Origin of the sequence: Azospirillum sp. TSH20, from assembly GCF_003115935.1 — a bacterium.
Classification (GTDB): domain Bacteria; phylum Pseudomonadota; class Alphaproteobacteria; order Azospirillales; family Azospirillaceae; genus Azospirillum.
Genome location: NZ_LGQU01000049.1, coordinates 1 through 56468 on the forward strand (window position 1 = coordinate 1; position 56468 = coordinate 56468).

Annotated in this window: 55 protein-coding genes and 2 pseudogenes (1 of these 57 running past the window's edge); 31 read left to right on the top strand and 26 right to left on the bottom strand. The window is 65.9% G+C overall.

The genetic code is table 11. The features are described 5' to 3' along the window. The 7 genes from TSH20_RS14135 to TSH20_RS14165 all read right to left on the bottom strand — a co-directional run. The coding region (locus TSH20_RS14135) for an ATP-binding cassette domain-containing protein (RefSeq protein ID WP_146207480.1) at positions 1-181 on the bottom strand (181 nt) is incomplete at its 3' end. Continuing rightward, a complete protein-coding gene (locus tag TSH20_RS14140; protein ID WP_199232084.1) occupies positions 178-1266 on the bottom strand; it encodes a citrate synthase in 1089 nt (362 codons plus the stop codon). The genes TSH20_RS14135 and TSH20_RS14140, both read right to left, overlap by 4 nt. A 164-nt stretch (positions 1267-1430) precedes the next feature. Further along, on the bottom strand, positions 1431-2660 hold the full coding sequence (locus TSH20_RS14145) for an ABC transporter substrate-binding protein (RefSeq protein ID WP_109075339.1): 1230 nt from the start codon (positions 2658-2660) through the stop codon (positions 1431-1433). A gap of 47 nt (positions 2661-2707) precedes the next feature. Next, a complete protein-coding gene (locus TSH20_RS14150) occupies positions 2708-4174 on the bottom strand; it encodes an FAD-dependent oxidoreductase (protein ID WP_109075340.1) in 1467 nt (488 codons plus the stop codon). Between the two features lie 45 nt (positions 4175-4219). Beyond that, positions 4220-5458 carry a CoA transferase gene (locus tag TSH20_RS14155; protein ID WP_109075341.1) on the bottom strand — a complete coding sequence of 413 codons (1239 nt, stop codon included), beginning with the start codon at positions 5456-5458 and terminating at the stop codon, positions 4220-4222. Beyond that, positions 5455-6282 carry a citryl-CoA lyase gene (locus TSH20_RS14160; protein WP_109075342.1) on the bottom strand — a complete coding sequence of 276 codons (828 nt, stop codon included), beginning with the start codon at positions 6280-6282 and terminating at the stop codon, positions 5455-5457. Before TSH20_RS14160 ends, TSH20_RS14155 begins: the two co-directional genes overlap by 4 nt. Positions 6283-6320: 38 nt before the next feature. Next, positions 6321-7799: an aldehyde dehydrogenase gene (locus TSH20_RS14165; protein ID WP_109075343.1), complete on the bottom strand. Its 1479-nt coding sequence runs from the start codon at positions 7797-7799 to the stop codon at positions 6321-6323. 207 nt (positions 7800-8006) lie between these two features. On the opposite strand from TSH20_RS14165, the gene TSH20_RS14170 reads away from it, so the two are divergent. Further along, the gene (locus TSH20_RS14170) at positions 8007-8720 is read left to right on the top strand and encodes an IclR family transcriptional regulator (protein WP_158281996.1); all 714 of its coding nucleotides are present in this window, start codon (positions 8007-8009) and stop codon (positions 8718-8720) included. Positions 8721-8760: 40 nt separating this feature from the next. Beyond that, positions 8761-9483 (top strand): 2OG-Fe dioxygenase family protein, encoded by a 723-nt coding sequence (locus tag TSH20_RS14175; protein ID WP_109075345.1) that lies wholly within the window; start codon positions 8761-8763, stop codon positions 9481-9483. 21 nt (positions 9484-9504) lie between these two features. Here TSH20_RS14175 and TSH20_RS14180 read toward each other — a convergent pair whose 3' ends face one another. Next, positions 9505-10836 (bottom strand): MFS transporter, encoded by a 1332-nt coding sequence (locus TSH20_RS14180; protein WP_109075346.1) that lies wholly within the window; start codon positions 10834-10836, stop codon positions 9505-9507. 113 nt (positions 10837-10949) lie between these two features. Between TSH20_RS14180 and TSH20_RS14185 the strand changes: the two genes are divergently transcribed. From TSH20_RS14185 to uxuA, 4 genes are all read left to right on the top strand, one after another. Then, the gene (locus TSH20_RS14185) at positions 10950-11828 is read left to right on the top strand and encodes a LysR substrate-binding domain-containing protein (protein ID WP_109075386.1); all 879 of its coding nucleotides are present in this window, start codon (positions 10950-10952) and stop codon (positions 11826-11828) included. 318 nt (positions 11829-12146) lie between these two features. Next, a complete protein-coding gene (locus TSH20_RS14190; protein ID WP_109075347.1) occupies positions 12147-13520 on the top strand; it encodes an MFS transporter in 1374 nt (457 codons plus the stop codon). Between the two features lie 158 nt (positions 13521-13678). Further along, entirely contained in the window at positions 13679-15202 is a 1524-nt protein-coding gene (locus TSH20_RS14195) for a mannitol dehydrogenase family protein (protein ID WP_109075348.1), read from the top strand. A gap of 53 nt (positions 15203-15255) precedes the next feature. Next, positions 15256-16446, top strand: a complete 1191-nt coding sequence (gene uxuA, locus TSH20_RS14200; RefSeq protein ID WP_109075349.1) for a mannonate dehydratase — start codon at positions 15256-15258, stop codon at positions 16444-16446. A gap of 71 nt (positions 16447-16517) precedes the next feature. Here the strand turns inward: uxuA and TSH20_RS14205 are convergent, their stop codons facing one another. Beyond that, complete coding sequence (locus TSH20_RS14205) at positions 16518-17462, bottom strand: 3-hydroxyacyl-CoA dehydrogenase NAD-binding domain-containing protein (protein ID WP_109075350.1); 945 nt, start codon at positions 17460-17462, stop codon at positions 16518-16520. 538 nt (positions 17463-18000) lie between these two features. Here TSH20_RS14205 and TSH20_RS14210 point away from each other — a divergent pair. Continuing rightward, a complete protein-coding gene (locus tag TSH20_RS14210; protein ID WP_109075351.1) occupies positions 18001-18465 on the top strand; it encodes a nuclear transport factor 2 family protein in 465 nt (154 codons plus the stop codon). Here the strand turns inward: TSH20_RS14210 and TSH20_RS14215 are convergent. After that, the gene (locus TSH20_RS14215) at positions 18446-19882 is read right to left on the bottom strand and encodes an MFS transporter (protein WP_109075352.1); all 1437 of its coding nucleotides are present in this window, start codon (positions 19880-19882) and stop codon (positions 18446-18448) included. The genes TSH20_RS14210 and TSH20_RS14215 overlap by 20 nt on opposite strands. Positions 19883-19995: 113 nt before the next feature. Between TSH20_RS14215 and TSH20_RS14220 the strand changes: the two genes are divergently transcribed. Further along, the gene (locus TSH20_RS14220; RefSeq protein WP_109075353.1) at positions 19996-20919 is read left to right on the top strand and encodes a LysR family transcriptional regulator; all 924 of its coding nucleotides are present in this window, start codon (positions 19996-19998) and stop codon (positions 20917-20919) included. A 20-nt stretch (positions 20920-20939) separates the two neighbouring features. On the opposite strand, the gene TSH20_RS14225 is transcribed toward TSH20_RS14220, so the two are convergent. Together TSH20_RS14225 and TSH20_RS14230 are read right to left on the bottom strand one after the other, a co-directional pair. Beyond that, positions 20940-21665: an SDR family oxidoreductase gene (locus TSH20_RS14225; RefSeq protein ID WP_109075354.1), complete on the bottom strand. Its 726-nt coding sequence runs from the start codon at positions 21663-21665 to the stop codon at positions 20940-20942. 32 nt (positions 21666-21697) lie between these two features. Further along, positions 21698-22450, bottom strand: coding sequence for an SDR family oxidoreductase (locus tag TSH20_RS14230; protein ID WP_109075355.1), 753 nt, complete (start codon positions 22448-22450; stop codon positions 21698-21700). A 123-nt stretch (positions 22451-22573) separates the two neighbouring features. On the opposite strand from TSH20_RS14230, the gene TSH20_RS14235 reads away from it, so the two are divergent. Continuing rightward, positions 22574-23506 (top strand): LysR family transcriptional regulator, encoded by a 933-nt coding sequence (locus TSH20_RS14235; protein ID WP_109075356.1) that lies wholly within the window; start codon positions 22574-22576, stop codon positions 23504-23506. Here TSH20_RS14235 and TSH20_RS14240 read toward each other — a convergent pair. Then, positions 23491-24384 carry a LysR family transcriptional regulator gene (locus TSH20_RS14240; protein ID WP_109075357.1) on the bottom strand — a complete coding sequence of 298 codons (894 nt, stop codon included), beginning with the start codon at positions 24382-24384 and terminating at the stop codon, positions 23491-23493. The genes TSH20_RS14235 and TSH20_RS14240 overlap by 16 nt on opposite strands. A gap of 105 nt (positions 24385-24489) precedes the next feature. Between TSH20_RS14240 and TSH20_RS14245 the strand changes: the two genes are divergently transcribed. Further along, positions 24490-25356, top strand: a complete 867-nt coding sequence (locus TSH20_RS14245) for an NmrA family NAD(P)-binding protein (RefSeq protein WP_109075358.1) — start codon at positions 24490-24492, stop codon at positions 25354-25356. 171 nt (positions 25357-25527) lie between these two features. Here the strand turns inward: TSH20_RS14245 and TSH20_RS14250 are convergent, their stop codons facing one another. From TSH20_RS14250 to TSH20_RS35690, 3 genes are read right to left on the bottom strand one after another with little or no spacing between them, the layout of a single operon-like run. Then, the gene (locus TSH20_RS14250; RefSeq protein ID WP_247871566.1) at positions 25528-26229 is read right to left on the bottom strand and encodes an ATP-binding cassette domain-containing protein; all 702 of its coding nucleotides are present in this window, start codon (positions 26227-26229) and stop codon (positions 25528-25530) included. A 10-nt stretch (positions 26230-26239) separates the two neighbouring features. After that, a complete protein-coding gene (locus tag TSH20_RS14255; RefSeq protein ID WP_348770430.1) occupies positions 26240-27319 on the bottom strand; it encodes an ABC transporter ATP-binding protein in 1080 nt (359 codons plus the stop codon). Next, the gene (locus tag TSH20_RS35690; RefSeq protein ID WP_247874474.1) at positions 27279-27977 is read right to left on the bottom strand and encodes an RNA-guided endonuclease TnpB family protein; all 699 of its coding nucleotides are present in this window, start codon (positions 27975-27977) and stop codon (positions 27279-27281) included. The genes TSH20_RS14255 and TSH20_RS35690 overlap by 41 nt, the downstream gene beginning before the upstream one ends. Between TSH20_RS35690 and istA the strand changes: the two are divergent. From istA to TSH20_RS14280, 4 genes and pseudogenes are all read left to right on the top strand, one after another. After that, positions 27879-28737: pseudogene (gene istA / locus TSH20_RS14265) on the top strand (IS21 family transposase); the annotation flags it as partial. The gene TSH20_RS35690 and the pseudogene istA sit on opposite strands and share 99 nt — an antisense overlap. Next, positions 28720-29067, top strand: a complete 348-nt coding sequence (locus tag TSH20_RS14270) for a DUF6481 family protein (RefSeq protein WP_199232088.1) — start codon at positions 28720-28722, stop codon at positions 29065-29067. The pseudogene istA and the gene TSH20_RS14270, both read left to right, overlap by 18 nt. Positions 29068-29519: 452 nt before the next feature. Next, positions 29520-30794: a DEAD/DEAH box helicase gene (locus TSH20_RS14275; RefSeq protein ID WP_247871565.1), complete on the top strand. Its 1275-nt coding sequence runs from the start codon at positions 29520-29522 to the stop codon at positions 30792-30794. 516 nt (positions 30795-31310) lie between these two features. Then, positions 31311-32129, top strand: a complete 819-nt coding sequence (locus TSH20_RS14280; protein WP_109075360.1) for an IS6 family transposase — start codon at positions 31311-31313, stop codon at positions 32127-32129. A gap of 29 nt (positions 32130-32158) precedes the next feature. Here TSH20_RS14280 and TSH20_RS14285 read toward each other — a convergent pair whose 3' ends face one another. The 6 genes from TSH20_RS14285 to TSH20_RS14310 all read right to left on the bottom strand — a co-directional run bounded on the left by TSH20_RS14285 (position 32159) and on the right by TSH20_RS14310 (position 37682). Next, on the bottom strand, positions 32159-32395 hold the full coding sequence (locus TSH20_RS14285; RefSeq protein ID WP_247871564.1) for a hypothetical protein: 237 nt from the start codon (positions 32393-32395) through the stop codon (positions 32159-32161). Beyond that, entirely contained in the window at positions 32392-33561 is a 1170-nt protein-coding gene (locus tag TSH20_RS14290; protein ID WP_109075361.1) for a dihydrodipicolinate synthase family protein, read from the bottom strand. The genes TSH20_RS14285 and TSH20_RS14290 overlap by 4 nt, the downstream gene beginning before the upstream one ends. Before the next feature lie 134 nt (positions 33562-33695). Continuing rightward, entirely contained in the window at positions 33696-34505 is an 810-nt protein-coding gene (locus tag TSH20_RS14295; protein ID WP_109075362.1) for a shikimate dehydrogenase, read from the bottom strand. A gap of 33 nt (positions 34506-34538) precedes the next feature. After that, entirely contained in the window at positions 34539-36125 is a 1587-nt protein-coding gene (locus tag TSH20_RS14300) for a CoA-transferase (RefSeq protein ID WP_109075363.1), read from the bottom strand. Positions 36126-36314: 189 nt separating this feature from the next. Beyond that, positions 36315-37067 (bottom strand): TetR/AcrR family transcriptional regulator, encoded by a 753-nt coding sequence (locus tag TSH20_RS14305; RefSeq protein ID WP_109075364.1) that lies wholly within the window; start codon positions 37065-37067, stop codon positions 36315-36317. A gap of 126 nt (positions 37068-37193) precedes the next feature. Further along, complete coding sequence (locus tag TSH20_RS14310) at positions 37194-37682, bottom strand: MaoC/PaaZ C-terminal domain-containing protein (RefSeq protein WP_109075365.1); 489 nt, start codon at positions 37680-37682, stop codon at positions 37194-37196. A 214-nt stretch (positions 37683-37896) separates the two neighbouring features. Here TSH20_RS14310 and ugpC point away from each other — a divergent pair, with 214 nt between their 5' ends. The 12 genes and pseudogenes from ugpC (at position 37897) to TSH20_RS14370 (ending at position 48882) form a co-directional block, all read left to right on the top strand. After that, positions 37897-38949 (top strand): sn-glycerol-3-phosphate ABC transporter ATP-binding protein UgpC, encoded by a 1053-nt coding sequence (gene ugpC, locus TSH20_RS14315; protein ID WP_109075366.1) that lies wholly within the window; start codon positions 37897-37899, stop codon positions 38947-38949. Positions 38950-39010: 61 nt separating this feature from the next. Beyond that, positions 39011-40303, top strand: coding sequence for an extracellular solute-binding protein (locus TSH20_RS14320; protein ID WP_158281997.1), 1293 nt, complete (start codon positions 39011-39013; stop codon positions 40301-40303). Then, entirely contained in the window at positions 40300-41256 is a 957-nt protein-coding gene (locus TSH20_RS14325; RefSeq protein ID WP_109075368.1) for a sugar ABC transporter permease, read from the top strand. Before TSH20_RS14320 ends, TSH20_RS14325 begins: the two co-directional genes overlap by 4 nt. Position 41257: 1 nt before the next feature. Next, on the top strand, positions 41258-42109 hold the full coding sequence (locus TSH20_RS14330; protein ID WP_109075369.1) for a carbohydrate ABC transporter permease: 852 nt from the start codon (positions 41258-41260) through the stop codon (positions 42107-42109). Between the two features lie 206 nt (positions 42110-42315). Continuing rightward, a pseudogene (locus TSH20_RS14335) lies at positions 42316-43007 on the top strand (IS5 family transposase). Positions 43008-43062: 55 nt separating this feature from the next. After that, positions 43063-44406, top strand: coding sequence for an MFS transporter (locus tag TSH20_RS14340; RefSeq protein WP_109075370.1), 1344 nt, complete (start codon positions 43063-43065; stop codon positions 44404-44406). A gap of 17 nt (positions 44407-44423) precedes the next feature. After that, the gene (locus tag TSH20_RS14345; protein ID WP_109075371.1) at positions 44424-45398 is read left to right on the top strand and encodes a GTP-binding protein; all 975 of its coding nucleotides are present in this window, start codon (positions 44424-44426) and stop codon (positions 45396-45398) included. A gap of 37 nt (positions 45399-45435) precedes the next feature. Further along, the gene (gene nthB, locus TSH20_RS14350; RefSeq protein ID WP_109075372.1) at positions 45436-46158 is read left to right on the top strand and encodes a nitrile hydratase subunit beta; all 723 of its coding nucleotides are present in this window, start codon (positions 45436-45438) and stop codon (positions 46156-46158) included. A gap of 15 nt (positions 46159-46173) precedes the next feature. Further along, on the top strand, positions 46174-46794 hold the full coding sequence (gene nthA / locus TSH20_RS14355) for a nitrile hydratase subunit alpha (protein WP_109075373.1): 621 nt from the start codon (positions 46174-46176) through the stop codon (positions 46792-46794). A gap of 19 nt (positions 46795-46813) precedes the next feature. Further along, complete coding sequence (locus TSH20_RS14360) at positions 46814-47170, top strand: nitrile hydratase accessory protein (protein WP_109075374.1); 357 nt, start codon at positions 46814-46816, stop codon at positions 47168-47170. Positions 47171-47197: 27 nt separating this feature from the next. Beyond that, entirely contained in the window at positions 47198-47854 is a 657-nt protein-coding gene (locus tag TSH20_RS14365; protein ID WP_109075375.1) for an energy-coupling factor ABC transporter permease, read from the top strand. Positions 47855-47859: 5 nt separating this feature from the next. Next, positions 47860-48882, top strand: a complete 1023-nt coding sequence (locus TSH20_RS14370) for a GlxA family transcriptional regulator (protein WP_247871563.1) — start codon at positions 47860-47862, stop codon at positions 48880-48882. Positions 48883-48943: 61 nt separating this feature from the next. On the opposite strand, the gene TSH20_RS14375 is transcribed toward TSH20_RS14370, so the two are convergent. Further along, entirely contained in the window at positions 48944-49912 is a 969-nt protein-coding gene (locus TSH20_RS14375) for a GlxA family transcriptional regulator (RefSeq protein ID WP_109075377.1), read from the bottom strand. A gap of 223 nt (positions 49913-50135) precedes the next feature. Between TSH20_RS14375 and TSH20_RS14380 the strand changes: the two genes are divergently transcribed. Continuing rightward, positions 50136-50777, top strand: coding sequence for an HD domain-containing protein (locus TSH20_RS14380; RefSeq protein WP_109075378.1), 642 nt, complete (start codon positions 50136-50138; stop codon positions 50775-50777). 57 nt (positions 50778-50834) lie between these two features. On the opposite strand, the gene TSH20_RS14385 is transcribed toward TSH20_RS14380, so the two are convergent. After that, positions 50835-52310: a PLP-dependent aminotransferase family protein gene (locus TSH20_RS14385; RefSeq protein WP_247871562.1), complete on the bottom strand. Its 1476-nt coding sequence runs from the start codon at positions 52308-52310 to the stop codon at positions 50835-50837. A 26-nt stretch (positions 52311-52336) separates the two neighbouring features. Between TSH20_RS14385 and TSH20_RS14390 the strand changes: the two genes are divergently transcribed. The 4 genes from TSH20_RS14390 to TSH20_RS14405 all read left to right on the top strand — a co-directional run bounded on the left by TSH20_RS14390 (position 52337) and on the right by TSH20_RS14405 (position 54866). Then, on the top strand, positions 52337-52756 hold the full coding sequence (locus TSH20_RS14390; protein ID WP_109075379.1) for a cupin domain-containing protein: 420 nt from the start codon (positions 52337-52339) through the stop codon (positions 52754-52756). Positions 52757-52773: 17 nt separating this feature from the next. Beyond that, entirely contained in the window at positions 52774-53229 is a 456-nt protein-coding gene (locus TSH20_RS14395; RefSeq protein WP_109075380.1) for a carboxymuconolactone decarboxylase family protein, read from the top strand. A gap of 49 nt (positions 53230-53278) precedes the next feature. Further along, positions 53279-53923 carry an HD domain-containing protein gene (locus tag TSH20_RS14400; protein WP_109075381.1) on the top strand — a complete coding sequence of 215 codons (645 nt, stop codon included), beginning with the start codon at positions 53279-53281 and terminating at the stop codon, positions 53921-53923. A gap of 223 nt (positions 53924-54146) precedes the next feature. Next, a complete protein-coding gene (locus tag TSH20_RS14405; RefSeq protein ID WP_109075382.1) occupies positions 54147-54866 on the top strand; it encodes an SDR family oxidoreductase in 720 nt (239 codons plus the stop codon). 282 nt (positions 54867-55148) lie between these two features. Here TSH20_RS14405 and TSH20_RS34635 read toward each other — a convergent pair whose 3' ends face one another. Both TSH20_RS34635 and TSH20_RS14420 read right to left on the bottom strand, forming a co-directional pair. After that, on the bottom strand, positions 55149-56267 hold the full coding sequence (locus tag TSH20_RS34635) for a hypothetical protein (protein ID WP_146205427.1): 1119 nt from the start codon (positions 56265-56267) through the stop codon (positions 55149-55151). Positions 56268-56368: 101 nt separating this feature from the next. Next, positions 56369-56468, bottom strand: partial view of a recombinase family protein gene (locus TSH20_RS14420; protein ID WP_109075384.1) — the end only. Its footprint extends 467 nt past the window's final position; the window shows 100 of its 567 coding nt (coding positions 468-567); its start codon lies beyond the right edge, outside the window — the gene reads right to left on this strand; the stop codon is at positions 56369-56371.

Consider the following 56468-nt stretch of genomic DNA (forward strand, 5'->3'; position numbering starts at 1 on the left):
TGAGGAACTTGGTCAGCAGGTTGAACACCGTGCTCTTGCCGGCGCCGTTCGGGCCGATCAGCGCGTGGATGGTGCCGCGGCGAACCTGGAGGTTCACCTCCTTCACCGCCACGAACCCCTTAAACTCCTTCGTCAGGTTGCGCGCTTCCAGGATGATGTCGTCGTTCGGTGCGGCGTTCATTCCTGTCCTTTCCCGGTCTTGGGTCGGTCGGCCGGCGGCGGGCCGACATAGCGTGATGTCGGCCGCAGCATGCGTCCGGTCCGTTCCTGTTCGCGCACATGCGCCGCCCATCCGGCCGCGCGGCTGGCCGCGAAGAGTGGTGTGAAGCCGGCACGCGGCACACCGAGCGCTTCCAGCAGCAGGGCGGCGAAGAATTCCACATTGGTGTGAAGGGGCCGGTCGGGACGACGCAACGCCATCACCGCCAGAACCGTCCGCTCGACCGCTTCGGCAAAGGCGAGCCGACCCTCGGGTGCCCGGCTCGCGCCGGACCGCTGCAGAGCCAGCAGGCTGCCCTTCATGACATCGGCGCGTGGATCGCGGATATGATAGGCTCGTGACCCGAAGCCCATCAGGCGCTCGCCCCGGTCGAGCGCAGCCGCCACCCAGACGTCCGCATGCTCCGCCTCGCCGATGGCGTCCAGCATGTCAAGGACCAGCCCCGGCGCGCCGCCATGCAGCGGCCCTTCCAGCGCGCCCAATGCCGCCACGGCGGCGGCCAATAAGCCGCCCCTGGTCGAGGCGACCACGCGGGCGGTGAAGGTCGAGGCGTTCACGCCATGATCGACCATCGCGACCAGATAGCGGTTCAGTGCCCGTATTTCCGCCTCGCCGGCAGCGGCGTCATGGATCATGCGCAACAGATCGGCGGCATGCGGCAAGGAGCGGTCCGGCGCCACCGGGGTTTGTCCGTGAACCAGTCGAACGGCCGATGCGGCGGCGACGGCCGCTCCCGCCACCAGCAGCAGCGGCGTCATCGCGCCTCCCGGCAGCGAGGCCAGCAGACAGCGCTGTAGCTCGATCACCGTGAGATCGGACGGCATGGCCGCAAATCGGGGAGACAGCCGCGCGAAAGCGTCGCACCGCGCCTCCCCAAGCGCATCCAGGCTCATCTGCGCCGGGATCTCCGCGTCCCACAGGATCGCCACGACGTCTTCATAGGACCGGTCGATCAGGTCGGGCAGTCGATACCCGCGCATCACCATCTCACCCGTCGCGGGGTCGCCCCCGCTCAGGCTGGTTTCGGCGGCCGAAATCCGCTCCATCGTCATGCTGTCCAGTAAGGGGGAAAGGGCGCCACCGCCGGGAGGGCTGCGGCGGATTCGGTGGAAATCCTATGCAATTTGCCCTCCGGCTCAACTTCGTTTATGTAAGCAGCGCATTACCATCGGTTATGCTTCACCAGCCTCCGAGCCTTGCAGAGCACCGGCTACATCTTTTTGACCAGGGGGCACTCGCTGTCAGACAGCGGCCGGAAGGCGCGGTCGGCGGGAACGCTGCGGACCATCTTGTAATAGTCCCAGGGCGCCTTGGATTCGGCCGGGGTCTTGACCTGGAACAGGTACATGTCGCGCAGTACCCGGCCGTCCTCGCGCACGGTGCCATTCTTCGTCATAAAGTCGTTCACCGGCGTTTCCTTCATCGTCTTCATGACGGTGGGGGCGGCGTCGGTCCCGGCGGCCTTGATCGCCTTCAGATAATGGCTGACCGCGCCGTAGACGCCGGCCTGGTAGAAGGTCGGCATCGCCTTGCGCTTCTCGAAGAAGCGTTTGGAGAAGGCGCGAGTCTCGTCGTCCATGTCCCAGTAGAAGGGCGTCGTCAGCATGATGCCTTGGGTCGCCGGCAGGCCTAGCGCGTGGACCTCGCTGATGGCGAGCAGCAGCGCCACGATGTTCTTGCCAGATTGGCCGAGCCCGAATTCCGCCGCCTGCTTGATGGCATTCTGGGTGTCGGCCCCAGCGGTGGCGAGCGCCACGACCTTGGCCGGCGACGCCTGGGCCTGGAGCAGGAAGGAGGAGAAGTCGGCATTGTTGGCCGGCATCCTGACGCTTCCCACCACCTTGCCCTTCTGGCTTTCGACGACGGCGCCGGTGTCACGCTCCAGCGCGTGGCCGAAGGCATAGTCGGAGGTCAGGAAGTACCAGCTGTCGAAACCCGAGGCCACCACCGCCTCGCCGGTCACATGGGCCAGCGCATAGGTGTCGTAGGTCCAGTGAATGCCGTTCGGCGTGCAGGCCTTGCCGGTCAGGTCAGAGCTGGCCGGCGAGGAGAAGATGGCGACGCGGTTCTTCTCCTTGGTGATCTGCTGCACCGCCAGCGCCACGGCGGAGTTCGGCACGTCCATGATGGCGTCGACCTGATCGACGTCGTACCAGCGCCGTGCCGTCGAGGCACCGACGTCGGCCTTGTTCTGGTGGTCGGCGAAGATCAGTTCAACGGGCGTGCCGTTGACGGAGCCGCCGAAATCCTCCACCGCCATCTGCGCCGCGGTAATCGAGCCTTGCCCGGTGCTGTCGGACAGCTGGCCCGACAGATCGGTCAGGATGCCGATCTTGATCTTGCCGTCGCTGTAGGCGGCACTTTGCGCGAGCGCCGGCTGGGACAAGGTGTGGGCAAACAGGCAGGCGGCAACGGCCGCCGTTACGGCGTAACGGTTCATCAGTTCCTCCCTAGGGTATTTTTATGGATGGCCAGCTTTCCGGACGGTCAGGCGGCGTCCCTGGAGGCCGCCGCATGCTGGGCGGCCAGCCGGCCGAACACTGCGCCGCGCAGGACCGAGGTCGAGCCGGTATAGACTTGGTGATAGAGGCCGACCGTCTCGCCCGCCGCATAGAGTCCCGGCATCGGCCTGCCATTGCCGTCCAGCACGCGGGCATCGACGTCCACCTTCAATCCGCCGAAGGTGAAGCAATTGGCCGAGACGATGGGGAAGGCGCGGAACGGACCCTTGGTCAGCGGGCGCGCCCAGTTGGTCTTGGCCGGGCTCAGCCCGGTGGTCGCCAGACCGTCCACCCGCGTCGGGTCGAAGCGGGTCGCGTCGGCCGGACAGGCGGCGTTGTAGGCGGCGACCGTCTCCAGCGTGGCGTCCAGCGGCAGCTCCAGCTTGCCGATCAGCGCTTCGAGCGTCGGCGCCTCGATGGCCGGCACGTCGCTGCGGATGCTGGCGCGCCAGCGTGGAATGTCCTCCACTTGGTCGTCGAACAGGACATAGGCGATCCCGTCGGGCTGATCGGCGACGATGCGGGTAATGTGGTCGTAGGTGGCGTCGGCGGTGCCCGGCGCCTCGTCGAGGAAGCGCTCGCCGCGCTTGTTGACCAGCACGCCATAGGGCCAGATGAAGATCACCGCTTCCGGCTGGCGCGACCGCGGATCGACCGGTTCGGCATGGTAGGAGCCGAAATCGCCGGCCGCCGCCGCCCCGGCGTCGAGCGCCATGCGGATGCCTTCGCCCCGATTGTAGTAGCCGCCGCGTGCCACCGGCCGCACATGCTTGGCGCGCTGGCCCATGTAGCGGGTCATCATCTCCGGATTGCCCTGATAGCCGCCCGACGCCAGGATGGTCGCCCGGCCGCGGATGGCGACGCGCAGCCCGTCCGTCCCGGTGGCATAGACGCCGCCGATGCGGCCCTCGTCGTCGCGCAGCAGGTCGAGCGCCGTGGTGCGGTAGAGCACGCGGGCCCCCAGCGCCTTCGCCTCCGCCATCAGGCGTTCGATCAGGGCAAGGCCGCCGCCCTGCGCCGCGATGCGCTGGGTGTTCTGGGTCAGCAGATAGATCGGCTGCGGTTCGAAACGCAGGCCGAAGCCTTTCAACCAGGCGATGGTCGGCGGCACCCGCTCGGCGAAGCGGGAGATCACCTCCGGATCGGGGAAGGGGTGGGCCTTCACATAGTCCGGCCAATGCTCGTAGGGTTCGGCGGCCGCCGCCAGCACGTTGGGATCGATGTTCAGCCCGGCATTGGCGGCGAAATGATCCTCGAAATCGTCAGAGATCTCGGAATCGTTCTTCATCCGCATATAGGCTTCGGTCCAGCGCGAGTTGCCGCCGAAATCCTCCTCGGGCGCCCGCTCCAGCAGGGTGACCGACAGGCCGGCCTGCAGCGCCGTCACCGCCGCCGAAAGCCCGGCGATGCCGCAGCCAACGATGACCAGATCGCTGATGGCGTGCTCAGACATCCGTGTTTCCTCCGTCAATTCATTGATCTTCCGACCTGTCCCGCATCATCCTGCGAGGCGTTTCCGGTCGCTGTCGGGTTCGCTGTCGGCCACCACGATTCCGGCTTCCGTCAGCTGCTCGATTGCCGCCGGACCGTAACCGAGTTCGGTCAGCACCACGCGCGTGTCCTGTCCGATGCGTGGCGGGTCACGGCGGATCGTCAGATCGGTGTCAGCCACGTGGATCGGCAGCCGCGGCAGCGCGGTCCGCACCCCATTGGGCAGGGTGGTCGGCATCAGCCCGCCGGTCGCCCGCAGATGCGGGTCCTCGAACAGATCCTCCGGCCGGGCAATGGGTGCGAAGGGAATGCGGGCGCGCTCGCACACCGACACCGCCTCCTCCATTGACAGGCTGCCGAACAGCCCGGTCAACAGCGGCAGCAGGCGCGGCCTGGCAGCGATGCGGTCGTTGTTGGTGCGGAAGTCCGGATCGTCGCGCAGGTCCGGCCGGTCGATGACGGCGCAGAAGCGCTCCCAATGGCTGTCGGTGGTGATGCCGACGAAGATCGGCCGGCCGCCGGCGGTGCGGAAGGTCTCATAGACCGCCCAGGCCGACACGCGCTCCGGCATCGGCGGGATCGGCCCATCCGACTGGGCGGCGTAGCAGAGATGCTGCCCCATCAGGAACACCGTGGTCTCGAACAATGCGGTTTCGATGGTCTGGCCCTTGCCGGTGTGCTCACGCTCGCGCAGTGCCACCAGGATGGCGATGACCGCGAACATGCCGCCGGTGATGTCCACGACCGAGGTGCCTGCCCGCAAAGGACGGCCGCTCGGCCCGGTCATATAGGCGAGCCCGGTCATCATCTGCACCACCTCGTCGAGCGCGAGGCGGCCGGCATAGGGGCCGTCGAGGAAGCCCTTCAGGCTGGCATAGATCAGGCGCGGGTTGACGCGGGCCAGCGCGTCGGCGCCCAACCCCAGCCGCTCCATCGTGCCGGGGGCGAAATTCTCCACCAGCACGTCGGCCTCGGCGACGAGGCGGCGCGCGATGTCACGGCCCTCCAGCGTCTTCAGGTCGACGGCGATGGAGCGCTTGTTGCGATTGAAATAGCCGAAATAGCCGGTGCCGAAGCCTTTCAGATGGCGGGTCGGCTCGCCGTTGGGCACCGGCTCGATCTTCACCACGTCGGCGCCGAGGTCGGCGAGGATCATCGCGCAGGACGGCCCCATCACCGTGTGGCCGAAATCGAGGATTTTGACGCCGGCCAGGGGCAGCGTTTTGCCGAGGGGTTGGTCGGTCATGCGCCATCTCCTGCAACCGGACGCGGCGACGCCCCGTCATAGCGGTAGGGAATAGACGGCGGCATCGGTCCCTTGATGCGGCCGCCCTGCTGCGACTGCTCCCAGGCGTGCGCCAGGATGCCAACCGAGCGCGACAGCACGAACAGTCCGCGCCCAAGACCGGCCGGGAAACCGAGTTCGGCGAAGACCACGGCGGTGGCGCCGTCGATGTTCATCGGCAGCCGCTTGCCCTTGCGCCCGGCAAGCGCATCCTCCACCGCGCGGCCGATGGCGGCGGCCTCTCCGGTCACGGTGCCCTCCCCTCTCGCCTCCTCGACCAGGGCCAGCAGCCGGCCGGCGCGCGGATCGACGGGATGGAAGCGGTGGCCGAAGCCGGGGATATGCTCGCGCCGCTCCAGCCGGGCGGCAATCTCGCTCTCCGCCGCCCCGGCCACGGACATGCCGTCCGCCATGCGAGCGGCGACGGCGGCGTACAGTTCCATGCATTGCTGGCCGGCGCCGCCATGGACGTCGCCCAGCGCATTGATGCCGGACGCCATGGCGTTGTTCAGTCCGACGCCGCAGGTGGCAGCCATACGGGCTGTGGCGATGGACGGCGCCTGTGGGCCGTGGTCCACCGCCGCCACCAGTGCTGCACCCAACAGCCGGCCCTGCGCCCGTGTCGGCAACTCGCCGCGCAGCATCAACCAGACCATGTCGGGGAAGCCGATCGTGCCGATCAGCTCCTCGATGGCGTAGCCGCGCACCCGGATCGAGCCCGGATGGATGTCGATGATCGATGTCCGCCACCAGCCGGTGGCGCTATCGATGGTCGTTTCGGACATGGGAATGCTCCCGGAGGGCTCCCTTCGCAGGCCCGGCCTCAGCCGAGCACGAAGGGGTTTGCGCGGTTGGGTTTGGTGGTAATCCAGACACTCTTGGTCTGGAGATATTCCTTGATCGCCTCCACGCCGCCCTCTCGGCCGAGACCGGAGCGCTTGTAGCCGCCGAAGGGCGTGGTGAAGCTGGTGGAGCGGTAATTGTTCACCCACACCGTCCCGGCGCGCAGCCGGTCGACGCAGTACATCGCGCGGTGCAGGTCGCGCGTCCAAACGCCGGCCGCCAGACCGAATTCGACGTCGTTGGCGATACGCAGCGCATCGTCCTCGTCCTCGAAGGGAATGACGCAGAGGACCGGGCCGAACACCTCCTCCTGGGCGATGCGCATGTCGTTGCGCACCTGCGTGAAGATGGTCGGCGCCACGAACTGCCCCTGGCCGTAGTCAGGCCCCGACAGGGCATGGCCGCCGAGCGCGCAGACCGCCCCCTCCTGCTTCGCCATGTCGATCATCCGCAGGATCTTCTCCCATTGCGGACGGGTGGCGATGGGGCCGATCTGCGTGTCCATCTTCGACGGGTCGCCGATGCGCGCCTCGGCAGCAGCCGCGACCAGCTTCTCGACGAAGGCGTCGTGGATGGACTTCTGGACCAGCAGGCGCGAGCCGGCCATGCAGGTCTGGCCCGAGGCGCCGAACACGCCGGAGATCGCGCCCTTCACCGCCTGGTCGAGGTCGGCGTCGTCGAAGACGATGTTCGGCGACTTGCCGCCCAGCTCCAGCGTCACCTTCTTCAGGCCCGGCGCCGCGGCCTCGTTGACGCGCTGGCCGCCGATGTCGCCACCGGTGAAGGCGATCTTGGCGGTCAGGGGATGGCGCACCAGCGGCTCGCCCACCTCCGCACCGAAGCCGGTCACGACATTCACCACACCGCGCGGGAATCCCGCCTCATGCGCCAGCTTCGCCAGTTCCAGGATGGAGGCGGAGGTGTATTCCGACGGCTTGATGACGATGGTGTTCCCGGCTGCCAGCGCCGGCGCCATCTTCCATGTGGTCAGCGCCAGCGGCGAGTTCCACGGCGTGATGGCGACGACGACGCCGAGCGGCTCGTACTTCACATAGTTGAAGACGTCGGCCTTGTTGATCGGCACGACCGCGCCCTGAACCTTGTCGGCCAGCCCGGCATAATAATGGAACCACTGGGCCACGTTCCGCACCTGCCCGCTGACCTCGGCCATCAGCTTGCCGTTGTCGCGCTGCTCGATGGCGCCCAGCCGGTCGACGTTGGCCTCGATCAGTTCGGCCAGCCGACGCAGCAAGGCGCCGCGCTGGGTTGCCGTCAGCCCGGCCCAGTCCGGTGACAGGAAGGCGCGGTGCGCCGCATCCACCGCGCGGTCGGCATCAGCCTGCATGCCGCGCGGGATCTCCGCCCAGGCCCGCCCCGAAAAGGGCTCCGTCGTTTCGAACCACTCGTTGGAAACCGGATCGCACCAGCCCCCGTCGATGAACAGCTTGTAGCGTTCCACCCTCGGCCTCGCATAAGTTCTGTTAGATAGAACCGTGTTTCATCTAAGAGAACATAGGCGTGCCAAATGCGTCAAGCCCGAACCATTCGCTTCCTCACTTTTTTCAGCCAAGGCCTTGTACCGGCCATCCTTGACGTACGATGGTGGTGTCGGGGAAAAATGCGCGCCGAGGATGCTTATGGCCCATCAGCCAACAAAGGACGCGATATGACCGATGCGAAGGCCAACATGACGACCGCATCCTCCGGCGGGGTGGAGTCCGTCGACCGGGCGCTGAGCATCGTCGGCTGCTTCCAGGCAGGCGATCACGCCCTGAGTTTGACGGAGATCGCTGCGCGGACCGGTCTTTATAAAAGCACCATCCTGCGGCTGACCGTGTCGTTGGAGAAGGCCGGCTATCTGGTCCGCCATCAGGACAAGTCCTATCGGCTCGGCCCGGAGCTGATGCGGCTGGGGGGGCTCTACCAGCGCTCGCTGCGGCTGGAGGATCATGTCCGACCGGTGCTGCGCCAGCTGATGCGGGAAAGCGGGGAAAGCGCGTCCTTCTTCCGGCGCGAAGGGGCATGGCGTATCTGCGCGTTCCGCGAGGATTCGACCCAGGCGATCCGCGACCATGTCCATGAAGGCGACCGCTTGCCCCTGGACCGGGGGGCCGCCGGCCATGTGCTCACCCGCTTCGCCGGGACGGTATCGGCGGCCGACTTCGCCGCCCTTCCCCTGCGCTCCTTCGGCGAGCGCGAGTCGGAAACCGGGGCCGCCGCCGTACCGGTCTTTTCCCAGCGGGAGGGGCTGATCGGCGCCCTGACCCTGTCGGGTCCGCTGACCCGCTTCACCGAGGAGCGCGTGGCGGTGATGGCGCCCCTGTTGCTGGCCGCCGGTCGGCGGCTGTCCGAGACTCTGGGCGGACACTATCCGATTTGAAGGTTCGCCGGGGCTTCAAGGCCGGCGACAGGGAGTTGACATGGATACGCTGACTCAACAGGTGCGGGACGGGATCGCGGCGAACGGATTCTCGTTCATCCAGGCACCCGACATGCAGGCTCTGCTCGGCGCGGCCGGTCTGGCGGACTGGGACGGTTTCAGCAGCAGTTGGGACGACCTTGGCCTTGATCTCTACATGGCGGACGGCGGTCGTTACCGGCGGCGGCGCCATGCCGCCTTTGCGCTTTCGGCAGGGGACATCCGGCGCAAGCCGCACCAGCCCCATTACCAGAGCCGCGATTACAACCCGCTCAACGGCGGGATCGAGCGCTGGTTCGAGCCGGTCACCGACGGGATCGCGGCGCATCCCGCCCTGCGCGCGATCCTGGCGACCAGCTTCGCCCTGTTCGACCCGTTGACGCCGCCCGACGTCCGTCCCGAGGTCTGGCACACGGAGGTTCATCAGTTTCGCATCGAGGCGCGCGCGGGCGAGGCTGCCCAACCCACGCCCGAAGGCATGCATCGGGACGGCGTCGACTGGGTCCTGGTGATGCTGATCCGGCGCGAGAACATCGCGAGCGGCACCACCACCATTCACGACCTCAACGGCCACCCGCTGGGAAGCTTCACCCTGCGCCATCCACTGGAATCGGCGGTGCTGAACGACGCGCGGGTGTTCCATGGCGTGACGCCGGTGGAACCCGCCGACCCGGACCGGCCCGCCTTCCGAGACGTTCTCGTGGTGACCTTGCGTCGCCCGTGACCGGTTCTCCCTTCCGGCCCATCACCGCTCTTCCACCGGCGCCACCTTCGGGAACAGGATGAAGGCCGCCAGCGCCGCCACGGCCACCGCCAGCCACACCCCGCTCCAGCTCGCCCGTTCCAGGACATGGGGGATCGCCAGCGGGGCGAGGAAGTAGGCGCCGAAGGCGAAGGTGTTGCCGAGGCCGAGAGCCGTGCCGGTGTGCGCGATGCCTGCGATGCTGGCGAGTTCGGTGAAGGCGATGCCGTGCCAGCTGGACGCGACGATCCCGCCGGCGACCAGGGCGACGACCACCGCCACAACGAACGTACCGCCGGGCTCCGGCAGGGCGCTGTCGATCCCGACGAAGCCGGCCAGCACGCAGTAGACGACGGCCGTCAGCAAAGCGCATGCCTTGAGGAACGGCCGGCGGTTGCGGCGACGGTCGGTGAAATGGCCGCTCCAAACACGGACGACGGCGGCACCAAGCTGAATCGCCACGATGCTGGCGCTCACCGCGGCGGTGCCGAGATGACCGACATCATTCAAGAAGATCGCCGCGAAGGTCACGACCGCCACCTGTGGAATGCACAGCGCGCCGATGCCGAAGACCGTTTTCCAAACCTGTCCGTTGCGCAGCGGTCCCTTTCCGGAGATCCGCGAAGAGGTCCCCGCCATCATCTTCGCCGCCATCACGGGAAGTTCGCTCACCCACAGCCACACGAACCCGGTGGTAATGAGGCAGAACGCCGCCAGCGTGCCGTAGACGCCCTGGAATCCGACGCCCTCGGCGAGCGGGGGAAGGATCAGCGCCCCGGCGGCACCGCCGGCCGGCAGCGCCATCTGCCGGACACTCATGGCGAATCCCCGCTCGCCTTCGCCGAACCACGCCATGACTGCCCGCCCGCTCGACCCGTTCAGGCTGCCGCCGATCATGCCGACCAGCAGGAAGGCGCCTGCGAGAAGCGTGGTGGACGGAATGCGGCCCGGCACCGGCGATAGCAGCAGCGCCATGAGCGCCAGCATCAAACCCGTCAGGCCGAGCCCCGTCAGCAGCACCTTGCGGTCGCCCCACCGGTCGGTCAGCATCCCCCACAGCAATTCGCTGCCGGCGACTCCCAGCCCCATTGCCCCGATCACCAGCCCCAGATCCGTCGCCGCGAGCCCGTAATCGGCCCGCATGGAGACGGCCGTCGCCGGAAGCCCGGTCAGGGCCGCGGCAAAGCTGCCGTTGGCAGCCACCCCGACCCCCAGCACCTTCCAGCGATGGGAGTCCTTGCCGGTGGCCTTGTCGGTGGATTCCCTACCGGCACCGGCGCCGCCGAAATTTCGCAATGAGGCCCGCTGGCCCCGTTCGTCACTGGTCGTCGTCATGTCCAGAAGCCTCGATGTCGCTTGTGCTTGCCTCCTTGCTGATACCGCGCCACAATCATTCTGATAATCAGGATTATCTGTACCATTGATCCCGAAAATCAGGACTGTTGGCCGTGAGCAAGGTGATCTTCGATCTCGACGTGCTGCGCAGCTTCGTCACCGGTATGGACCTCGGCAGTTTTGCCAAGGCCGCGGACCGGCTGGGCCGCTCGACTTCGGCCGTAAGCGCACAGATCAGGAAGCTCGAGGAACAGGCCGGCGTGCCGATCTTTCGCAAGGCCGGTCGGGGCCTTGCCCTGACCGAGGCGGGGGAGACCATGCTCGCCTACGCCCGGCGCCTGCTCGACCTCAATGACGAGGCCGTCACCGCTCTTCACGGCATGACGTCGGAAGGGTGGCTGCGGGTCGGCATGCAGGAGGATTTTGCGGAAAAGCTGTTGCCGGCGGCGCTCGGCCGCTTTGCCCGCGCGCATCCCAAGGTCCGGATCGAGGCGCGTGTCGGCCGCAACAACGATCTGCTCGACCGGGTGGTGCGGGGGCAACTGGACTTCGCCCTCGCCTGGGACAATGGGGCGGCGGCGCCGTTCAAGACCGACATCGCCACTCTTCCCGTCCGCTGGATCGCGCCCGGCACCGGCATGGCGATGCCAACATCCGAGGACGGAGCGCTGCCGCTGGTTTCCTTCGATGACGGCTGCTGGTTCCGGCACGTCGGCACGGCGGCGCTCGACCGTGCCGGCCGGGCATGGCGCATCGCACTGACGAGCCCCAGCCTTTCGGGATTGTGGGCCGGCGTCGAAGCGGGGCTGGGACTCACCCTGCGGACGCCGATCGGCCTGTCGTCCGGCGTTCGCGTGGTGGAGGAAGGGACCCAGGGCCTGCCTCCGCTTCCCTCGATAAACCTCGCGATCTACCGGAAGGATGCGACGCTCGATCCTCTGGCGGAACGGCTGATCGACATCGTCACGGATGGCGTGCGGGACCTGACCTGACGAAATGCCGCAGACGCCGCGGTTGACCCTCAGCCAAAGGCTCAACTACCATACCAGCAACTGGAATGGTAGTATGCAACGCCACGAACGGTCCCGAAGCGGCACCGCTCCCGACGATGGCCGGACTGCTCCAGGAAACAGTGCTGAAACGTGCGACCGCCGCCCGGTGGTGCCGCGGGAAACCCGGATAACCGGTTCCCGCGCCTGCCCATCGGTGCCCCTGAAATATTGGGCCAAGACCTCTGATGGACCGGAACCGGTGCGCAGATCCTGCGCAGTGTCCGGCGGCGGTGTGCGTCCTGGCTGGAGATGCCAATCATGAGCGAACAGACTATTGCCGACGCCCCACCCGGCCAGTCGGCGGGACCGGTCCACAAGGCCGGCGGCATCGGCAACGCGGCGGGCAAAGCGGCGGTCACGGTAAGCAAGGCCATCGGCCGCTATCGCTGGACCATCTGCGGCCTGCTCTTCTTCTCGACAACCATCAACTACATGGACCGGCAGGTCCTGGGCCTGCTGAAGTCCACGCTGATGGGCGACATGGGCTGGACCGAGTCCGACTTCGGCGACATCGTCGCCGCCTTCTCGCTGGCCTACGCCTTCGGCTATGTCGGCTGCGGCCGACTGATGGACAAGATCGGCATCCGCATCGGCCTGCCAGCCGCGGTCGCCGGCTGGAGCTTCTTCGCCTGCGTTCATGCCTTCATGGGCAGCGTCTTCGGCTTCAAGGTGGCGCGCGCCGGCCTGGGCCTGACCGAGGGCGGCAATTTCCCGGCTTCGATCAAGGCGGTGTCGGAGTGGTTCCCAGCCAAGGAACGGGCGCTCGCCACCGGCATCTTCAACGCCGGCTCCAACGTCGGCGCGGTCGTGGCGCCGATCCTGGTACCGATCCTGCTCGTCGCCTACGGCTGGCAGGCGGCCTTCCTGGTCACCGGCGGCATCGGCTTCTTCTGGGTCATCGCCTGGCTGCTGATCTACCGCAAGCCGGAAGACCATCCGAAGCTGACGGCGGAGGAGCTGGCCTATATCCGCAGCGATCCCGTCCAGCCGCAGGAGAACATCCCCTGGATCAAGCTGCTGAGCTATCGTGGCACCTGGGCGAACATCGTCGGCACCTGCTTCTCGGCGCCCGTCTGGTGGTTCTACCTGAACTGGGTCCCGGGTTTCCTGAACAAGCAGTATGGCGTCAACCTGTTCGGGGCGATGCTGCCGCTGATCATCATCTACACCATGGCGGATTTCGGCAGCGTCGGCGGCGGCTGGTTCTCCTCCCACTTGATCAAGCGCGGCATGAAGCCCCTGCGCGCCCGCAAGCTGACCTTCCTGGTCTGCGGCCTGTGCGTGCTGCCGGTGTTCTTCGCCTCGACCGTGTCCAACATGTGGCTGGCCGTTCTGCTGATCGGCATCGCCGCCTCCGCCCACCAAGGCTATTCGGCCAACGTCTACACCATCGTGTCCGACACCATGCCGCGCAATGCGGTGGGTTCGGTGGTCGGCATCGGCGGCTTCTGCGCCTATTTCGTCGGCATGTTCGTGTCGATGGGCGTCGGTCGCCTGCTGGATGCGACCAACGGCAACTATCAGGTGCTGTTCGGCATCGCATCGGTGCTCTACCTCGTCGGTCTGGCGATCATGCACCTGATCCTGCCGAAGACCGGATCGGGCAAGACCCCGGCCGGGATCGAGGTCTGACCTCGCCTGGACTCCACCTCGCCACTCCGGGGCGCCCCGCCCCGGAGCCCTCACCAGCGACCAACAGTTTTACCGAATGACGGTGCACCGGCCACCCGCGCTGCCCGCCGGGCAGCGGACGGGGAGACCGCAGCGACCGCCGCGAACCGGAGCCCATCATGCCCGACGCGAACACCGCCCTGCTGGCGGCCCGTCCTTCACGAACCCGCCTATCCACTGCCACCATTGACCGCCTGCCCCTGACCGTCCAGCGTCCCGCCTACGACCGCGCCGCGGTGACGCCGGGCATCGTCCATATCGGCCTCGGCGCCTTCTGCCGCGCCCATCTCGCCACCTACACCGACGATGTGCTGGCGACCGGTGACCGGAGCTGGGGCATCGTCGGTGTCGACCCGCTGTCCCCCGCGATCCGCGACGCGCTGAAGCCGCAGGATTGCCTCTACACCCTGCTGGTGCGCGAGGAGAACCGCGACCGGCTGCGCGTCGTCGGCTCCTTCCTCGACGCACTGGCGACCGCAGACCAGTTGGACGAGGTGTTGGCCTTGATGGCGAAGCCGGACATCCGGATCGTCACCCTGACGGTCACGGAAAAGGGCTATTGCCAGGATGCCGCCACCGGGTCGCTGGATGAGGCGCATCCGCTGATCCGCGCCGACCTCGCCGACCCCGCCAATCCGCGCAGCGTCCCCGGCCTGCTGGCGGAAGCGATCCGCCGCCGTCGCGCCGCCGGAGTGCCACCCTTCACCGTGCTGGTCTGCGACAACCTCGCCCAGAACGGTGTCAAGGTGCGTGGCATCGTCGTGCGTTATGCCGAGCTGCGCGATCCGGAGCTTGCCGCCTACATCGCGGGCCAAGTCAGCTTCCCCTGCACGATGGTCGACCGCATCACCCCCGCCACCCAGGACGCCGACCGCACCACGGTGGAGGTAGCGACCGGCTGCGACGATGCTTGGCCGGTGGTGAGCGAGCCCTTCAAGCAGTGGGTCATCGAGGACCGCTTTCCGCTGGGCCGCCCGGCCTGGGAGAAAGCCGGCGCCATCCTGGTCGAGGACGTCCATCCGTTCGAGCTGATGAAGCTGCGCTGCCTGAACGGCGCCCATTCGCTGCTGGCCTACCTGTCGGTGATCGCCGGGATCGAGACCATTGCCGACGCCATGGCCGATCCGCAGATGCCGGCCGTCATGCACCGTCTGTGGGCATCCGACCTCATCCCCACGCTGCCGCCGGTGCCGGGAACCGATATCCCCGGCTACACGGCGGCGTTGGAAGCGCGCTTCCGCAATCCCGGCATCCGCCACCGCACCATCCAGATCTCGTCGGACGGCTCGCAGAAGCTGCCGCCGCGCCTGCTGGAACCGGCGCGAGAGCTGTTCGCCGCCGGCAAGGCACCGGCCGTGATCCCGCTGGCCGTCGCCGCCTGGATGCGCTTCCTGCTGGAAAAGGACGAGGCCGGCAACGCCTACACGGTTGCCGACCCGAGGGCGGCGGCGCTGACCCGCATCGCCCGCGCCCATTCCGGTGATGCGGGCGAGCTGGCGGCGGATCTGTTCGCCATCGAGGATATCTTCGCACCCGAACTGGTGGCCGAAAACACCTTCCGCAGGGAGGTCGTTCGCCATCTCGACAGCCTGATGAATGTCGGCGTCCGCAAGACGCTGACCGCCGTCCTCGCCACCCCATGACTTGCGGCGGCCATCAACCCCGCCACCGCACCCGACTTTGAAAGGACCCCATCATGCAGGAAACCTGGCGCTGGTTCGGCCCGGACGATCCCGTCACTCTGGAGAAGGCCCGTCAGGCCGGTGCGACCGGCATTGTCACGGCGCTGCACCACATGAATCAGGGCAGCGTCTGGACTCCTGAGGAGATCCAGAAGCGCCGCGCAATGGTCGAGGCCGCCGGCCTGACCTGGGCGGTGGTGGAAAGCATCGGCGTCGGCGAAGAGATCAAGACCCGCACCGGCGACTACCGCACCAAGATCGACAATTACAAGCAGTCGATCCGCAATGTCGCCCGCGCCGGTATCCCGGTGATCTGCTACAACTTCATGGTCATCACCGACTGGAGCCGGACCAACCTGATGCACCGGCTGCCGAACGGCGGCTATGCACTGCGCTACGACAGCGTCGATTTCGCCGCCTACGACCTGTTCGTGCTGAAGCGCCGCAATGCGGAGGCCAGCTATGCTCCCGCCCACATCGCCGCCGCCAAGGCGCGGTTCGAGGCGATGACGGCGGAGCAGGTGGCGGAACTGGAGCGCAACCTGATCGACTGGCTGCCGGCCCGCGACTTCGCCTATGACCGCGACAGCTTCCGCGGCATGCTGGAGCTGTACCAGCAGATCGGCGTGGAGGATCTGCGCGCCAACCTGATCGAGTTCCTGCGCGAGATCACGCCCGTCGCCGAGGAAGAGGGGGTGCGGCTGTGCATCCACCCCGACGACCCGTCCTTCCCCATCTTCGGGTTGCCGCGTGTCATGTCCACCGCCGAGGATGTCCGGGCGCTGTTCGACGCCGTACCGCAGGAGGCCTGTGGCCTCACCCTGTGCACGGGCTCCTTCGGGTCCAACCCAAAGAATGATCTGGTGGCGATGGCGAAGGAGTTCGCCCCGCGCATCCATTTCGTCCATCTGCGCAACACCACGCACGAGCCCGACGGCTCCTTCTACGAGGCCGACCATCTCGGCGGCGACACCGACCTGATCGGCGTGGCCGCGGCAATCATCGACGAGGAGGCCCGCCGCAAGCGGACCGGCCGCGCCGACGCCCAGATCCCGATGCGCCCCGATCACGGCCATCTGCTGGGCGATGACATCGGCCAGACGATGAACCCCGGCTATTCCTTCGTCGGGCGTTTGAAGGGTCTGGCCGAACTGCGTGGCGTCATGCGCACCATCGAAGCCTTCCGCGAAAAGCGGGTGGCATGACCGGTGGCGGGGCTCCTCTCCAGTGCGGGGGGAGGGGCCCCGTCAGCGGGCACAGGCGGTCGTCTCTGCATTCACGCGCTTTCTCCCTCCCCGGCCTTCCGCCGGGCGGCCAGCGCCAGCATCAGCCCGCGGTCGCGTTCGCCCTCCAGCGTGGCGACGGAGCGGCCGGCGGCTTCCTGTGCGATGCCGTCGACCAGCAGACGGCAGACTTCGGGCGTCAGGCTCGGGGTGCCGAGAGTCGCCCAGCGTCGTTCCTGGCTCGGCCCGAGATGGTCGAGGTAGTGGGCGATGCCGCCGGGTCCGCCGCCCAGATGATAGGCCATGTGGGCACCGATCACCGACCAGCGCAGGCCGGGACCATGCACGAGCGCGGCATCGACGTCGGCGACATCGGCAATGCCCTCCGCAACGATGTTCACCGCTTCGCGCCACAGGGCGGAGGCCAGACGGTTGGCGATGTGGCCCACGGCATCCTTCTTCAGCGCCACCGTCACGCGGCCGACGCCGCGGTAGAAGGTCTCGGCGCGGCCCAGCGTCTCCGCATCGTCGGCGAACAGTTCGACCAGCGGCATCAAATGCGGCGGATTGAAGGGATGGGCGGTGATGAAACGGTCACGCCGCGCCACGCCTGCCGCCAGATCGGTCCAGGTCAGCGAGGAGGTGCTGCTGGCGATCACCGCGTCGGGCGCAGCCGCAGCCTCCACCTCGGCATAGAGTGCATGCTTGATGGCGGTTTTCTCGGGCGCGTTCTCCTGAATCCACGCCGCATTCCGCACAGCCTCGGCGACCGATGACGCGACGGACAGGCGGCCGGGCCGGGCGGTCGTGGGCCCGAGCGCCCGCAATTGCCCGAGCAGCGGCTCCACGCGTTCCGGCAGGGCGGCCAGAACGCCGCCGTCGGGATCCCAGGCAACCACATCCAGCCCATGTGCCAGAAACAGCGCCGACCAACTCTGCCCGATCAGTCCGCAGCCAAGCACCGCAACGGACGAGATCGGCAGCGGGGATGACGGCATTGGGAACTCTCCTGCGCAGTGTTGTCGGCCAAGATGCGGGATACGGAAACACAGGGCGGCCGGAGTGGGACTTCGCCCGCCTCTGCACCGCAATGATGCATCATATAGCAAAAACTCACAGGTAAAAGAACGCGTTGGAACCGGGCGACGCCCGTGCGGGGGTCCTGTCAGCCTTCGCGCCAGCTTGTTCAATCATCTCGGTCTCACCGCGTGACGGGGCATGGAGCGGCGCATGCGGGAAGCGGCATGAACGGCCGGCTTCCGCATTGTTTTTGCACGCGTCCTGGTCGTCACCGATCATCGGGCAGCAGCCGATCCACCGGAATACGCGATTCCCCGTATGGATGATCGCCAGTGCGACCGGGGGATCATTTCATCGAACGCAATAATGAAATGCCAAGTCCAGTCATTCCCGCCGTCCTGCGGATGCAGCAGTCTGGCAATGGGGAACGGCAACGATCCCGTCCACGGGATCCTGCATCGGGGCGTACCGCCCGGTTCGCCCGCCCCTTCTTCATCCAACCCGAAGGAACCTGCCATGTCCCGTCCGCCGCTTCCCCCCTTTACCGAAGCGTCCGCCATCGAGAAGGTCCGGCTCGCCGAGGATGGCTGGAACAGACGCGATCCGGCGAAGGTCACTCTCGCCTACACCGAGGACAGCCGGTGGCGGAACCGCGCCGAGTTCGTGACCGGACGCGCCGAAATCCAAGCCTTCCTGACCCGGAAGTGGAACAAGGAGCTTAGCTATCGGCTGATCAAGGAGCTTTGGGCCTTTGCCGGGAACCGAATCGCCGTGCGTTACGCCTACGAATATCACGACGACGGCGGCCAGTGGTTCCGTGCCTACGGCAACGAGAACTGGGAATTCGCCGAGGATGGGCTGATGCGCGCCCGGCACGCCAGCATCAACGAACACCCGATCGCCGAGACGGAGCGCAAGTTCCATTGGCCGCTCGGCCGCCGGCCCGACGATCATCCCGGTCTCAGCCATTTCGGCTTCTGACGCCGACCTTTGCCGATAGAAACGGCTGGGCCGTTTCAACGTCCGCCGGCACGCGGAGCAGGCTTACGACGCCGCCCGCCAGGGTGAGGACGGCCGCCACGGCAAGCCCGATCCGGGGCGCCTCCACCGGGCTGGAAATCAGGGAAAAGAGCAGCGTCATGGTCACCGCACCGGCGGTCTGCCCGACCAGCCTTGCGGTGCCCTGCATCCCTCCGGCCGCACCGCTGCGCTCCTTCGGCACCGTGAGCAGCATGTTGCGGTTGTTGGGAGTCTGGAAAAGGCCGAAACCGAAGCCGCTGATCACCATGAAGGCCAGCAGAGGCAGCGGATCGCGCTGGAGCGGCCAGAATGCCGACAGAGCGAGGCCGGCGGCGAGCAGCAGGCCGCCGGCGGCGCACAGCCAGCCGGTCGGCAGGCGATCGGAAAGCCGGCCCGCGACCGGCGCCGCGACGGCGGTCGCAAGCGGCCAGGGCACCATGAACAGACCGGCGGTGAAGGCGTCCTGCCCCAGCCCGTTCTGCAGGTAGAAGGGCAGCGCCACGGTGCTCGCCATCTGCCCCGTGAAGCAGAGGATGGAGGCGACCACCGACAGGCGGAAGGAGCGCACCCGCAGCAGGTCGAGGGGGATCAGCGGCGCCTCCTGCCCATGTTCCCGCCGGATCAGGCCGGCAAGGCAGAGCACCGCGACCAGCAGCAGCGCGCCGCCCGCCTCGACCCGGGACGCGACTGTCTCGGCTCCCATCACCAGTGCCACGAAGAAGCCGGCGTTGAGGACGACGCTGACGGGGTCGATCCGGCGCTTTACCCCCTCGACCGCGGGCAATGCGCGTGCGGTCAGCAGCACGATGGCGCCGATCGGAATGTTGACGGCGAACAGCAATGGCCAGGGGGCGACGGCGAGGATGGCCGCCCCGACGGTCGGCCCCGCCGCCGACGACAGGGCGATGACCAGGGCATTCCAGCCGATGGCGGCCCCCAGCAGCCGCGGCGGATAGACGAAGCGCAGCAATGCGACGGCGAGCGACATCACCGCGGCGCCGCCCAGGCCCTGCATCAGCCTTGCGGCGACCAGCCAGGGAAGCGTCGGCGCCAGGGCGCAGCCGGCCGAGGCGGCGGTGAACAAAAGCACGCCACCGGCGAACACCTTGCGGTACCCCAGGCTCTCGCCGAGGGCACCCGCCGGCAACAGCGCGACCACGAGCGCCAGTTGGTAGCCGGTGACAATCCAGACGGACTCGGCCGGCGCGACGCCCAGCGTGTCGGCGATGGTCGGCAGGGCGATGTTGACGACGGCGCCATCGAGCACGACGAGCACGATCGCCGTCAGGATGGACGCGACGGCGGCGACGCGACGGAAGCCCGACAGCCCCTCCGACAGTGGGGAAGCGGCCGGCCGCGCGACGGTAAATTGGGGCATCGGATATCTCCAGGAAGTCTTGGAGACCAGTATGGCGACGCCGCGACATGGCGGTAGACGCAACCCATGCAGAGTATTCCTGCATGGAACGCCATGTGTTAGCGTTTCCGCCCATGGCCGATCCCGATTTCAACCTCCTTGTCGCGCTCGACGCGCTGCTTGCGGAAGGCAGCGTGGTCAATGCCGCCCGGCGGCTCGGTCTCAGCGATTCCGCCATGAGCCGCACACTGGCGCGCCTGCGGGACGCCACCGGGGATCCGCTGCTCGTCAGGGCCGGACGCGGGCTGGTCCCGACACCGCGGGCCATCCAACTGCGGGCGCGGGTGCATGATCTTGCCGACGAGGTGCGCGCTGTGCTGCGCCCGGCGGCGGCGATCGACATTGCCGGGCTGGAACGCACCTTCACCCTGCGCGCCAGCGAAAGCTTCATCGAGGTCTTCGCCGCCCGGCTGGTCAGCCGGGTCACCGCCGAAGCGCCGGGCGTTCTGCTGCGGTTCGCCCCGAGGACGGATCGGGGTGTGCAGGCGCTTCGCGATGGCCGCATCGATCTGGAGATCGGCGCCCATGCGGAAACCGCGCCCGAGTTGAAGGTGCAGAAACTGATCGGCGACCGGCTGGTCGGCGCCGTGCGGGACGGCCATCCGCTGATGCTGCGGGAGCCGGTGACGGCCGACCGATATGCCGCCTGCGGCCATGTGGTCACCTCGCGTAGCGGCCGGCCGAGGGATCAGGTGGATGATGCCCTCGCCGTCCTCGGCCTCTCCCGCAAGGTGGTCGCCGTGGTGCCGAGCTTCCCGGCCGCCCTGGCGATCGTCCGCGCGTCGGACCTCGTCGCCCTGGTGTCGGAGCGGCAGGTCGCCTCCGGCATAGCCGGGATCGCCACCTTCCCGCTCCCGGTGCCCATGAGGGATGTCACGGTGACCCAGATGTGGCACCCGCGTCAGGACGCCGACCCGGCCCACCGCTGGTTGCGCGGACAGGTGCTCGCAGCCTGTCGGGGGACGGACGACGGAGTCACGTCAGAGACGAGTGGTTGATGAATCGCCCTGCCCTGCCCCTAACTCCGGATCGCAGGGCGGACGGTGATCTCGTTGACCCCGACGTCCCGCGGCTGTTCGATGGCGAAGAGGACGGCCCGCCCGATCGCTTCCGGTTCGATCGCGTTGCGGCGGTACTCCACCATCGCCCGGGCAGCCGTTTCGTCGGTGATGGTGTCGGCGAGTTCGGAGCGGGTCACGCCTGGATAGATGCAGGTCGTGCGGATCGTTTCGCTTTCCTGGCGCAAACCGTCGGTGATCGCCCGCACCGCGAATTTGGTCGCGCTGTAGACGGCGGAGGTCGGCACCACCTCGAAACTGCCGACCGAGCCGATGTTGACGACGTGCCCCCTCCCCTGCGCCTCCATGACCGGCAGGACCGCCGCGATGCCGTGGAGAACGCCGCGGATGTTGACGTCGATCATGCGGTCCCATTCCTCGACCTTCAGCGAGGCGAGCGGGGACAGCGGCATCACGCCGGCATTGTTGACGAGGACGTCGATCCGGCCGAAGCGTTCGCGCGCCTCGGCGACGAAGCCCTCCGTGCTGGCGCGGTCGGTGACGTCGAGGGCGCGGGCGGCGGCCCTGCCGCCCTTCGCCGTGATTTCCCGGACGAGCGTGTCGAGCCGGTCGGTGCGCCGCGCGCCCAGCATCAGGGTGGCGCCGGCTTCGGCAAGGACGCGCGCGGTGGCTTCGCCGATGCCGCTGGAAGCACCGCTGATGAGAACGACCTGATCGATGGTCATGGATGTCTCCTGTCATTCATTGATTGCGGCGGTCACTGCGCCGTGTAGCCACCGTCGACGAAGAGCTGTGCGCCGGTGATAAAGCTGGAGGCCGGCGAAGCCAGGAAGGCGATGGCCTCGGCCACCTCCTCCGGGCGGCCGATGCGCCCGACCGGGTGGGCGTCGCCGAAGCTCCGCAGCATCTCGCGGCCGTTCTCGACCACGCCCTCCATGATGTCGGTGTCGATGACGCCGGGCAGGACCACGTTGCAGCGGATGCCGCGGCGGCCGTATTCGACGGCAACGATGCGGGCGAGCTGCGCCGATGCCGCCTTGGACGAGGCGTAGGCGGCCTGCGTCGGGAAGGCCGTCGTCGCCGACAGCGAGGAGTTGATGACGACGGCACCGCCGCCGCCCTCCTCCATCAGCGGGACCGCAGCGCGGATGGTGACGAAGGCGCCGCGGGCGTTGATCTGAAAGATTCGATCGTATTCCTCAACCGAGGTCTCACTCAGCGGCTTGTTCAGGGTGCGCCCGGCATTGCAGACGACGATGTCGAGCCGGCCGAAGCGCTTGCGGGCAAGATTGACCGAGCGCCGCGCAAGCTCCTCGTCGGACACGTCGCCGACCAGCGTGGCGATGTCGGCGGAGTCGAGCGACCGGAGCTCGTCCGACAGGTCGGACGCGACGATCCGCGCGCCACGAGCCCGCAGCAGGTCGAGCACGGCGCGCCCGATGCCGCGGCGGGCGCCGGTTACCAGCGCCACCTTGCCGGTCAGATCGTATGCGTTTGGCAGGTTGGTCATTGCGGTCTCCATAAATCCGGCGGAGCGATTTGTGCGCCCGCCATCCATGCCCGGAAGGTGGCATTGGACCGCTGTCGAGATAACTTGCTAAGAATTGGACAGTGTGGTTAGAGCGGCTAACCAATGCAGATCGACCTGAACCTGTTGACCTTGTTCACCGCGGTGGCGGAGACCGGCAATTTCCGTGCGGCTGCCGACCGCCTTGGCGTGACGCGCTCGGCGGTCAGCCAGGGCGTGCAGCGGCTGGAGGCCGCTCTCGGGCAGGCGCTTTTCCTGCGTACCACCCGCAGCGTTCGGCTGACCGAGGCCGGCGAGCGGTTCCTGGCACAGGTCTCCGCCCCGCTGGCCGAGATCGCGGGCGCCATCGACGCGGCGTCCGGTTCGGCGGAGGAGCCCCGCGGTCTGCTGCGGATCGCCGTCACCTCGATCGCCGAGCGGTTCCTGTCCGGACCGCTGATCGCCTCCTTCAGCGAAGCGTATCCCGGCGTCACGCTCGACGTGACGGTGACGGATCTGGAGTTCGACATCGTCGCCGCCGGTTTCGACGCCGGCGTGCGGCTGGGCGAAGTGATCGAGCGCGACATGATCGCAGTGCCGCTGACCGGCGACCAGCGCCAGATCGCGGTGGCGACGCCAAGCTATCTGGTGCGCCATGGCACGCCGGAACACCCGCGCGATCTCGTCCGCCACCGCTGCATCGGCTGGCGGCCGCAGCCGGATACCGCACCCTACCGCTGGGAGTTCGAGAAAGACGGGCGCGCCTTCGACGTGTCGGTGGAACCGCAGATCACCACCAACGACATGCTGCTGATGCTGCGCACGGCGCTCGCCGGCGCCGGCATCACCTTCGGCATGGAAGAGACGTTCCAACCCTATCTCGAACGCGGGGAACTCGTCTCGATCCTCGACGACTGGCTGCCGCCCTTCGCCGGATTCTTCCTGTATTTCCCGAGCCGGCGCACGGTGACGCCCAAGCTCCGCGCCCTGATTGACCATGTCCGGCGCCACCGCGAAGGACCGAAGGCCGGACAGCCTTCCCTTCACCCCTCGACATAGGCCGCGAGTTCGTCGGCGGTCCCTTGCGGAAAGGCCGCTTTCAAATAATCGAGAAAGGCGGAAACGCGGGCGTTGAGCAGCCGCCGTGTCGGATAGAGCACCCACAGCGCCGTCTCGTGCCCGGTCACATCGCCCCAGTTCACCAGCCTGCCGGCGGCCAGATCGGGGCTGGCGAGCGACAGCGGCAGGCGGGCCGCTCCCACACCCAGGCGAACCGCATCGCGGATCATGACGAACGAGGAAAGGCTGAGGACGGGTTCGACCGCGATGCTCGATGGTCCGGACGATGTCGTCACTTCCCAGAGTTCGCGTTGGCCCAGCGATCCACGGGTGACCGCGGGGACGGCATCGTGGCCGGCGGGGGGCGGCTGGTCAGGGCTCGCCACCACGACCATCCGGTCACGAAGGAAGATGCGGCCGACAAGGCTCTCTTCGGGGTTCGGATTGACGCGGATGACCAGATCATAGGCTTCTTCGATCATGTCAACGGCGCGGTCTTCCGTGGTGACCTCAAGCCGGACCTCAGGGTATTTGCGCATAAATCCCGCCGCCAGCTTCCCCATCGCGGTCTGCGAGAACAGCAGCGGCGCGCTGATCCGCAACCGGCCGCGGGGGCTCTGGCCACCCGACGCAATGGCCTTCGCCGTCTCGTCAAGCTCGGTCAGCAATACGCCCGTCCGCTCGAACAGGGCACTTCCCTCCGCCGTGAGTTTCAGTGAACGGGTGCCCCGCTCGAACAGACGCAGGTCGAGGCTCGCCTCCAACTCGGCCACCCGCCGCGACAGAGTCGCCTTGGGACGCCCGGCTGCACGCGCGGCCTTACCGAACCCGCCATGGCGGGCGACCAGATTGAAATCGGCCAGGGCAAGCAGGTCCATCCGTTCCACCAGTGAGACGGTCCGTCCAAATCCGGTGTCTATCGGACCTGCTGTGGATCGCTATTGTCAAGGACATCTTCTGACACCGAAACCGGAGTGATCCCCATGACCATCCTCATTACCGGAGCCACCGGCCGCGTTGGCAGCCATGTCGTCGACCAGCTGGCGAAGCGCGGTGCCGACGTGCGCGTGCTGACCCGCGACCCGTCGAAGGCCGCCTTCCCCGCCGGGGTGGAGGTCGCCCAGGGCGACATGCTGGACATCGATGCGCTGCGTGCCGCCTTCCGCGGTGTCCGCACCCTGTTCCTGTTGAATGCCGTCACCGGCGATGAATTCACCCAGGCGCTCATCACCCTGAACATCGCCCGCGAGGCGGGTGTCGAGCGGGTCGTCTATCTGTCGGTGTTCGAAGCCGATCGCGCGGTGAATGTGCCGCATTTCGCGGTGAAGTTCGGCGCCGAGCGCATGCTCGACCAGATGGGCTTCAGCGCCACCATCCTGCGCCGGACCTACTTCATCGACAACGAGGTGATGATCAAGGACGTCGTCCTCAATCACGGTGTCTACCCAATGCCGATCGGTAGCAGGGGCGTCGCCATGGTCGATGCGCGGGACATCGCGGAAGTCGCGGCCATCGAGCTGATCCGTCGTGACCGGGCGCCGGGCAAACTGCCGGTCGAGACCATCAATCTGGTTGGCCCTGACACGCTGACCGGACCGCAGGTGGCCGCGATCTGGTCCGATCTGCTGGGCCGCACCGTGGTCTATGGCGGCGACGATCCCAGCGGGTTCGAGCAGACCATGGCGTCCTTCATGCCGAAATGGACCGCCTATGAGATGCGTTTGATGGCCGAGCGCTATGTCAGCGACGGGATGATCCCCGATGCCGGCGACGTCGAACGTCTGACCGGCCTGCTGCGACGCCCGCTGCACAGCTACCGCAGCTTCGCCGCTGCGATCGCCGCCGGCTGAGGTTCCATGCGACCACCGCCGATGTCGGCGCGGTTCACGATGCGAGATGGCAGGCCACCCGATGCGACACATCCGTCGCCGATCCCCGAGGGGCGAGCGGCGGTGTCGTCTCCCGGCAGATCGGGCCGGCCATTGGGCAGCGGGGGTGGAATCGCCAGCCGGCCGGGGGGGTTATCGCGCTCGGCGGATCGCCGATCGGGAGGGTGCGCGTGGTACGGGGACCGGCGCCGCCGACAGCAGCATCCTGGTGTAGGGGTGCTGCGGGTCGGTGAACAGCGTCTCGCACTCCACGATCTCGACGATGCGCCTCAGACACATCACCGCAACCCGATGGCTGATGTGGCGGACCACGGCGAGGTCGTGCGCAACGAACAGGTTCGTGATGCCGAACTCCGCCTGCAGATCCATCAGCAGGTTGACCACCTGGGCCTGCACCGAGACATCCAGAGCCGACACCGGCTCGTCCCAGACGATCAGCTTGGGGTTCAGCGCCAGCGCCCGCGCGATCCCCAACCGCTGGCGCTGACCGCCGGAGAACTCGCCGGGGAGCTTGGCCATCGCCTCCGGCCGCAGGCCGACCTTGGCGAACAGCCAGGCCAGTCGGTCGCGGAGCGCGCCCGCTCCGCGCCATGCCGGATCGTCGAAGTTGCGCATTGGCTCCGCCACGATCGCGGAGTCCGACAGGCGCGGGTTCAAGGAGGCGTAGGGATCCTGGAAAATGATCTGCATGTCACGGCAATGCGCACGCATCCGTGACGGCGCAAGAGTCAGCAATTCCACCTCCTTCAAACGGACGGATCCGGCGGTGGGTTCGATCAGCCGCAGCACCGACTTGCCGGTCGTGGTCTTGCCGCAGCCGGATTCTCCGACCAAGGACAGCGCTTCACCGCGGTTCAGGGTAAAGGACACCCCATCCACAGCCTTCACCCCGCCTGCCCTGCCCGGCTTTGCCGCCGACATGGAATTGATTGGTCAGGTCCGACACATTGAGAAGGGGCGATGCGGACTGCTTCGCTGCAAAGTCCGGATTCGGGTGCGGGATCATGTGCGGGCTCCGGCGTGGCGATGCAGGGCGACGGGCTGGTACGGGCCGACGCGGCCTCGAAGCAGGCGACGCCGTGATCGGGAGCGGCGGCGGTGAAGCCGGGCACCACTCGGTGGCAGGCGGGCAACGGGGAGCGAAGGCGCAGCCGGTGCCCAGCTCCTGCGGGGCCGGAACCATGCCAGGGATTTCGGCCAGCCGCCCTCCCCTTCTCTGGAGCGAAGGCCCCTGAAGAGACGGCATGGAAGCCATCAGTACGCGGGTGTAGGGATGCAGCGGCCGTTCGAACAGGTCGGCGACTGGCGCTTCCTCCACCTTGCGGCCCGCATACATCACCACCACGCGATCGCAGAATTCGGCCACCACGCCCAAATCATGCGTGATCATGACGATGCCCATGCCCAGCTTCGCCTGGAGGTCGCACAGCAATTCCAGGATTTGCGCCTGGATGGTCACGTCGAGCGCGGTCGTCGGCTCGTCGGCGATCAGCAGGTCGGGATGGCAGGCCAGAGCCAGGGCGATCATCACCCGCTGTCGCATGCCGCCTGACATCTGGTACGGATACTCGCCGGCCCGTCGTTCCCGATCGGCGATCTGGCACCCGACGGTCAGCACCAGGGTCAGCGAGGTCATCGGCTCGTGAAAGATCATCGAGATGCGGTTGCCGCGAATCCGGCTCATCTCGCGTTCGCAGAGGTCGAGCAGGTTGGTGCCCCGAAAGCGGATCTCGCCCCCGGCATAGCGTGCCGGTGGCGTGGGCAGCAGGCGCAGCACCGACATGACGGTGACGCTCTTGCCGCAACCGGACTCGCCGACGACGCCGAGCGTCTCGCCGGCCTCCACGCGGTAGGACACGCCGTCCACCGAGTGCACGGTGCCGTCAGGGGTAACGAAATAGGTGCGCAGGTCGCGGATGTCCAACAGGGACGGGGGACCGAATGCGTCGGTCCGGGTGAAGGGAAGGGGCGTGATCACTCCGCCGGCTAAAGCGCGGCGGCTTCTCGGACCAGTTCCCCGGCACCCCGCCCGCTTGGCGTCCGAAGACCCGGAACTCGATGACGGACGCGGCCGCCACGTCGCGGTCTTCGACCAGACCGCAGTCCGGGCACCGGTGCACGCGATCGGCCAGGGTCTTTTTAACCTTGGCGCCGCAGCACGGGCACTCTTGCGATGTGCCGCGCGGATCGACGGCGACCACCAGCTTACCGGCTCTCTCGGCCTTGTCAGCGATCAGCGCCCTCAACAGGCCCCACACAGCGTCCAACACATCCTTGGCCAGCATCGAGCGGGCCAGGCCTTGACTGGTGAGGTCTTCGACCGCGATGCGGTCGAAGATGGCGACGATGTCCGCCGCCAGCTTGTGCAGGTCATCGGCGCGGCGGTTGGCAGCCTTGCGGCTGTAAGCCGCCAGACGCGCCGTCGCCTTTTTCCGGCGTTTGCTCCGAGGAAAGGGCCCCCCTTCGACATCGAGGGGTAGAGAATGGTCGAGGTCACGATACCGTTGAGTTCCTCCGAGACGACGGATCGGAGGGACGTGATGCTGGCCCCAGACGATGTGACGGCGATGATCCGGTTGCAGGCCCTGGGTTGGGGCACGAAGCGGATCACCCGGGAGTTGGGGTGCGATCGCAAGACGGTGAAGCGTTACTTGCGTGGTGGTGGTTGGCACCCCTACCGGTCGCCGCGACGGGCTGGTCGACTGGATGACTTGACGAATTGGCTCGGCGAGCGCTTCAGGCGACATCGAGGCAATGCCGACGTCGTCCGCCAAGAGTTGGCGGACGAGCATGGGGTCCAAGTGTCGCTGCGCACTGTGGAGCGCGCCGTCCAGGGATTGCGCCAGGATCTGGAGGCGGAGAGCCGAGCCACGGTGCGTTTCGAGACGGCGCCGGGGCAGCAGTTGCAGATCGACTTCGGCACCACCGCCGTGGAGGTCGGCGGTGAGCGGATGCGGGTTCACCTGTTCGTCGCGACACTGGGCTACTCGCGCCGCAACTTCGTCACGGTGTTCCGTCACGAGCGGCAGTCTGCCTGGATCACCGGCCTGGAGACCGCCTTCCGGCACTTCGGGGGCGTGCCGCACGAGGTGCTGATCGACAATCCCAAGACCCTGGTCACCCATCACGATCGGGAAACGCGGGAAGTGACCTTCAACGACCGCTTCCATGCCTTCGCCCGCTATTAGGGCTTTCGCCTGCGCGCCGTATCGGGCGCGCACCAAAGGCAAGGACGAGAACGGTGTCGGCTACGTCAAGAAGAACGCTGTCGCCGGGCGGCGCTTCGCCAGTTGGGAGGCGTTCGAAGGACACTTGGTGCACTGGATGCGCACCATCGCTGATGTCTGCGTTTCCGAGCGTCTGAGCACGGCTGCGGGCTCGAAAGAGGCCCTGCTCGAAAAGTTTAAGGCGCAATCGACTGCGAGCGATCCGGCCTTCGCGGCACGCGAAGAGACTCGGCGAGCCGTGCGCATCGGCCGTGAGGCTCGCGAGGCCGAGCGCAACGCGGCGCGCGACGCCCGCAAGGCTGCCGAGCAGGAGGCCCTGCAAGCGGAACAAGCTGAGCGGGCCGCCCGTGAGGCGCTGGAGGCCCAGGAAACCGCCGAGCAGGCCGCGCGCCAAGTGGCCATGGCAGCGGAGGCGAAGGCGAAGGCCGCCCGCGATGCCCGCTAGGCCAGGAATCGCTGACGGTCCGCAGCGTCGAGAAGGTCGAGTCCAGGCGGCACCGCCAAAGCCATCCGTCCCAGACGCCGAACGGCTCCGGGCCGGATGGCGGGAGATGAAAAACAGATGATGAGGATACTACGATCATTCGGTTCAAAGCTGTCATTGCCTATGCGGAAAAGCCTGCACATGGCTGACAAGCGTCAGGATTCGCTCCTGATCACCGAATAATCTTGATATTATAGCGTCATGTCTTATTCTGCGGTTATTGATCGCTGGAGGCTTAACCGTCTCTTGAGAGAGACGCGGTAGGTTTCTTGGCGCGGCCCCCTGCCGCGCTCCTCAGCAAGTCGCAACTCCCTCTTTCGACCTCCTCCTGGCGAGATCGCCGGCGCTTGACCGTTCCCCAACCGGGGGTGTGGTCCGCTTTGCGCCGTCATGCGTGTGGAAGGTCCCACTCCTTGTCCGAAGATTTCGTTTCCGAACAGACGTTTGCTGATCTCGGCATTCATTCCAAGATCGCCCAGGCTCTAGGTGAGCATGGCTATACCACGCCGACGCCCATTCAGGCGGCGGCCATCCCGCCGGCGTTGGCCGGCCGCGACATCCTCGCCACCGCCGAAACCGGCACCGGCAAGACCGCGGCCTTCATGCTGCCGGCCCTGACCCGCGTTGCCGAACTGCCCCCTCCCGCGGTTGCCGCGCCACGCATCCTCGTGCTTGCCCCGACGCGTGAACTGGCCAGCCAGGTCACCCAGGCGGCGCGCAAATATGCCAAGCCGCTGCGCATGAACATCATCGACGTGGTCGGCGGCATGCCGTACGGTGAGCAGCTTCGCACGCTGTCGCGCCCGGTGCATGTCGTGGTGGCGACCCCCGGCCGCCTGATCGACCACATCGAACGGCAGCGCATCGACCTCAGCGCCGTCGAGGTGCTGATCCTCGACGAGGCGGACCGCATGCTGGACATGGGCTTCCTCGATGACGTCGAGAGGATCGCTGACGCCTGCAAGGCCAGCCGCCAGACGCTGCTGTTCACGGCGACGCTGGACCGCCGCATGAGCCAGCTCGCCGGCAAGCTGCTGCGCAACCCGGAACGCGTCGCTGTCCAGAGCCAGGCGACCGCGATCAACGTGGAACAGCGCCTGCACCACACCGACGACATGGAGCACAAGCGCCGGCTGCTGATGCACTTCGCCGGCCAGGGCGAGGTCGGCAAGGCGATCATCTTCGCCGCCACCAAGCGCGACGCCGACGCACTGGCGGAGGAGCTGAGCGCCGCCGGCCATGCCGCCGCCGCCCTGCACGGCGACATGGATCAGTCCAAGCGCAACCGCACCCTTCAGCGTCTGCGCACCGGCCAAGTCCGTCTGCTGGTGGCGACCGACGTTGCCGCCCGCGGTATCGACGTGCGCGACATCACACACGTCATCAATTTCGACCTGCCGCGCTCGGCCGAGGATTATGTCCACCGCATCGGCCGCACCGGCCGGGCCGGTGCTTCGGGTATCGCTGTGTCCTTCGCGTCGCGCGCCGATCGCGAGACCCTGTCCCGCATCGAACGCTTCACCGGTGCGACGCTGGCGATCCATACGATCTCCGGCATGGAACCGCAACGTTCCTTCTCTGGCGGCACGGGACGGCCGGCGGGCCGCCCGGCCAATCGCGGCGGAGCAAGGCCGTGGCAGCGCGACGGCGGCACGGGCAGGCCGCAGCCGCGCGCTGAACGCTGGTAACGCGTTCGAACGAGACGACCAGATCAAGCGCGGTCTTTCAGGACCGCGCTTTCTTTGTCTTCATGCCCTGATGCCGGCACCAAGCAGCCGTCTTGCCGTCACCACCTGAAAGTGCGCAGACTGTCCGGGATGTAGGAGCATGGTGTGAACTTAGGCCCAGCTGCGGGTATTGTGCGGTCGCGATGCCCAACAGGCGCGGGAGCTTGCAGATGCCCTGAGCAAGCGACCATGGCACGACGTGTCGTATTTCGCTGGAACGTTCGAGTCCTTGAAAGCTGCCGTCAGGTAAAACATGAATTCAGAGGCTTAGCCTGAATGCTGAGGCGTTTACGCTGTCCTGATGAGCCGGAAGACGAACAGCCGGACTTGGTCCTGTTTCTTCGCCGTTTAGGATGGCTCCGATTCTATCCTCGCAGGGGCGGGCCATTCGACAACAGGTTGCGGCAGATTTCGCACCAGCTTGATCCTCACGCCGGGGCTGCCGTAAAGGATCTCCTCCGCTTTCGGAGGAGATGAATGCGCTGCCCGCACTGCCAATCGCTGGTGACGACGGAGCGTTCGGATCGAACGGCGCACGGCTATCGGCGTTTCCGTTGCCGCGCATGCCGGCGCCAATTCAACGAGCGGACCGGCTCGGTGTTGAACCGGCTGCAGGTGCCCACCGACGTCGCCTTTCTCATCGTGCTGTGGCGGTTGCGGTTCAAGCTCAGCCTGCGCGATCTGGCGGAAATCCTGCTGTTGCGCGGGCTGGTCTTCTCCCACGAGGCGGTGCGGGATTGGGAGGCCAAGCTGGCGCCCTTGCTCACCGATGCCCTGCGCCCGCGCCGGAAAGGCAAGATCGGCCGGAGCTGGTACGTGGACGAAACGTACCTCAAGGTCGCCGGCGCGTGGCAATACCTGTATCGGGCCATCGACAGCGACGGCATCCTGGTCGACGTCTACCTGAGCAAGACCCGCGACCAAGCCGCCGCCGAAGCCTTCTTCCGCTCGGCGGTGGAGGTCACGGGCATCATCCCGGAGACCATCACGACGGACAAGCATGCCAGCTACCCGCCCGCTCTCGAGGACATCTTCGGCGAGGACGTCGAGCACCGCACTTCCAAGTACAAAAATAACCATTTGGAACAAGATCACCGCGGGGTCAAAGGCCGCACGCGCCCAATGCGCGGCTTCAAATCCTCCACCAGTGCGTCCCGGTTCTGCCGGGCGCACGACGAGGTGCGCGACTTCCTGCGGCCGGCGACCAGGCGCAAGCAGCACGTCTCCGCGGCGCGCCGACGGGCGATCCATGTCCAGAGAGTCGCTGCCCTGCGCGACATGATCGCCATCGCGTAGAACTCGGCGTTCATGTGGACGGGCTCTCTCTAGGTTTGCGCGCCGGTGCTGGCGCGAGACCTGACATAACCCTCCAACCCGCCGTCCCGCACCATGCGCACCGCGGCATCGAGCCCGATCTCCGCCACTTGGTCCCGCCAGGGCGATATGGCACGGATTCCTCGACGTGCGCAGGCGTCGGCGATTTGCAGAAGAGTGCCCTGCTTGCGAACAGTGGCGGTGTTGATCGACAGCCACCGATGATCGGAGGCAAAATCCCGCATCATGCCGCCTCGATCCCGCGCACCGCCAAGACCTCGGCCATGCGACGCACCGCCCTTTCCGGATCGCGCAGCAGTCCGGCCTTGTCGGCGAGCTTGAAGATCTCCGTCAGATGCAAGGTGGACCGGGCACTCTCCTGCCCGCCGACCATCGTAAAGTGATCCTGGTGGCCGTTCAGATAGGCCATGAACACGACACCAGTCTTGTAAAAGCGGGTCGGGGCGCGAAAGAGGTGGCGCGACAGCGGCACGGTGGGCTTCAGGATGGCGTGGAATGATGCGGAGTCGCCCTGCGCCAAGGCCGCCAACGCGGCGGACGCGGCCGGGGCGATGGCGTCGAAAATTCCGAGCAGCGCGTGCGAGTAGCCCGTCTCGTCCCCACCGATCAGTTCCGCGTAGTTGAAATCGTCGCCCGTGTACATACGCACGGCCGGGTCCAACCGTCCGCGCATGGCGATCTCCTTGTCCTTGTCGAGCAAAGAGATCTTCACACCGTCCACCTTGACGGCGTGGTCGTTGATGGTGGAGACCGCCATGTCCATGGCCGCGTCAAGATCATGCGTGCCCCAGTACCCGCTCAGCGCCGGATCGAACATATCACCCAGCCAGTGGATGATCACCGGCTCGCGCACCTGGGACAGGATGCGGGAATAGACTTGGACGTAGTCCTCCGGTGAGCGTGCCACGCGGGCCAGAGCGCGCGACGCCATCAGGATGATGCGACCGCCAAGCGCCTCCACGGCCGACACCTGCTCCTCGTAGGCTCGGATGACATCATCGACCGAGCGGACGTCCTCCAGAGTGAGGTGGTCGGTGCCAGCTCCGCTGAACACCAGGCCGCCACGCGGCTTAGCAGCGTCCAGTGAGCGGCGGATGAGTTCCAATGAGGCCGACCAGTCCATGCCCATGCCGCGCTGCGCGGTGTCCATCGCCTCAGCAACGCCAAAGCCGAGATCCCAGAGATGGTCGCGGAAGGCAATGGTGCGGTCCCAATCGATGGCCGGGGTCAGCCAGGGGTCGTTGTCGGCCAGTGGATCGGCGACCACATGCGCGGCGGCGAAGGCGATCCGGTTCAGTGGCCCCGTGATCTTGCCTGGAAATCCGCGGGCGGGCGCGACCTCGTAGGCCACCAGTGTGCGGTCGGGGCGCGGCAGCTGGATCGTCAGGGACATGGATGTCTCCAGAAATCGTGTGGGCTTAATGACACTGAGTGCGGAGCACAAGGCGTCGACGCGGATGCACCCGCCGACTTTCGTGCGCCCGACGCGGCTCGGTGCCGGATGATGACGCTGGGAGAGGACGGCCGTTAAGGCAGGGGAATGCCGAAAAAGCCCGCAATGGCTTCAGCTTGGCTGTCCAACATGGCTTTGCCGGGGTGAACGATGCAGCCACGCGCGGCCGCGGCGTGCAGAAGTGGCGTGACCGCCGGCTTCATGATGATGTCGGCCACGAGGATTTCCGGTGTGAGTCGCGCGGGATCCAGGGGCAGCGGATCGTCGGGCCGCATGCCCAGCGGCGTGGCGTTGATCACCATATCATGGCCATCCGGCACCGCAGGCCCACGGTCAACGCGAACCTGCGGACAAGCCGAGGCGATGGCCGATGCCAATTCATCCGCCTTGGCCGCATCGACATCGACGATGGTGAGGCGCTCCACCCCCGCCCCTGCCAGAGCGAAGCCGACCGCGCTGCCGGCCCCCCCCGCGCCGACCAGCAACGCGCGCCGCCCTTCTGGGTCGTGCCCGGCATGACGCAGCCCGATCAGGAAACCCTGCCCGTCGAACATATCGCCGACCAGCCGCCCATCAGGCTCGCGCCGCACCGCGTTGACCCCGCCGACCAGCCGGCCGGTCGGTCCAATGTCGTCGATCAGGTGGGTGACGGCCATCTTGTGGGGCACGGTGACGATGATACCCTCCAGGTTATCCATTGCACGGAACCCCTGGAAGGCCGCAGCGAGACCGTCCGGACGCACATGGATCGGCACCAGCACGGCATCCCGGCCGGCGCCGGTCAGCAGCGGGTTGAAGACCTGCGGCGAGCGCACCTGCTCAATCGGATCGCCAATGATGACGAAAAGGCGGGTTGCGCCTGTGATGGCGGCTTGATGGCCCATGATGCTTTCCCCTTCCCCAATCCCCGGCGTTGGTTAGGGCGCGAGACGCGGATGGACCGGCCGGCTTTTCCCGGCAAAGCCTTCCGCAAGCCCCATGGGCTCCGGCCGGAACAGACGGCTGTCCATGATGCGCAGGGAGTCCGAAATGGCCGGCCGGAAATCCATCTGGCCCAGAACGTCCCTCTCCAGCTCGATGCCTGGCGCGATCTCGATCAACTCCAGCCCGCGTTCCGTAGTCTGAAACACCGCACGCTCCGTCACGAACAGGGTCACCTGCCCGCGCGACCGCGCATAGGGGCCGCTGTAGGAGATCTGCTCGAGGGCCTTAACGAATTTGTGATGCCGCCCCTCCTCGCGGATGGCCAGCGTTCCGTTTCCGGCCTCGATTTTGAGGCCGCCGGCGGTGAAGGTGCCGCCGAACACCATCTTCTTGGCGTTCTGGCTGATGTTGACGAAGCCGCCGATTCCGACCACCCTGTTGGCGAAGCGGCTGATGTTCACACTGCCCTGAGCGTCCACCTCGACCGCCGACAGAAACGCAATGTCCAGCCCACCGCCGTCATAGAAGTCGAACTGATAGGGCTGATCGATCATGGCGGCGTAGTTGCGCGAAGCGCCGGCGTCGAGACCGCTGGCTGGAGCGCCGCCAATCAGGCCCTGTTCGTTGGTCAGGACGATGTGGTCGAGGACCCCCTCCTCGGCGCCGACCAGGCCAATGCCCGTGCAGATCCCGGACCCGACGTTGCAGACGGCGCCCGCCTCCAGTTCCATGGCGCAACGCCGGGCGACAATCTTGCGCTCGTCCAGCGGCAGCTTGGGAAAGGCGTCAAGCGGGATGCGCAGCTCGCCGGCGAAGGCAGGGTCGTGGGCGGTCTGGTAAGTCTGAGCCTGATCCGGCGCGACCACCACGGCGTCGACCAGCATGCCCGGAACCTTCACGGTCTTGCCCGGCAGCGTACCACGGCGGGCGAGGCGCTTCACCTGGACGATGACCAGACCACCGCAGCGTTTCGTCGCCTGGGCCATCGACAGCGCGTCGCCGAAGATCGCCTCATGCTCCATGGAGATATTGCCATCTTCGTCCGCTGTGGTTCCACGCAGGAAAGCCACGTCGATCCCGAAGGGCTTGTAGAACAGCCACTCCCGCCCCTTCAACTCGACCAGCTCCACGAGATCCTCCGTCGAGCGGGTGCTCTGCCGGCCACCCGAGATGCGGGGGTCAACGAAGGTGTGAAGTCCAACATGGGTGAGCAGGCCCGGCCGGCCGGCCGCGATCTCGCGCAGAAGCTGGGATAGGGCGCCTTGCGGCAGGGTGTAGGCTTCGATTTCATTGCGGCTTGCCATCGCGGCGACCGGCGGCGCGTCCACGATGGTGCCGCAGACAATCCGCTTAAGAAGACCCGCATGCGCGAGGCGGGAGGCTCCCCGTTCGCCGCGGTTCCCGATGCCGACCGGATGGATGGAGGTGATCGACTTCGGCAGTCCGGAGGACAGGAAGCGGCGCTCCACGGCTTCGATCAAGGACTCCGGCACCCCATGACCAGCGCCCGAGCCGGCAATGAGAACGGTGTCGCCATCGCGCACGAGCGCCGCCGCAGCGTCAGCTGTAATGACCCGCATGGCCCTTCCTTTTGATGATTTTCGGTGCACCAGCGGTGCAAACTTACTTACTGATAAGTCAAATACCGGGGCGGCGCAACAACTTCGTCAGCGTATCGGACAATTTCGCAGCATGATTTTCGTCAGTCGTCGTCCATGCGCTGGAGCGACATTGCGCGCAACCGCCGACGGTGCGGCGGCGTGGCCAGTTCAGGCCTTTTTGGCCCGCCGCGTTCGGCTTGTCCGCGCCAGGGCCGGTGCGGAAGCGGACTCCGCGCTTCCGGCCGTCGCCACGTCCACCGCCGCACCGCTGGCGGCGGTGGACGCGGCTGGTATGGCGCCGACCGCAATCGGGTCGGCAGGCTTGGGGTCGGCCGCATACGCAGAGAGCATGACGCGGACGAAGGCCTCGAAAAACAACTCCAGCCGTTCGAAGCTGCCGGCGTCCTGCGTGAACACCGAGGAGCTGTTCACAATGTTGATGATCAGGAAGGCCAGATCCTCCCTTGGCGTGTCGGGGCGCAATTCGCCCTTCTGCCAAGCCATTTCCACCGCGAGCCGGATGGCATCGTGGACGGAGGTGGTGAAGGAGGCGAGGCTGGCGCGGGCCATGTCGCTCAAGACATTGCTTTCCAACCGAAGCCGCCCGATCAGGCTCCAGGGCTGACCTGTGTGCTTTCCGCGATTGAAACGTTTGTAACGTTCATAGTTGTAATCAACCACCCGGCGCAGCTTGTCTGCCAGGGTTGTTTTCTCATCGAGCCAGATCGCCCGGTGGCGGGCGGTGGCGTCCGCAACGTAATCCTGGACAACCTCATCGACGAGCCGTTGTTTGTTGCCAAAATGATAATGAATGTTGGTCGTCGTGATGTCGAGCTGCTCTGCTATGCTCCGGAAGTTCATCCCATGATAGCCGTGAGCGATCAGCAACTCGGCCGCGATGGCTTTGATGCTGTCCGGCATGCTGGAGCGTCCAGCCGATACCGTGTCTGAGGTCTGCTTTCGCGGCATTCGTCTATCCAGTCCAGACGTTTCCAGTTCTTCGCATGAACGAAGCTACGCTGCGAGTCAAACCGTGATTTCGGGTGTTCATGCCCGCATCAAGAGAAGCGACTCGCCATCCTGGACAACGACGCCGTCCTGGTTGACCACTTCCATGCCGAGCGTAACGATGCCGCGATCGGACCGCTTGGTGGCGCGCTTCGCCTTGATCGAGATTCGCACATGGATCCGGTCGCCGATCATCACCGGCGCCCGGAAAGACCAGTTCCAGTTCAACGTCGCAATTCCTTTGAGATGAACCTTGCAGCGGGTCTTGAGGCCGTCGGCCAGGGCCAGACCCAGCAAGCCATGCGCGATGCGACCGGGGAAGCCGGCTTCCCGGGCGAATTGGTCATCCATATGCACATCGAAGAGATCGCCCGAAAGCCCCGCGAAACCAACGACGTGCGCTTCGGTCACGGTGACCCCCGCGGTCTCATACGAGTCGCACGCATCGACATCGTCGAACCCATATTCACCCGCCGCAAGCTTGCGTCCAGCCGCAATGCCCTGTGTCGGCATAAGCTCTTCCGTCATTCGGCCACCCTGTTCGTTCGACGTCAATAAACTTACTTATTGATAAGTAACTATCGCATTGACGCCCCGGCCCGTCAATGTTAGTTTTCAAAACAATCAGGCGCTGCCACAAGGGCATCGCCCAAGCGATACGACCGAGGGGCGCGCCTGCGAGAGGTTGGGCCGGTTCTCGGGGCCGGCTCGCCCATCTCACGCAGTTACGAGCAAGGCGCACATGACTTCCGTGAACATCGCCAACGTGCACAAAAGCTTCGGCGCGACGCACATTCTCCGCGGCGTCTCGGTAGACATCGAGGACGGAGAGTTCGTCATTCTCGTTGGTCCGTCCGGCTGCGGGAAATCCACGCTCTTGCGTATGATCGCCGGCCTTGAATCCGTATCTGCCGGCGAAATCCGCATCGGACCGCGTGTGGTGAACAATGTTCCGCCAAAGGAACGCGACATCGCCATGGTTTTCCAAAGCTACGCACTCTACCCCCACATGACGGTGGCGGAGAACATGGCGTTCTCCCTCAACCTGCGGAAGGCGCCGAAAGAGACGATCACCCAGCGCGTCGACCACGCCGCGCGGATTCTCGGCCTCGGCACCCTGCTCGACCGCTACCCGCGCCAGCTCTCCGGCGGCCAGCGCCAGCGCGTGGCCATGGGCCGCGCCATCGTGCGCGATCCACAGGTCTTTCTCTTCGACGAACCTCTGTCGAATCTCGATGCCAAGTTGCGCGTCGCCATGCGCGCCGAAATTAAGGAGCTGCATCAGCGCCTCAAGACCACGACGATTTACGTGACGCACGACCAGATCGAAGCCATGACCATGGCCAGCAAGATCGTGGTGATGCGTGACGGCGCCATCGAACAGATTGGCGCGCCGCTCGATCTCTACGATCGACCGGACAACATGTTCGTCGCCGGATTCATCGGGTCGCCCGCCATGAACTTCCTGAACGGGCGGATTGAGGGCAACACTTTCATCACCCAGGACGGCTTTCGGCTGCCGCTCAGTGATGTCGCTCCGGCGAGCGCGAGCGCGGCGGTCTACGGCATCCGGCCTGAGCATTTCAGCCTGACCGACGCGGGCGTCCCCGTAGAGGTCGTGGTGGTGGAGCCCACGGGGTCCGAGACCCAGATCGTGGTTCGCAGCGGTTCGCAGGAAATCGTCTGCGTGTTCCGCGACCGCGTGTTACCGAAGCCCGGGGAAACCATCCGCATCCTTCCCGATGCCGCCCGCGTCCAACTGTTCGACGCGGCCTCGGGCCGACGGCTGGCCTGAACGCCGCCTTGCACCCGCGTCACCATCCATTCAGCCACAAGAAATGTACGGGGAGAAACGCATGACCGAAGGTTCGACCACCACCAAGTCCAGTTCAAACCGTCGCATCAGCCGGCGCGCCCTTGCAGCTACCGTCGCCGTGTTGGGCATGGCCGCGGTTGTCACGCTGCCTACCGGGCTTCACGCCGCCGATGAGCAGACGCTCGTCGTTAATTCCGACCGCAGCGGCGCCGGTCAGAAGGCGGCGATGAACAAGATCGCCGCGGACTTCGAGGCCAAGAATCCAGGAGTCAAGGTCACGATCAACTACAGCGACGTGGAGTCCTACAAGACCTCGATTCGAAATTTTCTTGTCACCAACCCGCCCGACGTCGCCTTCTGGTTCACCGGCGCGCGCATGAAGACGTTTACCAAGCGCAACCTGTTCGACGATATGAGCGGCTTCTTTGCTGAGAACAATCTGACGGACGTGATGAAGCCCTGGCTGCCGGCCGTCTCCGAAGGCGACAAGCAGTACATGATGCCGACGAACTTCACGACCTGGGGGTTCTTCTACAACAAGCAGGTGTTCGAAAAAGTCGGGGTCGCACCACCAGCGACTTGGGAGGAACTGATGGCGGCCGCGGCTAAGATCAAGGCGGCCGACGTCACTCCCTTCACCATCGGAACCCGCGATCTTTGGGCCAACGCGCTGTGGTTCGATTATCTCGATATGCGCATGAATGGCCTTGATTTCCACATGCAGCTGATGGACGGCAAGGCCTCTTACACGGATCCACGCGTGAAGGCGGTTTTCGCGAAGTGGGGTGAGCCGATCGGCAAGGGCTATTTCCTCGACAACGCGTCGTCCTACGGCTGGCAGGAGGCAATTCCGTTCCTCGCTCAGGGCAAGGCCGCCATGTATCTGCTCGGGCCATATGTCCTCACCTCGCTTCCGGCCGAGGCCCACGGCAACATCGGCTTCTTTCCGTTCCCGGTGATCGATCCGTCGGTGCCCAAGGCCGAGGAAATCTCGGTCAATGGGGTGACGATCCCGAGCGGGGCGAAGAACAAGCCCCTTGCCCGCAGCTTCCTGGCCTTCCTCGCACAGCCAGACAACCTCAAGGCGTTCGCCTTGGGCGGGGCCGTGCTGCCGGCGCGGACCGACGTCGACGTTACCGGCGACGCCTTCGCCCAATCGCAAATGGCTCTGGCGAAGAACGCGCAAGGATCGGCGCAGTTCTACGACCGGGATACCGACCCGGAAATGGCGCAGGTCGGCATGAAGGGCTTCCAGGAATTTCTTGCCAATCCCAAGCGTTCCGACACCGTGCTTGAGAGGCTTGAGGCCGCCCGGCAGCGGATATTCAAATGAGCGCGCCGCGCACCGATGGCTGGGAGGGGCGGCTGTCCGCCGCCCCTCCGCCAGCGCGTAGGCTGAGCGGGCTGCGCGTGTGGCAGAACAACCAGGCGTGGCTGACGCCGCTGCTGTTGCTGGTGCTGCCGGTCGGCCTTTTCGGCCTCCTCATCATCACGCCCATCGTTCAGAGCATCTGGATCAGCTTCTATGACTGGGATGGCACCGGTCCGGCGACCTGGGTCGGCCTTTCCAACTATGCCGAGCTGTTCAGCGACCCGCAGTTCTACACGTCGCTGAAGAACAACGTGATCTGGCTGGTCCTGTTTCTGCTGGCTCCGGTGTTCGGGCTGGCACTCGCGTTGTTCCTGAATCAGGCCCTGCCGGAAATGCGGTTGGTGAAGTCGATCTTCTTCATCCCGCTGGTGCTGGCGCACGTGATCATCGGCGTCGTGTTCACTTGGTTTTACGACCCCACCTTCGGGCTGCTCGCCATCCTGTTCAACTGGCTGGGGTTGGAACCGCTGGCGATTTTGTCTGACGAGCATTTCGTCACCTTCGGCATCATCGCGGCGGCACTCTGGTCGCAGATCGCCTTCTGCCTTGTCCTGTTCCTCGCCGGTCTGTCCCAACTCGACCAGGAACTGATCGCCGCCGGCCGGATGGACGGCGCCGCGGGCTGGAGCCTCCTCCGTCACATCGTCCTGCCGCAGCTCCGCTCCGTGTCCTTCGTCGCCTCGATCATCACGGTGATCATGTCCCTGCGCAATTTCGACATGATCGCAGTGATGACCCAGGGTGGCCCCTATGGGAGTTCCACTGTGCTGGCCTATCAAATGTATGACGCGACCATCTTCAGCTACCGGGCCGGCTATGGCGCCGCCATCGCCACCGTGCTGTTCGCGATCATGAGTGTCTACATCGCGTGGTTTCTGTGGCATACGCTCCGCCGCGAAGCCAGGGGAGGCTGACATGTACCCCGCCCCCATTCAGGAGCGATCGCGCGCGGTGCGCATCGGCTATCGCGTGTCGCTCTACGCGGCGATGCTGCTGTGGATGGCGCCGCTGATCGCCATTATGATGACAGCGATACGGCCCCAGACTGATCTCCTTGCCGGGAATTACTGGCGCCTGCCGTCCCATTTCGCTCTGTTTGAGAATTATCGTGAGGTCTTCGCCACGTCGCCGATGGGCGCGTTCTTCCTGAACAGTGTCGTGATCACCGGTGTGACGGTGATTGCCGTCCTGGTGCTCAGCACCATGGCCGCCGTGGCGCTCGCCAAGTACCCGCTGCCGGGAAGGACGCTGCTGTTCGCCATGTTCATCGGCGGCAACTTCGTGCCCTATCAGATTCTGATGATTCCCGTCCGTGACCTCATCCTCCAGCTTGGCCTCTACGACACGGTGTGGGGCTTGATCCTGTTCCACACGGCCTTTCAGATTGGGTTCGCGACACTGTTCCTGCGCAACTTCATCGCGGCGCTGCCGAACGAACTGTTTGAGGCAGCGCGGCTTGAGGGGGCAAGCGAGTTCCAAATCCTGCGCAAAATCATCGTGCCACTGCTGCGCCCGGCCCTGGCCGGCTTGGCCGTCCTGATCTTCACCTTCGTCTGGAACGATTACTTCTGGGCGCTCGTCCTGGTGCAAAGCGACGCGGCCAAGCCGTTGACGCTCGGCCTCGCCGGCCTCAAAGGCGAATGGCTCACCGCCTGGAACCTGATCTCGGCCGGCGCCCTGTTTGCGGCCTTGCCGCCTGTTGCCTTGTTCTTCCTGATGCAAAAGCATTTCGTGGCCGGCCTCACCGCCGGCGCTGTACGCGGATGAGCGGGGTCGTCGAAGGGCGTGTGTGCCGTCGGGCTGTTGCATGGATGGGATCGCTGTCGTAGGCAGCGGCTCCGCCTCCGTTTAGGTTCCAGACCGTGCCCTACAAAGCGAACGCCGCCCGCCGTCATCACATCCCGCGACCGAAGCGGCGCGTGACGAACTGGGCGGCTTACGACGCCGCCCTGCGCCAGCGGGGCAGCCTCACGGTGTGGGTAAGCGAGGAGGCAATCGCGCAGTGGAAGGCAGCCCCCCGCACCACGCCCGGTGGCCAGCCCAGCTACTCCGACCTGGCGATCACCACAGCGCTGATGCTGCGGCGGTGTTCCGTCTGGCGCTGCGCCAGACCGAAGGGCTCCTCGCCTCCATCCTCCAGTTGCTCGGCGTGGAGGTGGCGGTGCCCGATCATTCCACCATCGCCCGGCGCGCCCGCACGGTGACGCTGCCGTCCGCACCGCGCTCGAGCGGCGGCCCCCTTCACCTGCTGGTCGACAGCACGGGGTTGAAGCTGTGCGGGCCGGGCGAATGGCTGATCGAGAAGCACGGCACCAAGCGGCGGCGCTCCTGGCGCGCCCTGCACCTCGGCTTGGACGCAGGAAGCGGGCGGATCGTCGCCGCCACCTTGACCGACCGTGGCGTGGACGATGCCTCGCAGGTCGCCCCATTGCTGGATCAGATCGCCGAGCCGGTAGCCTCGGTGACCGGGGATAGCGCGTATGATCGGACGAGGGTTTACGCGTCGGTCCACGCGCGCCATCCCGACGCCAGGGTCATAGCTCCGCCCCGCCGCGACGCCGTGCTCAGCAACACGGCCGACGGTCACGTCCGTCAAGGTGGTGGAATTGGAAGGTGGTCAGGAGCGTCGTCGGTCAGGCCGCCTTTGCTGAGGGGAGCGGTGTGATGGTGGGCTCATCGGCGGCGGCGATCCCGGCCATGGTTTCGAGCGTCAGGTAACGATGCTGGAGCTGCCAGCCTCATTCATTCTGTTGAGTGGGGGTGTCGGCTCCATCGCCGGTGCCCTGCTGTTCGGAACACTGGCCGACAAACATGGCCGCAAACCGATGTTGATTTCGGCCACGGCGTTGTGCGCCGTCAGCGCCGGGGCGCTCACGCTCGTTCCCGAAGGGAATTGGGTGATCTTCTCACTGCTCCGCATCTTCGTTGGAGCCGGTCTCGGCGGCGTCGGCTCGATCCAACTGGTCATATTGAGTGAACTCACCCCCTCGACGTTGCGGGTCAAATTGCTGGGCTGGCCGCTGATCTTTCCATCGGTCGGCACCATGATCGCGGCCTTCACGACCGCCTCGCTGATCGCGGCCCTGGGACTGCTGCCGCTGTTCCTGTGCCTTCCGTTCGCGCTGCTGATGCCGGAATCGCCGCGCTGGCTAATCGTCCACGGACGACCGGAGCAGGCGCGTCGATCGATCGCGCTGCTCGCCGGCGTGCCGGTGGACGCCGTTCCCGCCCATTCCGAAGCGATTCCGCAACAAACCAGCGCGTCCCTGCGCGAGCTCTACCGCCGGCCGGGTCGCTTCTGGTTGACGGTGATTGCGTGGCTTACCATCAGCACGGTCGGCTATGGCGTCTATCTGTGGGGGCCGACCATCACGTCGCTGCTGCTGAATGTCAGCGTGGGGACCGCGGCGAAATACTTCGTCGGCATCTCCGTCGCCGGATTGCTCGGGCGCGCGCTTTTTTCCGTGCTGCCGGCGATGATTGGTCGGGTCTGGTCGGGACGGCTGCTCGGCTTCGCCATCGCCGTCACCCTGGGCGCGGCGGCGCTGCTGCACGACGCGTTCGTTGGCCCGCTGCCCTGGTTCGTGGTCATGCTGGCTCTCGGCGCCATCTTCTACGACGGCGGTTACTGCACCCTGGCGCCCTACGCGACTGAAGTCTTCCCGACCCGGCTTGCCGCGCGTGGCTCGGGGCTTGCGCAGAGCGCGAACGGTCTGGGCAAGATCATCGGCCCGCTCTGCTTGGCCTTGATCGCTGGTTCCAACGACTTGGTCTCGGCCAAGGCGACCGAGGCCGCGATCCAGCCGGCGTTTCTGTTCCTGGCCGCATGCGGCGCCATGCTCGGCCTGGCTTTCGCCCGCCTCCTGTTCGCACACTCGCTCATCGCCGCAGCCATGGCGGCAAAGCAGTTGGCCGATTCTGATAGGCGCTTTGTCCGGAATTGCCCGCTGCCACATGTTGAGTCAGTGAAAGGTATGCGGTGCAATGTATGCCACGGGACGCCGAAGCAGATCGGCCAATCCCCTTGGCACGCTGCAAAGCCAAGGCCGCCCTCCGCAACCTGAAGCAACGGAGCATCGCCATGCGACCGATTCCGGTGACCGTGCTGACCGGATTTCTCGGTGCCGGCAAGACGACCCTGCTCAACCGCATCCTGGCCGAACACGGGGGAGAGCGAACCGCCGTCATCGTCAACGAATACGGAGAACTCGGCATCGACGGACTGCTGGTGACAGCGACAAGCGAGACGGTTGTTGAGCTCAACAATGGTTGCGTTTGTTGCATCGTCCGCGGCGATCTGATCGAAGCGCTGATGAGGTTGGTCGAGGATGAGTGCGGGTTCGATCGGGTGGTGATCGAGACGAGCGGTCTCGCCGATCCGGCACCCGTCATCCAGTCCTTCGTGTTGGATGACGGGCTGCGCCGCCGCTTCGCCCTCGATGCCATCGTCACCGTGGCGGATGCCCGTCACCTGCCCTTGCAACTCGGCCACGACGAGGCACGCGAACAAATTGCCTTCGCCGACGTGATCCTGCTGAACAAGATCGACCTGGAACCCGCCGGTAAACTCGACGCCGTCGAGCGCCACATCCGCCGGCTCAACCCCTTGGCCCGCATCCACCGGACCGAAGCCTGTGTCCTGCCTCTCTCCCAGATCCTTGGGATCGGTGCCTTCGATCTTGCGAACATCCTGCGTCTCGACCCCGATATCCTCGAGGAGCATGAGCACGAGCATGACGCCGGCATCGGCTGCGTGGGCTTGCGCGAGGCCGGGCGGCTCGACCCGGCGGCGGTGGATCGCTGGCTCAACCAACTCGTGCAGGACAAGGGGCGCGACCTGCTGCGCGCCAAGGGCGTGCTCAATCTCGACAAACAGGGGCGGCGCTTCGTCTTCCACAGCGTCCACATGACGTTGGACGGCCGGCCGAGCCGGCCGTGGACGCCCAGCGAGGAACGGCTGAACCAACTCGTCTTCATCGGCCGCAACCTCGATGCCGGAACGCTTCTGGAGGGACTCCGCGGCTGCAAAGTCCGGGCGGACGAACCCGTTCCCTGACGTTTCCGATTCCGTTCCCCATCTCAGGAACCACCCAATGAAGCTGCAACATCATCTCGGCGGCCTGGAAGGCCTTGGTCCCGTCACGGTCGAGACCCGTGTGTTCGTGGAAGAGTGGGAAACGCGCATCTTCGGCATTCACACGGCCATGATGGCGCTCAGCCCGCAGTTGCCCCTCCACACCACGCCGAGCGTTTTTCACACCGTTTGGACCTGGGCTCATCTGCGCACCGGCGCGGAAGGCCTGAACCCCTTCGATTACTTTAAGTACCGGTACTACGAGAAGTGGCTTGGCGGCATCTGCGGCTACCTGATCGACAACGGCTACATCACGGGGGAGGAGCTGGACGCCCGCACAGCGGAGTATCTCGCCGATCCGGACAAGCCGCTGCCGCAGGGCGGCGCGCCGGAGATCGACCGGCGCGTCGAGCGCTACTTGGCGACAGGGGATTCGCCAAAGCGCGAGGTCGCGGTCCGGCCCGACTTCCAGGAAGGCGATACCGTCACGGTCAGGAACGTGCCGACGGTCGACCACACCCGCCTTCCCGGCTTCCTGCGAAACCACAGCGGCGTGGTCGAGACGGTCTATCCGGGGGCCTACGGCTATCTGACCGACACCGGGACCGACGGCATCGGCGCGCCGATGCCCGTCTATTGCGTGCGCTTCGAGGCCGAGGAGCTGTGGCCCGGCAACACGGAGCCGAACGTCACGCTCTACGCCGATCTCTATGCCGCCTATGTCGGCAAGCCCGCCGCCTGACAGGAGTTCCCGACCATGACCGATCGCTTTCATCATCCCGATGACCGCGAAACCCGGAGCGCCGCGCGTGTGCGCGCCCTGGAGGCGCTGCTCATCGAAAAGGGCATCATCACCAGCAGGACCGTAGACACGGTGCTGGACGTCTTCGAAACCAAAATGGGTCCGTTCAACGGCGCCAGGATCGTCGCCCACGCCTGGGTCGACCCGGCCTTCAAGACGCGGCTGATCGAGGATGCGCCGGCCGCCATCGCCGAGATGACGGACCTGCCGGAAGGCATGAGCGGTGCCGAGGGCGAACACATGCGCGCCGTGGCGAATGGCGAGGGCGTCCACAATCTGGTCATCTGCACGCTCTGCTCCTGCTATCCCTGGCCGGTGCTGGGGCTGCCGCCCTACTGGTACAAGGACCCGACCTTCCGCAGCCGCGCCGCCCGCGAGCCGCGTGCCGTGCTGAAGGAATTCGGGCTGACGGTGCCCGACAGCACCGAGGTCAAGGTCTGGGACAGCAGCGCACAGATCCGCTGGTTCGTCGTTCCCGAGCGCCCCGCCGGGACCGAGGGCATGAGCGAAAGCGAACTCGCCGCCCTGGTCACGCCGGAATCCATGATGGGCGTGGCGGTGGCGGCGTCCCCCTGAACCGGCAGGAGAAACGGGCATGCTGACCCGCTTCGAACATTTCGCCCTGACCAGCATGGCCGGGGCCGAGGATTCTCCGCCCCGCGCCAACGGCTCTCTCTGCTTTGCGGAGGAGTGGGAGCGCTCGGCCTTCGGAGTGGCGCTCGCCCTGGCCCGGGAGGGCCATTTCGAATGGGAGGATTTCCGCCGGAACCTGATCGCCGCCATCGGCGACTGGGAGCGGGCCCAGACCCCCGGCGCCCCCCCGTGGAACTACTACGAACAGTGGTTGAGCGCCCTGGAGGCGACAATCCTCCAATCCGGCCTCGCCACGCCCGACGAACTGTCGGTTCGCATAGCCGCTGCCACTGCGCCTGCCGACTCACAATCGGCCTGATCCATAGTCAAACATCGGGAGACGTCCATGCACATCGAACCCGGCATGCTGTCCGCCGCCAAGATCGTCGGCGCCGATGCCGCCGTACTCAGTCTTCTCGCCACGCATGTTCCGGCCTTCCTGCGCCGACCGCAGGAATGGATAAAAGCACTCCTGGCGGCCGCCTTCTTCTCGGTCCTCATGGAGGTCTGGCACCAGCCGGTCGGCCCATCGGAGCTGCACTTCATCGGCGCCTCCGCCATCTATTTCATCTTCGGCTTCCGGGCGACGCTGTTCGGGTTTGGCATCGGCCTTGCGCTGCAGGGCCTGCTGTTCGAACCGCAGGATCTCGTGCATCTCGCCGTGAACTCGCTGTCGCTGATGGTGCCGCTGGCCGCCGCCCACGCCATGGGCGGAAAGCGTCTGTTGGACGCCGGCGGGCTAAGCTCGATCCGCTGGGCATCGGTTCTGCGCTTCGATGCCGTCTACTACAGCGGTGTGGTCGCCATGGTCGGCTTCTGGCTGATGTTGGGCGAAGAGGCAACGCCGGTCGTGGACTGGGTGGCTTTCGCCGCCGCCTATCTGCCCGTCGTGCTGTGCGAGCCGGCGATCAGTTGCGGGCTGCTGCGGGCGCTGGGCCGGTTGGACGCCGGCAATCCGCTGCTGCGCGTCACCACGCTCCGCAGCCCTGCCCTTGCCCGATAATTGGCATGCCGAATACGATCGGGCGGCCGGGACAATTCGGCCGCCCGACTGCAGGACGAGCGTTTTTCATGCGGATTGTGCTTCTCGCCCCTCCTGGGGTTCAGGCGCTGGATGTGGTGGGCCCGGCGGAGGTGTTCTGGGAGGCCGCGCGCCGTCTCGGCGACCCGAAGGCCTACGAGGTGCAAGTGATGGGCACCGCGGAGGGGCCGGTTTGCGGGACCGGCAGCCTGCGATTCCTGGCCGATCGTTCCATCCACGATCCGGACCAGCCGATCGACACGCTGCTGATCGCCGGTGACCCGTCGTTCAAGGCCGTCGATCCAGCGGTGATCGACTGGCTCAGGCGTCGCGCGCCGCAAGCCCGCCGCTACGGCTCGATCTGCACGGGGGTGTTCCTTCTGGCGGCGACCGGACTGCTGGATGGCCGGCGCGTCACCACCCATTGGGAATGCGCCGACAAGCTTCGCACCGATTTTCCAGCCCTGACCGTTGATCCGGACCAGATCTTCATTCGCGATGGCAAGGTCTGTACCGCCGCCGGTGTCACGTCTGGCATCGACCTGGCGCTGTCCCTCCTGGAGGAGGATCACGGGCGGGATCTGGCGCTGCTGGTCGCCCGCTACATGGTGATGTTCCTGAAGCGGCCCGGCGGGCAGTCGCAATTCAGCGCCCATCTCGCCGCACAGGCATCGAGCCGGACCGGAATCCAGAAGATCCAGGAGTATGTGCTGGACAACCTTTCCGCCGATTTGTCCGTCGATGCCTTGGCCGCACACGCCGGCATGAGTCCGCGGAATTTTGCCCGGGTGTTCAAGCGCGACGTCGGCCACCCGCCTGCTGAGTTCGTTGAAGCCGCGCGGCTCGACGCGGCACGCCGGATGCTGGTCGATTCCTCCACGCCGCTCCAGCGGATCGCCTATATCTGCGGTTTCGGTGACGCCGGCACCATGAGGCGCGCATTCGTCCGCACTCTCGGCACCACTCCGGCCGACTACCGGAAGCGCTTCCGCACGACGACAGCCTCCTGATCCATGGGATGATGGGGCGAGGCGGCCATCCTGGATGCCGCGGCGACAGGGGCGGAACCCCTTATCCTCCCCGGCGAAAGCTTGCCCGGTATTGGGCGGGCGATACCCCAAGCTTTTCGCTGAACACGATGCGCATCCGGTCAGTCGTGCCGAAGCCGCAGTCGTGCGCCACAGTCTTGAGCGGGCGCTCGGTTGCCTCAAGCAGCATGCGGGCGGCGTCGATCCGGGCGCCCTGGACGAAGTCGTGCGGCGTGATGCCGGTTTCCTGCACGAAGTGGCGGGCAAGATTGCGGGAACTCATGCCCACCTTGTCGGCGAGCGACCGAAGCGTATGAGGCTTCTCCAGGTTGGCCATGACATGGTCCCGGATGCGCGCGCTGACCGACGCCGGGTCGGCCGGCACAATCAGATAGGGGCTGAACTGCGACTGCCCTCCTTGGCGTTGGGCCACCACCACCAACCGTTTCGCGACCGTTAGGGCAACGCCGGCCCCGTGGCGCTGGGCTACGAGCCCCAGTGCGAGATCGATGCCTGCGGTCACGCCTGCGGATGTGACCAGCCGCCCATCACGAACATAAATGCGGTCCGGCTCCACCTTGGCGTCTGGAAAGCGCGCAGCGAGGGCCTGTGCGTTCTGCCAATGGGTGGTCACCGTGTGCCCATCGAGCAGCCCGGCACCGCCGAGCGCGAAGGCTCCCGTGCAGATGGAACCGTAGACCTCCGCACGTTCCGGAGCCGAGCGCAGCCAGTCGGTAAGCCGCGTGTCCGGACCGGCGTCGGGTAAATGGGGGCCGCCGGCGACCAGCAGGATGCCGAAGTCCCCGGATGCGTCCTCAAAGCTCACATCCGCAATCATCTGCATCCGGTTCGACGCGCGCAATGGTCTCCGGTCGGCGGCGATGAGGACCGTTTCATAGCGGTCCTCCGCCGGGACGTAAGTGTTGGCTTCAGCGAAAACGTCGACGGGTCCGGCGACGTCCAGCGCCTGGACGCCCTCATGGATCACGATCGCAACCTTTTGAACAGCCACCGCCGCTCCATTCGGTGCTGGCACGAACCGACGTGCCATTGTCCTGATCTATAGGTCAGCCGGCATTGCGGTGTCGAGCCATGATTTGTCAGAAATAGATCGGCGGTCGCGCCGTGGACCGTATTCTCATTCAGCATGAACCGCCATCTCGACCGTAATGGGGAAATCCTCAGCATGTGAATACACAGCGAGGAAACCTGAATTTCTTTCATGGAGTGCAATCATGTCCGAAGTCATCGCCGGAATCACCATTCCCGACAGTGAGATTGCCCGCGCGGCGACCCAGCTTGTCCGCGATACGGAGGATGACCTGCTGTACAATCACAGCCGGCGGGTGTTTCTCTGGGGGGCGCTCACCGGCAATCGCCGTGGACTCGCCTACGACGCCGAACTGCTCTATGTGGGTGCGATGTTCCACGATATGGGACTGACCGACCGCCATTCGAGCGCCGACCTCCGGTTCGAGGTCGACGGCGCGAATGCAGCCCGCGAATTCCTCAAGGGGTATGGCGTCGCCGAACGCGACATCGAGGATGTCTGGACCGCGATCGCGCTCCACACCACGCCGGGCATCCCCGAGCACATGCGGCCCACGGTCGCCCTGGTGACGGCCGGTGTGGAGATGGACGTGCTGGGGATCGCCTATCACGATTTCACGCATGAGCAGCGCCATCACGTCTGCGCCCATCATCCGCGCGAGGCCGACTTCAAGGAAAACATCATCGACCACTTCGCCCAGGGCATCACCAAGAAGCCTCAGACCACTTTCGGCAACGTCAAGGCGGATGTTCTCGCGCTGAAGAAGCCGGGGTTCCAGCGGACGAACTTCTGTTCGATCATCCTCAATTCGGCGTGGCCGACCTGACCGGCTTTCCGAACCCCGCCAAGGCCATCCACCTGAACGGCGGCGTTGGTCCCCTTCTCACTGGAACCGCCGGATCGTTTCCAGGAGTCGGTCGCAGGATCGCGCAAGATTCCTGGTCGGCGCCGTCGCGACGCCCAGCAGAAGCCCGGACTCGGCGTCGTCCGGCGGCGCATACCAGGGCGAAAGCGGTGCCGGAAACATGCCGAACGTCAAGGCTTCGCGCGCGATGGCGACATCCGGCGTTCCCTTCGGCAATCTGAGCAGCACCGCCAAACCGGGAGCGGCAACAAGCTCCGCGCCGACGGAGGCGTGAAGACAATCCAGCACCGCCTGCCGCTTGGCCGCATAGGCGCGCTTGGTGCGCCGGAGGTGGCGCATGTAGTGCCCCTCGCGGATGAACTCCGCGGTCGCGATCTGCACCGCGGGTCCAGGCGGTGGTGCCAGACATGCCGCCACCTCGGCGAAGCGGGAGACCAACGCGACCGGGGTGACCACGAAGCCCAATCGAAGGGTCGGGCTGATCGTCTTGCTGAACGAGCCGATGTGGATAACGCGTCCGCCCCGATCGAGCGAGGCGAGCGCCGGCGCGGCCCTTCCCGCCAGTTGCAATTCGCTCAGATAATCGTCTTCGATCACCCAGACCCGGTTCACTTCCGCCCATTCAAGAAGACGAAGGCGCCGCTCCAGCGACAAGGTCGGCCCGAGCGGCGCCTGCTGTCCAGGGGTCACGACGACGAGCTTCGCGTCAGGATGATGGCGCAGCCCATGATCGACATCGATGCCATCCGCATCGACGGGAACCGGGGCCACCGCCAAACCTGCGAGTTCAAGCCCTTTCCTCGTCCACGGAAAGCCCGGGTTCTCGAACCAGACCGACTGCCCGCCCAAGCCGAGAACGCTGAGCGCCAGACCGAGTCCTGCCCCGAACCCCCCGGTGACGACGACCTGCGACGGCGAGCAGCTTATGCCGCGGGCGACAGCCAGATAGGCCGCAATCTCCCGCCTCAACTCATGCTCGCCGCGGGGGTCGGGATATGACGGGGGAACGCTCGCCTCGGCGCGGACGGCATTCGCGCGAATGCGCGCGAACAAGGTTGCCGGGAAAGTCTCCGCCGCCGGCACGCCCATCTGAAAGAACGCAGGCCCCCGCGTCATTTCCAGGTAGGTCTCCAGGAACGACCCTGCGTCCGGCGGCGGTTCGCTCCTTGTGGCGGTGCGCGGGCGTTGGGCGACACGCGTGCCCATGGCGCGCGAGGCCTCGATCAACTGGGCGGCCGCGAGATTTTCATAGGCGGTCCGCACCGTTCCGCGCGCGACGCCGAGCTGGGCCGCAAGATCCTGCCAGGACGGCAGCCGTGCGCCGGGTTCCAGCACGCCGTCTTCGATGGCTTTGGCGACGCCCCTGCGGATCTGCTCCGACAGGGAAGCCTTGGCCGAACGGTCGAGGGTCAGGTCGAGCGGCTTGTTCATGCCGTTATGGTACATGATTTCATCGCATTCTTGGGCCTTTTTCCTGGCGCAGAAAAGCCGCATCTTCAGGGCGTCACAGGAGAAAGCCCATGAAGAACCGCATCATTGCCCCAGCTGTCATGGCCGTGCTTGCTGCGACCTTCACCGGTCCTGCCCCGGCTCACGACACTCAAACCGAAACGGTGACGGCCAAGTTCGATCAGGCCATTGCCAACATTCCGGGCAAGTCGCTCCGCGTGGTCGAAGTGGAGTACGCGCCCGGTGCCGCTTCCCTGCCGCACACCCACGCGAAGTCCGCCTTCATCTACGCCTACGTGCTGTCCGGCGAGATCGAGTCGAAGGTGAACGACGGTGAAACCCGCCTCTACAAGGCGGGTGAGGGCTGGTCCGAAGCGCCGGGCGCGGTCCATTCCATCAGCCGCAACGCCAGCAAGACCACGCCGGCGAAGCTGCTTGCCGTCTTTGTCGTCGATTCCGGCGAGAACAAGCTCACCTTCCCCGTCAAGTGAAAGAAGGAACCCGACCAATGACCAACAGGCTCGACTACAATCAAATCGCCCCCAACGGCGCCAAGGCGCTGGGCGGGGTCTATGGCTATGTCATGCAGAGCGGTCTGCCCGGAGAGCTGGTGGATCTCGTCTATCTGCGGGTTTCACAGATCAACAACTGTGCCTTCTGTCTCGACATGCACACGCGCGAACTCATCAAAAGAGGCGTGAAGGTCGAGAAGCTCGCACTGGTGCAGGCCTGGAAGGAAGGCGGTCCTCTCTTCAGCCGGACCGAGCGCGCCGCCCTGGCCTGGGCCGAGACCGTGACGCTCGTTGCCGAGACCGGCGTTCCGGACGATGCCTACAGCGCTGCACGGGAGGTGTTCGACGAGAAACAGCTCGTCGACCTGACGATCGCGATCAGCCTGATGAACAGCTACAATCGCATGGCCATCAGCTTCCGCAACACGCCGCAGGCCGTTCTGGAGAGCTGAACACGCCACGACTCCGATGCAAGGCCCAGCTTGGGAAGGAGTACAGACCATGGTGGCCAATGACATTTCGGATGTGAGAATTCCCGACAGCAAACTGGCCCGTGAGGTGACACGGTTCATCCGGGACACCGAGAGCGATCTGCTCTTCCATCATTCGGTCCGGGTTTATTTCTGGGGGGCCATAGCGGGAACGCGACGGCGCATGAGCTTCGATCCGGAGCTGCTCTATACGGCCTCCATGTTCCATGACATCGGCCTCACCGCGACCTACAAGAACAGCCAGCTGCGGTTCGAAGTGGACGGCGCCAACGCCGCGCGGGATTTCCTGCAGGCGCAGGGAATTTCGGACGGTGACATCGAAACGGTTTGGAACGCCGTTGCCCTTCACACGACGCCCGGCATCCCGGAATTCATGCGTCCGGAGATCGCGCTGGTGCAGGCGGGCGCCGGTATGGACGTTGCCGGCCGCGGCTACGACCAGTTTACGGATGACGAACGTGACGCCGTCATCGCAGCCTTCCCCCGCGAAGCCGACTTCAAGCACGGGATCATCGACGCTTTCTATGAGGGCATGAAGCACCGCCCCAACAGCACCTTCGGTACCTTCAACGACGATTTCCTGGCAGCGAAGGATCCGGCGTTCCGGCGGGTGGATATGTGCAGCGTCATCCTTGCATCGCCCTGGGCGCGCTGACCCAAGCAAGAAGCCGCGGAACGCCGGCGTCCCGGAACCAAACAGCGTCTCCGTCAGGCAGCCATCCCAGGGCCACCTGTTGAAGCCCCTGCCGTGACTGCCGCGGACAGGGCATCCACCAACCTGAAAGCACCCTTGGCGGCGAATTCCCGCCCGCTCCCGGGTCACGTTACGGGCCGTGAAGGCGCGCGCCGTGGCGGCACAGCATGAAAGATCGAATACTATGATTCAGCGGACCTTTCTCGTCACCGGCGCCACCAAGGGCATTGGGCGGGCTCTGGCCACACGCCTTGCCGCCAACGGGCATCGGGTCGTCGGCATCGCCCGCGGCAGCGACCCGAGCTTTCCCGGAACGCTGGTGTCCATTGACCTCAGCGACAGCCAGCGCGCGGCCGCGGCGCTCGCCGAACTGGCCGAGCGCTTCTCCTTCGACGGCGTGGTCAACAATGTCGGCTTGGTCCGGCTGCACCAGCTCGGCTCCATCGAACTGACCGATGTGGATGAGATCCTGCGCGTCAACCTGCACCCGACGCTTCTGACCGTGCAGGCGCTGTTGCCGACGCTGCGCGCCAAAGGCTGGGGCCGCATCGTCAACCTGTCCAGCCTGACCGTGCTCGGCGTCGCCCAGCGCACCGCGTACGCCGCGGCAAAGGCGGCGGTCGGCAGCTTCACCCGCACCTGGGCGCTGGAATTGGCCGAAACCGGCATCACCGTCAATGCAGTTGCGCCCGGTCCGACCGAGACCGAGCTTTTCCGCCAGAATACCCCGGCCGGCAGCGAAGCGGAGCGCCGCTTCCTCTCGCTCATTCCCATGAAGCGCCTCGGCCAGCCGGACGAGATCGCCGCGGCGATCGCTTTTCTCCTCTCCGAAGAGGCCAGCTATATCACCGGGCAGACACTGTTTGTCGACGGTGGCGGCTCGATCGGTAAAGCGCTGCCCTGACCCGAGTGCCTGTGTCCAGATCGCCCTGATTCCGTCATGTCGGGGGCAGGAGCCTCTACGGATTGGCCAAGTGTCAGGTCTGGTCATCGGTAGAGTGAAGCAAGCCCTGCTCTCGGGCTCGGTCGAGGAGGGCTTTGATGCTCGATGGCGCCCAAGTCCGGGCGCCGGTTTTGGTCGGGATGCCCTGACACCCCAACTGGCGGCCGATGCGGGCAAGCATCGGCTTTTCCCCATCGGTCGCGTTGTGGATGGTGGCGATCAGTTCCGCCAGGGGCAGCGCTTTTACATCCGGGACAATCTAATCACGCCCGCCCGATGGCGATCAGCTGCGGTCGGCTGGGGAGGCCAGGACCGGCCTCCCCGCACATTCTGACTTAAACCAACTCTCGCACGCCATCCAGCACCTTTGCGGCACCCTTGACGTCGATATGTTCGTCTTGGATCAGGATTGGAAGAGTGTCCACCAACCGAGGAAGGGCCGTGATGCCGTATTCCGCCGAGCATACGCTCGGCTGATTCTCTTGCTGGCCCATATGACCATGGCTCACCATTTTGTGGAAACCATTTCTGATCACGGTAATTCGGCAGTATGTCCGTCGGCTTAAGCCGTTTCACTTTGCCATCAGCGATCCGCCACAGAGGCAGGTAGTCGCGGGAAAACAGAACCCGGCTGCCGTCCTCCATGTCCATCCAGCCATAGGGCAGCCAAAGGCGCCGGGGCACGAAATCCGCCATCCGAGTGCGTGGGACAACGGCCTCGAACGTGGCGCACAAGCCGTTGGAGGTGGTGTGGTCGATGTACTTCACCGCGACTGTGGATCGACGCCACCAATGGGGTTCGGTCGCGGAGAAGCCGCTGCTCTTGATCCGGAAGATTACGCCAGGATGCCGGCCTTCTTTCCAAGGGATTGGCCCGGCCCGCCAACAGGCTGTCCTGATCGTCTCATGATCCTCATAGGTGAAAGCCCGATTTCCGGTCAGCCTCATGTCGGATAACGCCGCCTGCACGTCGCCACCAAGCGCTTCCAGCGACGCCCCGAGGCTGAGCACCAGGGCGATGGCCCGTTCCCGGAAGGCGCCCTCGGGCAAGTGTTCGTCCAGGGTGCTCAGCTCGGCGGCGGCGTGGCCGATCTCAAGCTCGTGCCAGTCACGGTAGCCGCAGGCAACAGCCACGGCGCGCTGAGCACGAGACAGGGGAATCTCCAGGAGCGCCTCAGAAAGGTGCTTCGCGGCCTTTTTCGGGCGGGTGAGGTTAGGGAAGAAAAAACGCATGCCATCCCCCTTCTCGGCGCTGGAGAGAGGCGTGTCCACTAAACCCTGAGCGCCTCGGAAGAGAGTGTCAGGATGATGATGAGAACCTGCCCCGAAGGCTTCGCCAATGTGGACGGCACGGTCGGTCAACCGATGCTCGACAATACCAATGGGAAGTCATGGCTGCAATATCGGCAAAGGGAGGCATCTGCGGATCGGGGCTGGGGTTCCGGCACTTCGAAGGTCCATGCTCAAGCACTCTGCGGCCCTTTGCTGGCCTTCTGATGGCTATTTTCGGCCTTGCCGGTTGGGGGAACCAGACCGGTTCGCTCGGCTCGATCCAGCAGTGCC

What these genes read in the sequence shown, in the direction of transcription:
- TSH20_RS14175 (WP_109075345.1), top strand. Translation starts at nt 8,761, where the DNA reads ATGGATACGCTGACTCAACAGGTGCGGGACGGGATCGCGGCGAACGGA.
- TSH20_RS14205 (WP_109075350.1), bottom strand. Translation starts at nt 17,462, where the DNA reads ATGCCGTCATCCCCGCTGCCGATCTCGTCCGTTGCGGTGCTTGGCTGC.
- TSH20_RS14180 (WP_109075346.1), bottom strand. Translation starts at nt 10,836, where the DNA reads ATGACGACGACCAGTGACGAACGGGGCCAGCGGGCCTCATTGCGAAAT.
- TSH20_RS14140 (WP_199232084.1), bottom strand. Translation starts at nt 1,266, where the DNA reads ATGGAGCGGATTTCGGCCGCCGAAACCAGCCTGAGCGGGGGCGACCCC.
- TSH20_RS14325 (WP_109075368.1), top strand. Translation starts at nt 40,300, where the DNA reads ATGAGCGCGCCGCGCACCGATGGCTGGGAGGGGCGGCTGTCCGCCGCC.
- TSH20_RS14370 (WP_247871563.1), top strand. Translation starts at nt 47,860, where the DNA reads ATGCCGAATACGATCGGGCGGCCGGGACAATTCGGCCGCCCGACTGCA.
- TSH20_RS14215 (WP_109075352.1), bottom strand. Translation starts at nt 19,882, where the DNA reads ATGCCCCAATTTACCGTCGCGCGGCCGGCCGCTTCCCCACTGTCGGAG.
- TSH20_RS14340 (WP_109075370.1), top strand. Translation starts at nt 43,063, where the DNA reads ATGCTGGAGCTGCCAGCCTCATTCATTCTGTTGAGTGGGGGTGTCGGC.
- TSH20_RS14295 (WP_109075362.1), bottom strand. Translation starts at nt 34,505, where the DNA reads ATGGGCCATCAAGCCGCCATCACAGGCGCAACCCGCCTTTTCGTCATC.
- TSH20_RS14195 (WP_109075348.1), top strand. Translation starts at nt 13,679, where the DNA reads ATGCCCGACGCGAACACCGCCCTGCTGGCGGCCCGTCCTTCACGAACC.
- TSH20_RS14300 (WP_109075363.1), bottom strand. Translation starts at nt 36,125, where the DNA reads ATGCGGGTCATTACAGCTGACGCTGCGGCGGCGCTCGTGCGCGATGGC.
- TSH20_RS14330 (WP_109075369.1), top strand. Translation starts at nt 41,258, where the DNA reads ATGTACCCCGCCCCCATTCAGGAGCGATCGCGCGCGGTGCGCATCGGC.
- TSH20_RS14150 (WP_109075340.1), bottom strand. Translation starts at nt 4,174, where the DNA reads ATGTCTGAGCACGCCATCAGCGATCTGGTCATCGTTGGCTGCGGCATC.
- TSH20_RS14405 (WP_109075382.1), top strand. Translation starts at nt 54,147, where the DNA reads ATGATTCAGCGGACCTTTCTCGTCACCGGCGCCACCAAGGGCATTGGG.
- TSH20_RS14320 (WP_158281997.1), top strand. Translation starts at nt 39,011, where the DNA reads ATGACCGAAGGTTCGACCACCACCAAGTCCAGTTCAAACCGTCGCATC.
- TSH20_RS14160 (WP_109075342.1), bottom strand. Translation starts at nt 6,282, where the DNA reads ATGTCCGAAACGACCATCGATAGCGCCACCGGCTGGTGGCGGACATCG.
- TSH20_RS14210 (WP_109075351.1), top strand. Translation starts at nt 18,001, where the DNA reads ATGTCCCGTCCGCCGCTTCCCCCCTTTACCGAAGCGTCCGCCATCGAG.
- TSH20_RS14245 (WP_109075358.1), top strand. Translation starts at nt 24,490, where the DNA reads ATGACCATCCTCATTACCGGAGCCACCGGCCGCGTTGGCAGCCATGTC.
- TSH20_RS14190 (WP_109075347.1), top strand. Translation starts at nt 12,147, where the DNA reads ATGAGCGAACAGACTATTGCCGACGCCCCACCCGGCCAGTCGGCGGGA.
- TSH20_RS14290 (WP_109075361.1), bottom strand. Translation starts at nt 33,561, where the DNA reads ATGTCCCTGACGATCCAGCTGCCGCGCCCCGACCGCACACTGGTGGCC.
- TSH20_RS14310 (WP_109075365.1), bottom strand. Translation starts at nt 37,682, where the DNA reads ATGACGGAAGAGCTTATGCCGACACAGGGCATTGCGGCTGGACGCAAG.
- TSH20_RS14270 (WP_199232088.1), top strand. Translation starts at nt 28,720, where the DNA reads ATGCGCACCATCGCTGATGTCTGCGTTTCCGAGCGTCTGAGCACGGCT.
- TSH20_RS14220 (WP_109075353.1), top strand. Translation starts at nt 19,996, where the DNA reads ATGGCCGATCCCGATTTCAACCTCCTTGTCGCGCTCGACGCGCTGCTT.
- ugpC (WP_109075366.1), top strand. Translation starts at nt 37,897, where the DNA reads ATGACTTCCGTGAACATCGCCAACGTGCACAAAAGCTTCGGCGCGACG.
- TSH20_RS14345 (WP_109075371.1), top strand. Translation starts at nt 44,424, where the DNA reads ATGCGACCGATTCCGGTGACCGTGCTGACCGGATTTCTCGGTGCCGGC.
- TSH20_RS14305 (WP_109075364.1), bottom strand. Translation starts at nt 37,067, where the DNA reads ATGCCGGACAGCATCAAAGCCATCGCGGCCGAGTTGCTGATCGCTCAC.
- TSH20_RS14360 (WP_109075374.1), top strand. Translation starts at nt 46,814, where the DNA reads ATGCTGACCCGCTTCGAACATTTCGCCCTGACCAGCATGGCCGGGGCC.
- TSH20_RS14170 (WP_158281996.1), top strand. Translation starts at nt 8,007, where the DNA reads ATGACCGATGCGAAGGCCAACATGACGACCGCATCCTCCGGCGGGGTG.
- nthA (WP_109075373.1), top strand. Translation starts at nt 46,174, where the DNA reads ATGACCGATCGCTTTCATCATCCCGATGACCGCGAAACCCGGAGCGCC.
- TSH20_RS14145 (WP_109075339.1), bottom strand. Translation starts at nt 2,660, where the DNA reads ATGAACCGTTACGCCGTAACGGCGGCCGTTGCCGCCTGCCTGTTTGCC.
- TSH20_RS14155 (WP_109075341.1), bottom strand. Translation starts at nt 5,458, where the DNA reads ATGACCGACCAACCCCTCGGCAAAACGCTGCCCCTGGCCGGCGTCAAA.
- TSH20_RS14280 (WP_109075360.1), top strand. Translation starts at nt 31,311, where the DNA reads ATGCGCTGCCCGCACTGCCAATCGCTGGTGACGACGGAGCGTTCGGAT.
- TSH20_RS14230 (WP_109075355.1), bottom strand. Translation starts at nt 22,450, where the DNA reads ATGACCAACCTGCCAAACGCATACGATCTGACCGGCAAGGTGGCGCTG.
- TSH20_RS14365 (WP_109075375.1), top strand. Translation starts at nt 47,198, where the DNA reads ATGCACATCGAACCCGGCATGCTGTCCGCCGCCAAGATCGTCGGCGCC.
- nthB (WP_109075372.1), top strand. Translation starts at nt 45,436, where the DNA reads ATGAAGCTGCAACATCATCTCGGCGGCCTGGAAGGCCTTGGTCCCGTC.
- TSH20_RS14380 (WP_109075378.1), top strand. Translation starts at nt 50,136, where the DNA reads ATGTCCGAAGTCATCGCCGGAATCACCATTCCCGACAGTGAGATTGCC.
- TSH20_RS14285 (WP_247871564.1), bottom strand. Translation starts at nt 32,395, where the DNA reads ATGATGCGGGATTTTGCCTCCGATCATCGGTGGCTGTCGATCAACACC.
- TSH20_RS14225 (WP_109075354.1), bottom strand. Translation starts at nt 21,665, where the DNA reads ATGACCATCGATCAGGTCGTTCTCATCAGCGGTGCTTCCAGCGGCATC.
- TSH20_RS14395 (WP_109075380.1), top strand. Translation starts at nt 52,774, where the DNA reads ATGACCAACAGGCTCGACTACAATCAAATCGCCCCCAACGGCGCCAAG.
- TSH20_RS14235 (WP_109075356.1), top strand. Translation starts at nt 22,574, where the DNA reads ATGCAGATCGACCTGAACCTGTTGACCTTGTTCACCGCGGTGGCGGAG.
- TSH20_RS14240 (WP_109075357.1), bottom strand. Translation starts at nt 24,384, where the DNA reads ATGGACCTGCTTGCCCTGGCCGATTTCAATCTGGTCGCCCGCCATGGC.
- uxuA (WP_109075349.1), top strand. Translation starts at nt 15,256, where the DNA reads ATGCAGGAAACCTGGCGCTGGTTCGGCCCGGACGATCCCGTCACTCTG.
- TSH20_RS14400 (WP_109075381.1), top strand. Translation starts at nt 53,279, where the DNA reads ATGGTGGCCAATGACATTTCGGATGTGAGAATTCCCGACAGCAAACTG.
- TSH20_RS14385 (WP_247871562.1), bottom strand. Translation starts at nt 52,310, where the DNA reads ATGCGGCTTTTCTGCGCCAGGAAAAAGGCCCAAGAATGCGATGAAATC.
- TSH20_RS14390 (WP_109075379.1), top strand. Translation starts at nt 52,337, where the DNA reads ATGAAGAACCGCATCATTGCCCCAGCTGTCATGGCCGTGCTTGCTGCG.